Annotated in this window: 43 protein-coding genes, 1 tRNA gene and 1 pseudogene (1 of these 45 running past the window's edge); 18 read left to right on the top strand and 27 right to left on the bottom strand. The window is 67.7% G+C overall.

The features are described from left to right. The 7 genes in view from brxC to brxL are tightly spaced (at most 10 nt apart) and all read left to right on the top strand, a layout consistent with a single transcriptional unit that may run on beyond the window. Positions 1 to 2,780, top strand: the 3' portion of a protein-coding gene (gene brxC / locus CSC68_RS12285; protein WP_162203842.1) for a BREX system P-loop protein BrxC. The gene continues 862 nt to the left of window position 1, outside the view; only the last 2,780 of its 3,642 coding nucleotides appear in the window; the start codon falls outside the window, past its left edge; its stop codon occupies positions 2,778 to 2,780. Between the two features lie 2 nt (positions 2,781 to 2,782). After that, a complete protein-coding gene (locus CSC68_RS12280; protein ID WP_162203849.1) occupies positions 2,783 to 5,500 on the top strand; it encodes an ATP-binding domain-containing protein in 2,718 nt (905 codons plus the stop codon). A 10-nt stretch (positions 5,501 to 5,510) separates the two neighbouring features. Further along, positions 5,511 to 7,403, top strand: coding sequence for an Eco57I restriction-modification methylase domain-containing protein (locus CSC68_RS12275; protein WP_162203841.1), 1,893 nt, complete (start codon positions 5,511 to 5,513; stop codon positions 7,401 to 7,403). Continuing rightward, positions 7,400 to 9,319 (top strand): type II restriction endonuclease subunit M, encoded by a 1,920-nt coding sequence (locus tag CSC68_RS12270; protein ID WP_162203840.1) that lies wholly within the window; start codon positions 7,400 to 7,402, stop codon positions 9,317 to 9,319. Before CSC68_RS12275 ends, CSC68_RS12270 begins: the two co-directional genes overlap by 4 nt. Before the next feature lie 3 nt (positions 9,320 to 9,322). Continuing rightward, positions 9,323 to 10,933 carry a hypothetical protein gene (locus tag CSC68_RS12265; protein WP_162203839.1) on the top strand — a complete coding sequence of 537 codons (1,611 nt, stop codon included), beginning with the start codon at positions 9,323 to 9,325 and terminating at the stop codon, positions 10,931 to 10,933. A gap of 10 nt (positions 10,934 to 10,943) precedes the next feature. Then, a complete protein-coding gene (locus CSC68_RS12260) occupies positions 10,944 to 13,472 on the top strand; it encodes a PglZ domain-containing protein (protein ID WP_162203838.1) in 2,529 nt (842 codons plus the stop codon). Beyond that, entirely contained in the window at positions 13,469 to 15,550 is a 2,082-nt protein-coding gene (brxL, locus tag CSC68_RS12255; protein ID WP_211365747.1) for a BREX system Lon protease-like protein BrxL, read from the top strand. The genes CSC68_RS12260 and brxL overlap by 4 nt, the downstream gene beginning before the upstream one ends. A 14-nt stretch (positions 15,551 to 15,564) precedes the next feature. Here the strand turns inward: brxL and CSC68_RS12250 are convergent, their stop codons facing one another. From CSC68_RS12250 to rnd, 10 genes and pseudogenes are all read right to left on the bottom strand, one after another. Then, a complete protein-coding gene (locus tag CSC68_RS12250) occupies positions 15,565 to 15,777 on the bottom strand; it encodes a lysozyme (protein ID WP_425501249.1) in 213 nt (70 codons plus the stop codon). Next, positions 15,774 to 16,373 (bottom strand): annotated as a pseudogene (locus CSC68_RS12245) (integrase core domain-containing protein); the annotation flags it as partial. The gene CSC68_RS12250 and the pseudogene CSC68_RS12245, both read right to left, overlap by 4 nt. Further along, positions 16,352 to 17,278, bottom strand: coding sequence for a nucleotidyl transferase AbiEii/AbiGii toxin family protein (locus CSC68_RS12240; RefSeq protein WP_211365746.1), 927 nt, complete (start codon positions 17,276 to 17,278; stop codon positions 16,352 to 16,354). The gene CSC68_RS12240 and the pseudogene CSC68_RS12245, both read right to left, overlap by 22 nt. Further along, positions 17,275 to 17,874 (bottom strand): type IV toxin-antitoxin system AbiEi family antitoxin domain-containing protein, encoded by a 600-nt coding sequence (locus CSC68_RS12235; protein WP_162203837.1) that lies wholly within the window; start codon positions 17,872 to 17,874, stop codon positions 17,275 to 17,277. The genes CSC68_RS12240 and CSC68_RS12235 overlap by 4 nt, the downstream gene beginning before the upstream one ends. Before the next feature lie 338 nt (positions 17,875 to 18,212). Beyond that, a tRNA-Ala gene (locus CSC68_RS12230) sits at positions 18,213 to 18,288 on the bottom strand. 85 nt (positions 18,289 to 18,373) lie between these two features. Next, on the bottom strand, positions 18,374 to 18,991 hold the full coding sequence (locus CSC68_RS12225) for a DUF2894 domain-containing protein (RefSeq protein WP_162203836.1): 618 nt from the start codon (positions 18,989 to 18,991) through the stop codon (positions 18,374 to 18,376). Beyond that, positions 18,981 to 19,631, bottom strand: a complete 651-nt coding sequence (locus CSC68_RS12220) for an OmpA family protein (RefSeq protein WP_162203835.1) — start codon at positions 19,629 to 19,631, stop codon at positions 18,981 to 18,983. Before CSC68_RS12220 ends, CSC68_RS12225 begins: the two co-directional genes overlap by 11 nt. Beyond that, positions 19,628 to 21,706, bottom strand: a complete 2,079-nt coding sequence (locus CSC68_RS12215; RefSeq protein ID WP_162203834.1) for a DUF802 domain-containing protein — start codon at positions 21,704 to 21,706, stop codon at positions 19,628 to 19,630. The genes CSC68_RS12220 and CSC68_RS12215 overlap by 4 nt, the downstream gene beginning before the upstream one ends. Further along, on the bottom strand, positions 21,687 to 22,391 hold the full coding sequence (locus CSC68_RS12210) for a DUF3348 domain-containing protein (protein WP_162203833.1): 705 nt from the start codon (positions 22,389 to 22,391) through the stop codon (positions 21,687 to 21,689). The genes CSC68_RS12215 and CSC68_RS12210 overlap by 20 nt, the downstream gene beginning before the upstream one ends. A 234-nt stretch (positions 22,392 to 22,625) precedes the next feature. Further along, positions 22,626 to 23,720, bottom strand: a complete 1,095-nt coding sequence (rnd, locus tag CSC68_RS12205) for a ribonuclease D (RefSeq protein ID WP_162203832.1) — start codon at positions 23,718 to 23,720, stop codon at positions 22,626 to 22,628. Between the two features lie 143 nt (positions 23,721 to 23,863). Between rnd and CSC68_RS12200 the strand changes: the two genes are divergently transcribed. Together CSC68_RS12200 and CSC68_RS12195 are read left to right on the top strand one after the other, a co-directional pair. Then, complete coding sequence (locus tag CSC68_RS12200) at positions 23,864 to 25,693, top strand: SUMF1/EgtB/PvdO family nonheme iron enzyme (protein WP_162203846.1); 1,830 nt, start codon at positions 23,864 to 23,866, stop codon at positions 25,691 to 25,693. 19 nt (positions 25,694 to 25,712) lie between these two features. Continuing rightward, complete coding sequence (locus tag CSC68_RS12195; protein WP_162203831.1) at positions 25,713 to 26,600, top strand: M48 family metallopeptidase; 888 nt, start codon at positions 25,713 to 25,715, stop codon at positions 26,598 to 26,600. A gap of 22 nt (positions 26,601 to 26,622) precedes the next feature. On the opposite strand, the gene phaR is transcribed toward CSC68_RS12195, so the two are convergent. From phaR to gluQRS, 3 genes are all read right to left on the bottom strand, one after another. Beyond that, on the bottom strand, positions 26,623 to 27,123 hold the full coding sequence (phaR, locus tag CSC68_RS12190) for a polyhydroxyalkanoate synthesis repressor PhaR (RefSeq protein WP_162203830.1): 501 nt from the start codon (positions 27,121 to 27,123) through the stop codon (positions 26,623 to 26,625). Between the two features lie 86 nt (positions 27,124 to 27,209). Then, positions 27,210 to 27,950, bottom strand: coding sequence for a beta-ketoacyl-ACP reductase (gene phbB / locus CSC68_RS12185; RefSeq protein ID WP_162203829.1), 741 nt, complete (start codon positions 27,948 to 27,950; stop codon positions 27,210 to 27,212). A gap of 24 nt (positions 27,951 to 27,974) precedes the next feature. Continuing rightward, positions 27,975 to 28,898 carry a tRNA glutamyl-Q(34) synthetase GluQRS gene (gene gluQRS, locus CSC68_RS12180; protein ID WP_162203828.1) on the bottom strand — a complete coding sequence of 308 codons (924 nt, stop codon included), beginning with the start codon at positions 28,896 to 28,898 and terminating at the stop codon, positions 27,975 to 27,977. 92 nt (positions 28,899 to 28,990) lie between these two features. Here gluQRS and htpX point away from each other — a divergent pair, with 92 nt between their 5' ends. Further along, the gene (htpX, locus tag CSC68_RS12175) at positions 28,991 to 29,866 is read left to right on the top strand and encodes a protease HtpX (protein ID WP_162203827.1); all 876 of its coding nucleotides are present in this window, start codon (positions 28,991 to 28,993) and stop codon (positions 29,864 to 29,866) included. 75 nt (positions 29,867 to 29,941) lie between these two features. Here the strand turns inward: htpX and CSC68_RS12170 are convergent, their stop codons facing one another. The 3 genes from CSC68_RS12170 to CSC68_RS12160 form a co-directional block, all read right to left on the bottom strand. After that, on the bottom strand, positions 29,942 to 30,388 hold the full coding sequence (locus CSC68_RS12170; RefSeq protein WP_162203826.1) for an MliC family protein: 447 nt from the start codon (positions 30,386 to 30,388) through the stop codon (positions 29,942 to 29,944). After that, entirely contained in the window at positions 30,385 to 30,951 is a 567-nt protein-coding gene (locus CSC68_RS12165) for a type 1 glutamine amidotransferase domain-containing protein (protein ID WP_162203825.1), read from the bottom strand. Before CSC68_RS12165 ends, CSC68_RS12170 begins: the two co-directional genes overlap by 4 nt. A gap of 105 nt (positions 30,952 to 31,056) precedes the next feature. After that, positions 31,057 to 32,841: a M14 family metallopeptidase gene (locus tag CSC68_RS12160; RefSeq protein WP_162203824.1), complete on the bottom strand. Its 1,785-nt coding sequence runs from the start codon at positions 32,839 to 32,841 to the stop codon at positions 31,057 to 31,059. A gap of 123 nt (positions 32,842 to 32,964) precedes the next feature. Here CSC68_RS12160 and CSC68_RS12155 point away from each other — a divergent pair, with 123 nt between their 5' ends. Next, positions 32,965 to 34,524 carry a POT-type proton-dependent oligopeptide transporter gene (locus tag CSC68_RS12155; protein WP_162203823.1) on the top strand — a complete coding sequence of 520 codons (1,560 nt, stop codon included), beginning with the start codon at positions 32,965 to 32,967 and terminating at the stop codon, positions 34,522 to 34,524. Between the two features lie 9 nt (positions 34,525 to 34,533). Further along, positions 34,534 to 35,151: a rhomboid family intramembrane serine protease gene (locus CSC68_RS12150; protein WP_162203822.1), complete on the top strand. Its 618-nt coding sequence runs from the start codon at positions 34,534 to 34,536 to the stop codon at positions 35,149 to 35,151. Positions 35,152 to 35,197: 46 nt separating this feature from the next. Here CSC68_RS12150 and CSC68_RS12145 read toward each other — a convergent pair whose 3' ends face one another. Beyond that, positions 35,198 to 35,833, bottom strand: coding sequence for a hypothetical protein (locus tag CSC68_RS12145; protein WP_162203821.1), 636 nt, complete (start codon positions 35,831 to 35,833; stop codon positions 35,198 to 35,200). A 294-nt stretch (positions 35,834 to 36,127) separates the two neighbouring features. Beyond that, the gene (locus CSC68_RS12140) at positions 36,128 to 36,334 is read right to left on the bottom strand and encodes a hypothetical protein (RefSeq protein WP_162203820.1); all 207 of its coding nucleotides are present in this window, start codon (positions 36,332 to 36,334) and stop codon (positions 36,128 to 36,130) included. Between the two features lie 127 nt (positions 36,335 to 36,461). On the opposite strand from CSC68_RS12140, the gene CSC68_RS12135 reads away from it, so the two are divergent. The 3 genes from CSC68_RS12135 to cfa are packed head-to-tail and all read left to right on the top strand — an operon-like array spanning position 36,462 to position 38,757. Further along, a complete protein-coding gene (locus CSC68_RS12135) occupies positions 36,462 to 36,755 on the top strand; it encodes a GNAT family N-acetyltransferase (RefSeq protein ID WP_162203819.1) in 294 nt (97 codons plus the stop codon). Between the two features lie 48 nt (positions 36,756 to 36,803). Then, positions 36,804 to 37,625, top strand: a complete 822-nt coding sequence (locus tag CSC68_RS12130) for a DUF3298 and DUF4163 domain-containing protein (protein WP_162203818.1) — start codon at positions 36,804 to 36,806, stop codon at positions 37,623 to 37,625. A 10-nt stretch (positions 37,626 to 37,635) separates the two neighbouring features. Further along, the gene (gene cfa, locus CSC68_RS12125; RefSeq protein WP_162203817.1) at positions 37,636 to 38,757 is read left to right on the top strand and encodes a cyclopropane fatty acyl phospholipid synthase; all 1,122 of its coding nucleotides are present in this window, start codon (positions 37,636 to 37,638) and stop codon (positions 38,755 to 38,757) included. A 154-nt stretch (positions 38,758 to 38,911) separates the two neighbouring features. On the opposite strand, the gene CSC68_RS12120 is transcribed toward cfa, so the two are convergent. The 6 genes from CSC68_RS12120 to CSC68_RS12095 form a co-directional block, all read right to left on the bottom strand. Further along, positions 38,912 to 41,095, bottom strand: coding sequence for a M3 family metallopeptidase (locus CSC68_RS12120; RefSeq protein WP_162203816.1), 2,184 nt, complete (start codon positions 41,093 to 41,095; stop codon positions 38,912 to 38,914). A gap of 218 nt (positions 41,096 to 41,313) precedes the next feature. After that, positions 41,314 to 42,096, bottom strand: a complete 783-nt coding sequence (locus CSC68_RS12115; protein WP_162203815.1) for a ferredoxin--NADP reductase — start codon at positions 42,094 to 42,096, stop codon at positions 41,314 to 41,316. A 115-nt stretch (positions 42,097 to 42,211) separates the two neighbouring features. Further along, complete coding sequence (locus CSC68_RS12110) at positions 42,212 to 43,390, bottom strand: PQQ-dependent sugar dehydrogenase (protein WP_162203814.1); 1,179 nt, start codon at positions 43,388 to 43,390, stop codon at positions 42,212 to 42,214. Between the two features lie 27 nt (positions 43,391 to 43,417). Next, positions 43,418 to 45,298 carry an ABC transporter ATP-binding protein gene (locus CSC68_RS12105; protein WP_162203813.1) on the bottom strand — a complete coding sequence of 627 codons (1,881 nt, stop codon included), beginning with the start codon at positions 45,296 to 45,298 and terminating at the stop codon, positions 43,418 to 43,420. 126 nt (positions 45,299 to 45,424) lie between these two features. Beyond that, entirely contained in the window at positions 45,425 to 45,865 is a 441-nt protein-coding gene (locus CSC68_RS12100; protein ID WP_162203812.1) for a c-type cytochrome, read from the bottom strand. Between the two features lie 14 nt (positions 45,866 to 45,879). Continuing rightward, a complete protein-coding gene (locus CSC68_RS12095; RefSeq protein ID WP_162203811.1) occupies positions 45,880 to 46,266 on the bottom strand; it encodes a c-type cytochrome in 387 nt (128 codons plus the stop codon). A gap of 245 nt (positions 46,267 to 46,511) precedes the next feature. Between CSC68_RS12095 and CSC68_RS12090 the strand changes: the two genes are divergently transcribed. The 3 genes from CSC68_RS12090 to CSC68_RS12080 are packed head-to-tail and all read left to right on the top strand — an operon-like array spanning position 46,512 to position 54,200. Continuing rightward, on the top strand, positions 46,512 to 47,645 hold the full coding sequence (locus CSC68_RS12090) for an efflux RND transporter periplasmic adaptor subunit (protein WP_162203810.1): 1,134 nt from the start codon (positions 46,512 to 46,514) through the stop codon (positions 47,643 to 47,645). Then, on the top strand, positions 47,645 to 51,115 hold the full coding sequence (locus tag CSC68_RS12085) for an efflux RND transporter permease subunit (protein WP_162203809.1): 3,471 nt from the start codon (positions 47,645 to 47,647) through the stop codon (positions 51,113 to 51,115). The genes CSC68_RS12090 and CSC68_RS12085 overlap by 1 nt, the downstream gene beginning before the upstream one ends. Before the next feature lies 1 nt (position 51,116). Then, on the top strand, positions 51,117 to 54,200 hold the full coding sequence (locus tag CSC68_RS12080) for an efflux RND transporter permease subunit (protein ID WP_162203808.1): 3,084 nt from the start codon (positions 51,117 to 51,119) through the stop codon (positions 54,198 to 54,200). 70 nt (positions 54,201 to 54,270) lie between these two features. Here the strand turns inward: CSC68_RS12080 and CSC68_RS12075 are convergent, their stop codons facing one another. The 3 genes from CSC68_RS12075 to CSC68_RS12065 form a co-directional block, all read right to left on the bottom strand. Beyond that, positions 54,271 to 55,500 (bottom strand): TraB/GumN family protein, encoded by a 1,230-nt coding sequence (locus CSC68_RS12075; RefSeq protein WP_162203807.1) that lies wholly within the window; start codon positions 55,498 to 55,500, stop codon positions 54,271 to 54,273. Positions 55,501 to 55,573: 73 nt separating this feature from the next. Continuing rightward, positions 55,574 to 56,458 (bottom strand): carbon-nitrogen hydrolase, encoded by an 885-nt coding sequence (locus CSC68_RS12070; protein WP_162203806.1) that lies wholly within the window; start codon positions 56,456 to 56,458, stop codon positions 55,574 to 55,576. A 111-nt stretch (positions 56,459 to 56,569) separates the two neighbouring features. Further along, positions 56,570 to 57,601, bottom strand: a complete 1,032-nt coding sequence (locus CSC68_RS12065; RefSeq protein WP_162203805.1) for an agmatine deiminase family protein — start codon at positions 57,599 to 57,601, stop codon at positions 56,570 to 56,572. Positions 57,602 to 57,671 lie beyond the last annotated feature (70 nt).

Raw genomic sequence — 57,671 nt, 5'->3', positions numbered from 1 at the left:
AGCGGCTCGGCGACGGCAAGGTCTGGATCATTTCCACCGCGCAGCAAACCCTGACCGAAGACGACCCGCGCGCCAGCATCAACTCGCCGCAGCTCTTCAAGCTCAAGGATCGCTTCCCAATCCAGATTGACCTCGAGTCCAGCGACATCAAGGAAATCTGCTACCGCCGTCTGTTGGGCAAGTCGCCTGCCGGCGACGCTGAGCTTGGCAAGCTGTTTGATGCGCATGGCCAGGCTCTGCGGCACAACACCAAGCTGCAGGACGCCAAGTACTACGACGCGGATTTCAGCCGGGAGAGCTTCATCAATCTGTATCCCTTCCTGCCGGCGCACTTTGACATCCTGCTCCACCTCCTGGGCGCACTGGCCAAGTCGACCGGTGGCATCGGGCTGCGCTCGGCAATCAAGGTCATACAGGACGTTCTGCGTGGCGAAGGTGGCTCGAAAGCCATGGCTGACCAGCCGGTCGGCTGGCTTGCCACTACCGTCACGCTATACGACGAGCTTGAAAAAGACATCCGTCGCGCCTTTCCCTCGATTCATCAGGCAGTGGACAAGGTCCAGATTCGGTATCCAGACTCTCCGCTCCATCAAGACATCGGCAAGACCATCGCCGTTTTGCAGATCCTGGGCAACTTGCCGGTCACGGTGCAGAACGTCGCAAACCTCATGCACCCGTCGATCACGGCGGCATCACAGGCAGATGCCGTCCGCAAGGCGGTGGACGAGATGTTGGGCGATGTACTTGTTCCGCTTGGGGAGAAGGATGGGAATCTGGTCTTCCTGAGCGAAAAGCTGCGGGACATCGAGCAGGAGCGCGGTGGCATTCCACTGCGCTCTGTCGACGTAAAGCGCATCTTCAACGACGCCTTGCGCGAGGCATTCAATCCTCTCCCACGGGTCAGTCTGCACGGGACCATGGCAGTTGCCAGCGGCTTGAAGATCCAGGCGGGCAGCTTTCTTACGAGCCTTGCTGGCGAGCAGAACACGATCCAGACCGTGGCCGAGTTCGTGCCGGCCTCCGACTACGAGGCCGCCAAGAACCGAATGCTGGACGACTCCCGCAGTCGATCTGGCCGGAACCTGGTCGGGCTCTTGGCGAGGACGAATCCAGAGCTGGACGACCTGGCCGGGGAAATCTATCGCTGCCAGCGCATTGCGGAGCTTCATCGCAACGAACCCGACCAGGAGATCAAGGACTACTGTTCGGGTCAGTTGGATCGTGCCGCGAAACTCAGCACCCAGCTTCAGAGCAAGATCAAACAGACCCTGCAAGCCGGGTCGTTCGTGTTCCGCGGCCAGGTCACGGCCGTCACGGCACTGGATGCAGACCTGCTCGAGGCGGCCAAGAAACTGCTTGTCGACGTTGCCGAGCAAGTATTCGATCGCTATGCCGAAGCTCCGGTGCGTGCTGCAACCGACACGGCCGAAAAGTTCCTGAAGACGTCCAATCCTGCCGCTATTGGAAGCAGCCTCGACCCGCTGGGGTTCGTGCAAACCGTTGCCGGTCGCGCCCAGTTCAAGACCGATCACAAGGCGATGATCAGCATCCGGGACTACATCGAACGCAGCGGTACCGTAGAGGGCAAACGGCTCCTCGACCACTTTTCCGATGCGCCCTTCGGCTGGTCGGCCGATACCACGCGCTACATTCTCGCCGCCATGCTGATGGCTGGCGAGATCAAGCTCAAGGTCTCGGGCCGCGAGGTGACGGCGGCAGGGCAGCAAGCGATCGACGCGCTCAAGACCAACAACGCATTCAAGCAGATCGGCGTCTCCCTACGCGACGAACGCCCGTCCATTGATACGTTGGGTCGAGCCGCGGAACGGCTCACCGAGCTCGCAGGGGAAATGATCATCCCGCTCGAGCAGGAGATCAGCAAGGCGGCCGTGAAGCACTTCCCGCGCTTCCAGCACGAGTACGGTCCCCTGGCCGAGAAGCTGGACGGCTTGGGCATCCACGGCGGCGAACGTATGCGCCGGCTCACCCAAGACATCGCCGACGTACTCTTCACCGATGCGTCCGACGCCCCGCAGCGCCTGGGGGCGGAAAGCTCTGCCCTCTACGACGACCTCAAGTGGGCACAGGAGATTCGCCGCGCCTTCGACAACGGCCTCCAGGCAACCATCCGCGACTTGCAGAACCATCGCCGGGAAATCGAGGCCCTGCCAGACACGGGCGTGCCGGGCGATCTTCGCCGGGAAGTGGCTGAAGAGCTCGGGCTGCTTGCGGAGCGCCTGGCGCAGGAGGAGTTCTACAAGCACGTAGCCGATTTCAACTCGCTGCTGACACACCTGCAGAGTCGAGTGCGGGAGGCGGTGATTACCCTGGTCGATCAGCAGAAGGCACGGATCAAAGAAGGTGCCGAAGACCTCCAGCGCATCGCGGAATGGGACGAGTTGACCCAAGAGGAACGCGGCAATGCGGTCAGTCGTCTCGATGACTTGGCTCTGGAGGCCGATCAGGATCTGGCCGGTCTCAAGAAACTGCTGGCGCGCGACTACGACATCAACAGCACCCTCGAAGATCTCAAGCGATCCATCCAGCGCCAGGGCCAGGAACGCATGCGCAAGCGCCTGGAGGATGAGCGCGCCAAGACCGGTGAGAAAGGTCCAAACAAGCTCGCCAGGTCCATCACGGTGCCGGTGAGGATGACTTCCGCCGCCGATATCGAAGCGCTCATACAGCAACTGCACGAGATCAAAGCTCAGATTGGCCTTTATGCCGAGATTGAGGTGTCGTTTGTGGTCGGCGGCCAACCAGGAACGGGGGGAGAGTGACGATGGCGCTGACTGCGGATTCCAAGCAACACGTCGAGGACGTTGCTGAAGACGTCCTTGCCCAGTTGGAGCGCACTGCCTCGGCCGCCAAGGCAAAACTCGGCGAGACGGCCAGTTTGACGACGGATGTGCTCGCCGGTGTCAATACGCTGACCTCGGGCTCAGCGATACAAAGGCTCAGGGAAATCGACAGCCAGAACCGCGCAAGCTACGAGCTGCTTTCAAGGGAGCCGGCAATTGCGCGCGTCGTGGTCGAGGACGAGGAAGGCGAGCGCGAGACCTACTATTTTTGCCGCGGCGACCAGGGGATGGCCAACCTCGGCGTGATCAGTTACCGGGCGCCGATCGGACGCCTGGCGTCCCTGCCGGTTGGCGAAGAGTTCAGGCGACCCGACGGCCGCGAACTCCACGTGCTTGAACGCACCCAACTGCGTCCTGCGGCGCTGCCCGAGGGGTGGGATTCGCGGGACACGATCGTGGAGGCCGAGGCCTTCGGCCCCATCACGATCGAGTCGCTCAGGGCCTTGCTCACCGAGGTCACCGGCGAAGAGGTCACTGAAGACATCTTGGGGCAGGTCCTGGCCGAAGAGACGGTCAAGGCCAACATCATCGAGGGGGTGCGCCGCAGCGTCATCACCAAGATGGGGCTCAGGGATCAGCCCGTGCTCGATCAATACCAGGATGAAATCTTTCGCCTGCCGCTCGACAAGCGACTGTTGATCCTTGGGCCACCTGGTACGGGCAAGACCACGACGCTGATCCGTCGCTTGGGGCAAAAGCTCGACACCGCCTTTCTTGAAGAGGGCGAGAAGCGCCTAGTTGGCAGCCTCGGCGCAACCCAGGGCGTTGCGCACTCCGACAGCTGGTTGATGTTCACACCCACGGAGCTGTTGAAGCAATACTTGAAGGAGGCCTTCGCCCGCGAAGGCGTACCGGCCTCTGATCTGCGTATTCGTACCTGGCACGACTACCGCAGGGAGCTTGCAAGGAATGCCTTTGGCGTACTGAGAACAGCCACCGGCGGGGGTACCTTCGTGCTGAAGGATGGAGTTCAGAGCCTCAATGTGGAGGCCTTGGCACGGCCCACGCAGTGGTACAGCGACTTCGATGCCTGGCAGCGCAACGTCTATGTCCAGGAGTCGCGGGATGCCGCAGTCCTACTCAGCCAGGCTGCGTCGTCTGAGGTCCGGGATCTCGGAAGTCGGTTGGCGAGCATCCTGGAGCGCGCCAGCGATGGCGCATTGGCCTCTACCTTTGCGGCGCTTGCTGCAGAGCTCCCCAAGGTGCAGGCCCTCGTCAGCAAGTTGAAGGAGGCCTCTGATGCGAAAATCAAAGGCGCATTGAATCTCCAGCTCAACCGGAACAGGGGGTTCCTGGATGAGCTGGCGCGTTTCCTCGATGGATTACAGCAGACCCAGGTCACCGACACCGACGAAGCCGACGACCTCGATACCGATGAGGAAGAGGAAACCGCAACACCGCGGACCGGCCGGGCCGCAGCGCTCAATGCCTATATGCAAGCCGTTCGCGTCCAGGCGCGATCGGTCGCCGCAAAACGCTCGCTCAGCAAGACCTCTCGAACCGGCAAAATCGTCGAATGGCTGGGGGACCGCACCCTGACCGAAGCCGACCGTGCAGAGGTGGGCGCCAGTCTGCTGGTGCAAACCAGTGCGCGCCGCTTTACGAATCCGGTCAAGCGCTATGTCGACGGCATCCCAAAACGCTACCGGGCTTTCCGGCGGCAACGCCAGGAGGATGGCACCTGGTACGTCAAGGATGGCTTCGAGGCCCGCGACATCCATCCGCTCGAACTGGACCTGGTGCTACTGGCCATTCTGCGCGCTGCGGGCGATCTGATCAGCAAGCCGAATGTCCTGCGCGACATCGACAGCCCGGCCTGGTCCTCGCTTCAACCTTTCCTCGGGCATTTCCGCAACCAGATCCTGGTCGACGAAGCGACCGATTTCTCGCCCATTCAGCTGGCCTGCATGGCCGCATTGGCCCACCCGCGTTTGCGCTCTTTTTTCGCCTGCGGCGACTTCAACCAGCGGTTGACCACCTGGGGCGCGCGTTCCACCGACGACTTGAAGTGGGTGTTTCCCGACTTCGACATCAAGGAGATCACGGTCTCCTACCGCCAGAGCAAGCAGCTCAACGAGCTTGCCCGCGCGATGATCCGCGCTGTCGGCGGGACGGAGCAGCACGTCAGTCTCCCCGCACACGTCGACAGCAATGGCGTTGCACCGGCCTTGCTGGAATACGCCGCCGGTGAAGATGTAGTGGCCTGGCTTGCCGACCGCATCCGTGAGATCTACCGCTTTGTCGGCCAACTGCCGTCCACGGCCATCTTCGTGAATTCGGAGGCTGAAGTCGCCCCGGTTGCCGATGCGCTCAACACCGTCCTGGCCGAGCACAACATTCAAGTCATCGCCTGCCGTGAGGGCCAGGCCGTAGGACAGGAGAGCAACGTCCGGGTCTTCGATGTCCAGCACATCAAGGGGCTGGAATTCGAGGCGGTGTTCTTCGTGGCCATTGACCGGCTCGCCGCCTTGCATCCCGAGCTGTTTGACAAATACCTCTACGTTGGCACCACCCGCGCAGCCACGTACCTGGGCATGACCTGCGAGGGAGCAATGCCGGCGGCCATCGAGAGCCTGCGCGCTCACTTTGGCCAGGATTGGCAAGCGCCCGGTTCACTGCAAGCAGGCACAGAACAATAGGAATCGATTGATGGCATTCGACCAAACAACAAGAAACCGTCTCCAGCGCTTCGTCAACGATGCGCGGCGCGTGCTGGAAGAGGAATTCACCCGCCAGCTGCAGAACGACTACGGCATGGACCCGAACTCGGGCAGCGTGGCCGATCTGACCAGCCTGCGGCATATCAACGACGCCCAGCGCGAAACCGCCCGCATTCTGCGCGACACCCTAGCGCACTACACCGCCAGCGGCGACATGAACGCCACGCAGGGGCTGGATCGCATCGTGCGTGAGCAGGCCTTCACCGTGCTCAATCGCCTTGCGGCCCTGCGCATGGCAGAGGCGCGTGGTCTGCTGGTGGAGTCGGTAGGCAATGGTTTCCAGGCCAAGGGCTTTCAGCTCTATGCGCGGCTGGCTGGTACCGGCTTGGGAGAAACCGGCGATGCCTACCGCGTGTACCTGTTCAGCGTGTTTGATGAGCTCGCCCAAGACCTGCCGGGGCTGTTCGACCGCTACTCGCCCCAGGGCCGCCTGTTCCCGCGCGAGGCGGCGCTGCTGCAAGTGCTGAATCTGATCAACGATGCCGACATCGCCCCGCTGTGGAGCGAGGACGAAACCATCGGCTGGATTTACCAGTACTTCAACTCCAAGGAAGAGCGCAAGGCGATGCGTGATGCCTCGCAGGCGCCGCGCAACAGCCGCGAGTTGGCGGTGCGTAACCAGTTCTTCACGCCGCGCTACGTGGTCGAGTTCCTGGTGGACAACACCCTGGGGCGCCTTTGGTTCAACGCCACCGGCGGGGTCACCGGCCTTCGGGAGCACTGCCAGTACTTGCTGGTGAAGCCGGACGAAACGCCACAAGCCGCCACCAAGCTGCGTGACCCGCGCACCCTGAAGCTACTGGACCCGGCCTGCGGCTCCATGCACTTCGGCCTATATGCCTTCGATCTGTTCGCTGAAATCTATCGCGAGGCCTGGGCTTGGGAGCAGCAGCACGGGCCCGGTTCGCTGGATGTCTCGACCCAGCCCCAGGCTGCATTCAAGCCGCTGAGCCAGACCTATGAGGACGAATCGGCATTCCTGCGCGACGTGCCGCGCCTGATCATCGAACACAACATCTATGGCGTGGACATCGACCCGCGCGCTGCGCAGATCGCATCCCTGGCACTGTGGCTGCGAGCGCAGCGTGCTTGGCACGATGCCGGTGTGAAGGCCAAAGACCGACCCCTGATTGGGCGGGGCCATGTGATCGCCGCCATTGCGCCGCCGGCAGAGCGTGAGCTGCGCCAGCAGTTTGCCGCCAACCTCGATCAGCGCGATGCCGAGTTGTTCGAGAAGACCCTGCAACTGCTCAAGGGCCTGCCGGAGCTCGGAGTGCTGCTCCAGGTTGAACGCGAGCTACCGAACTTGATTCGCCAGGTTTATGTGGGCAAGGGCACTGGCCTGTTTGCCCAACAGGAGCAGGAGAACTGGCAGCAAGCAGAGGCAAGGCTGCGCATGGCACTTACTGAGTTCGCTCAAGCGGCAAAGTCGACGTATCAGGGGCGCCTGTTTGCGCAGGATGCCTTGCAGGGCCTGCGCCTGATCGATCTGTGCCGCGAAGTCTTTGATGTCGTGGTGATGAATCCGCCCTTTGGCGCGTTGGCTGCCAACACCAAGAATCAACTCGCCAAAGCCTATCCGCGCAGCAAGAACGATTTGCTGGCCATTATGGTGGAGCGCGGCTTGGAACTGCTGCGCGCTGGCGGTCGTATTGGCGCTATCACCTCGCGGACGTGCTTCTTCCTCTCCAGCTTTCAGAAGTGGCGCGAGCAAGTGGTATTGGGGATTGCCCGGCCCGAAGTCATGGCCGATCTGGGGCATGGGGTGATGGACGATGCCATGGTGGAAGCCGCCGCTTATGTACTGGAGAAGCAGCCATGAGTCTATTTTTGCGATTACTCAGTGAGGATGACAAGGCCGCTGCTTTACTGGAGGTATGCGGTCAACAGCGCACCGGCGTCAGTGATGCGCGGGTGTTTGAAGTGCCGTCGCAAGCCTTTGATTCGGTGCCGGGGAAACCGTTTGCGTACTGGGTGAGTGAGGCAGTAAGGAAGGCATTTGAAAGCTCACCTGCGCTACAAAATGAGGAGCGGATTGCCGCAATTGGGGCATCCACTAAAGATGATGGCAGATTTCTTCGTTTGAACTGGGAGATAACAGGAAATAGTGAGGAATACCCCGCCTTCGCCAAAGGTGGGCGCTACTCTCCGTTCTATGCTGATATCCACCTAGTAATTCGGTGGCGAAATGACGGAATAGAACCAAAAACGTTTGTGAGTGACTACAGAGCTAGCCGTGGGTGGAGCCCTCATTGGAAGGCGGAGCTTCACAATCCGCATTGCTACTTTCGCCCCGGCCTCACTTGGCCGCGCCGCACCAACGGTCTCAGTTTTCGCGTCATGCCCCGTGGCTGCATCTTTGCCGACAAAGGCCCCGCCGCCTTTGTCGCCGACGACGCGCCAGATGCCTTGCTGACGCTTTGCACGCTCCTCAACAGCCAAGCCTTTGGCCTGCTGGTCTCGGTGCAGTTGGCGCGTGTGGAGCTGGCGCAATCGTTTGAAGTCGGTTTGATTCAGCAAACTCCTGTCCCCGACCTCAGCGCCGCGCAGCAAAGCAAGCTCGCCACACTGGCGCGGCGCGCCTGGTCGTTGAAGCGTACGCTGGACACCATCGAAGAAACGTCTCACGCCTTTGTGCTACCGGCTGCGCTGCGCGTCCGTCTAGGTAACTACCATCCGCCCACCATCGAGGCAGAGCTGGCGCGCATCCAATCAGAGATCGACGACATCGCCTTTGACCTCTATGGCTTCAACGAGGCCGACCGTGCTTCCGTGCAAGGCACCCAAGGTGTGGCCAACGATGCCGAGGACAGCGCAGATGACGAAGGCGACGATGAAGACAGTGCTGCGCCCATCGACCAGACAGCCGGCCTGTTAAGTTGGGCACTCGGTGTAGCCTTCGGACGCTTCGACTGGCGCCTAGCCACGGGAGAGCGCGCGGCACCTCCAGAGCCCGATCCTTTCGATCCGCTGCCCGCCAAAAGCCCCGGAATGCTGCCCGACGGGGCCGCGCCGTATCACGCCCACGCCGGAATCCTGGTGGACGACGCCGGCCACCCCCACGACCTGGCGCGTCTGGTCGAAGAGGTGCTCGCCCGCGTCGAGGCTCCCGTGCTGGAAGACGTGCGTCGCTGGCTGCAACGAGACTTCTTCGCCTTCCATCTGCAGCGCTACTCCAAGAGCCGTCGCAAAGCCCCCATCTACTGGCCGCTGAGCACGACCTCCGGCAGTTATACGTTGTGGGTCTATTACCCCAGCCTTACCAGCCAGACGCTTTACACCGCCATTAACGATTTCGTCGAACCCAAGCTCAAAGAGGTGAGCGACGCCGCTGCCCAGTTGCGTAACAAGGGTGCCAGCCGCAGCCGCGTGGAGGAAAAGCAGTTCGAAGAACTCCAGGCTTTCGAGCTGGAACTGATCGAACTGCGCGACACCCTGCTCAAGCTCGCGCCAACGTACAAACCCAACCATGACGACGGCGTGCAGATTTGCGCCGCGCCGCTGTGGCCGCTGTTCCGCCACAAGCCCTGGCAGAAGGTGCTCAAGGACACCTGGTCCAAGCTGGAGAAAGGCGAATTCGACTGGGCCCACCTGGCCATGAACTACTGGCCCGACCGGGTACGCGAGAAGTGCAAGACCGATAAGTCGCTGGCCATCGCGCATGGAGTTGAGGATTTGTACATCGAACCGCCGGCCAAGCCGAAGACGGCACGAGGCAGAAAGAAGAAAGGGGGATAATTCATGCTGGTCTATGTCAACAGTTTTCTGTTCGAGCCGGAGCAGGGTCCAGAGCAGATCATTCAGCTGGCTGCCAAGTGGGTGGGGCGACGCGCCAAAACCTATGTAGATGGCACCAGGCTTGCCGAAGGTATCCGCGAGTTAAAGCTCAAGGACAGCAGTACGTTGAGCTCCCGCGCCACCGTGACTGAAGACGGGCAGAAACTGTATCCCTACTTGTTCTGTGCACAGCTTAGCCCTCGGGACGACAAGGTATCGGGCAGAAGATGGATTACTGAAATCGGATTGCGGCAGGAAGCCTTAGGTGGCCCAGTGGAGTGCTCCTTGCTGTTAAAAACAGAAGAGGTGAGTGCGCGGGTGACCGCAACGATTCAAGTGACTCGCCCCAAACTGGTTGAGCAACTGATCAGAGCGTGTAACCCCCTGGGGCAGACGCCTGGCCTGAAGGTCAAGCACTTGACTGAAGAGAGTGCTCTGGCGTTTCTGCATGAAGTGGAACGTGATGGACGGGATTATCCCATCGTGGTGATCAGCCCAAGTCGTGATGGCGAGTATCCCGTTGAGCCGGATCGTTTGCGGTCAATCCTGGTAGGGTTGTCGGATGTGGTTGCGATACCAGCAACAGAAAACACCTTCGCCATTGAAGAGTCCGTAGGCCGGCGATACATGGCCTTTGGCGGTGCCATCAACATTGTATTTCCTGTGCGTAACGGGGAGCGTGGTCGCTTCTGCGAAACCGTGCTTTTACGCCCCGATGAGATTGCGGACATCTTGGAGGGCGGCAACTCGATTGAGTCTGAAGTGTTGGCCGCGATTACCCATCGCACCAATCTACCGTATTCATGGCGGCACACCTCGCCTGAGAAGGTTGGCCAGGCCGTGCTTCGCGCCCAATTGTCACGGACGATTGAACGCACAAAAGCAGGCGGTCATTCGGAGGAGGTCGCGGAGTATGTCGCTTTACTTGAGGCGGCCGACCAGGAACTGCAAGCCAAGGATAGCGAGATTGTGCGCATTAGGTCCGAGTGCGAGGTAAAGGACCAGGAAGCCAGAACCCTTCAGGCCGATATCGCCAATCTCAAGCATGCATTGAGCGGCATGCAGTCCAGCGACGATGCGCGGGATGAGGCTGCCGAGGCATTGGCGCCATTACGCGAGCTTGTCGCTGCCCTTCTCAAGGGTAACCCCAGTCTGCAGCAGGTTATGGAGCTGATCGCGACTCTTTATGCAGATCGAATCATATTCCTGGACGCAGCTAGGGCTTCCGCCAAGGAGTCGGATCGTGGTGGCTTTCGACTAGGGGCCAAGGCTTACGAGCTTCTGCATAAGCTGGCGACGGAGTATTGGCAGCACCTTGCCGACGGCAAAAGCGATCAACAGGCTAAGGCGGTGTTTGGGCAGAACGCTTATGCAGCTAAGGAAGCCAGTGTCCTGAGCAACGATGGCAAGCGTCGCCGCACGTTCAGCTACCGCGGGCGCGACATTCTCATGGAAAAGCACCTGAAGCACGGCGTGAAGGACAGTTTGGCCGAGACTTTGCGGGTGCATTTTGAGTGGTTGGCAGGTGAGAAAAAGATCGTCATCGGCCACTGCGGCAAGCATTTGGATTTCTGAGGGGTGCGTTTTGACTATTGCCGATTTCATTCGTGAGGAGGTCCTGCGGCCCCGTCTTGCCGCCGCGGGCTGCCTGGTCGTGTATGACGTCCAGGGGCGGTACAAGGACCTGTGCCTGGATCTGAAAGACGGGAAGACCCAGGTGGTCGACGCTTCCGAGAGCAGCATCGAAAGCCGGGAGGCGGCCCTTGCCGCATTGCGCACGGTGGGCCAGCCCAGCTCCAAGCTGCAGGGCGTGCTGATCTATGTGCCAAGCAAACGGCCTGAGACCGACGAGCAAAGGCAGATCGATCCGTTCTCCCCATTCGCCGCGTGCGGGTCAATCTTCCCGCAGGACGATGGCGACGAGTACTTGAGCCTTTGCCTGAAGGCGAAGCCGGATCACCACACGGAAATTCGCCGCGTCTTCTCGGCAAGTGAGGGCGCGCCCTCGTTTGCCGTGATCGACGCGATTGGCGGCGGGGTCAGTTGGCCGCAGTTGCGTGCCACGCTCAAGGCCGATTCGGCGCGTGAGATTCTCGCCGCTTTGCTGGCGCCGACCGAATCCCAGCTCGATGCGCTGAAGGGCCAGGAGGGTTGGGTGCAGGAGGCGCGCGACTTCTTGCGCGCTTCGCTTGGCCTGTCGCTCAAGACGCGCGGCAAGACATGGATGTCGGTAGCCGACGAGCTTTGGCGCTACGTGCTGTTCAGCGAGTTCGTGTTCGACCTGCCTGAACCGCTTCCCGAATCGCTCCAGGATGTGCCGCATGCGCCGATCGAGGCGAAGCCAGTGGTCGAGGACGTGTGCGACCAGCTCCGCAACGGGCCCAAGACGCGCGCTGTGTACATCGAGCGGGCCGAGGCGATCGAATCCGAGCTGAACCTGGCGCTGGCGTGCCAGACCATTGACGACCTGGGCGAGCGCGACACCTTTCCGTTCGAGGAGCGCACGTTTCTTCGTGCTGCCATCAAGGGCATCAGCAATGGCGATACCGACACCACTCGTGAAATCCTCGCGAGGCACAAAGGGTCGGTGTGGCGCGGCAAGGGTGAGAGCCAGGCTCAGTGGGATCTGGTGCGAGCGGGCTTGGCATTGGTGGAGGCGTGCGAGGACTTCGAGCGGCAGTTGCCAGATTACTCACGCTCGCAGGCCGAGTTGCTGGACTTCTATCTAGGGAGCCTGCGCGAGGCCGACCGGTTGCAACGAGAGTTCGAGCAGGCGGTGGGAGACTTTCTCGATCCGCACGGCCTCATGAATGAGGTAGTCCAGCAGGCCCGCGCACGTTATCGAAGGCTTACAGAGCGGGTGCAGGGCCTGTTTGTGAAGCATCTCGAAACCTCGGGTTGGCCCCCCGCCGGCCGGCTGGCGAACGCCGATGTATTCGATCGCCTGGTCGCCGACCGCCTGAAGGAAAAAGGCCGGAAGATCGCCTATCTGATGGTCGATGCGCTGCGCTACGAGCTGGGGGTGGCGCTGGAGAAGATGCTGTCGGAGGACGGGCCGGTGGAGCTTCAAGCGGCCTACGCCCAGTTACCCTCCATCACGATCGTGGGGATGGCAAGCCTCCTTCCGGGTGCACGCGCGGAGCTCAGTCTTGCCCTGGAGAAGGAAGCGCTGCTGCCCAAGCTGGCCGGTGTGCCAGTGGGCACAGTGGTCCAGCGCATGGATGCGTTTCGGAAGCGTTTCGGCGACCGATTCGCGGAGATGCAGCTCAACGACTTCGTGCGCGGCAAGCCGAAGGTCGCGGAGACGGTCGATTTGCTGGTGCTGCGCTCCACGGAGATCGACAGCCAGTTGGAAAACAACCCGGAATCCACGCTTGGCCTGATTCCTGGAATCCTGAAACTGATTCGCGTCGCACTGCATAAGCTGCGCGGGATGGGCTTCAAGGAGGCCGTGATCGCGACCGACCATGGCTTCTTCTTGAATGCCCAGGCCGGGGCCGGCGATGTCTGCAAGAAGCCAAGCGGTGCGTGGCCCTTCAATGCCCATGACCGCATGATGCTGGGCGACGGTGCGGGCGACGGCCATAGCCTGGTGGTGGCATCCGAAAAGCTCGGGATACGGGGTGATTTCGCGCAAGCCGCGCTGCCGCGGAGCATGGCGCCGTACCGCGCAGGACATCAGTATTTCCACGGCGGCGCATCACTGACTGAAGCTGTAGTGCCGGTACTGCTCGCCAGACTCGATGCCGCCGAGCAACCCAAGATGGCGAAGGTGGCGATCGAACTGTCCTACAAGAACGGGGCGAAACGAATTACTACGCGAGTCCCCGTCATCGAAGTGATACTGGTCTCTGACGATATGTTCTCGCAGGGGATGAGTGTGGAGATTCTTCTTGAGGCCCAGGACAGCAAGGGTAATGTGGTTGGAGAGCCACGACCCGGCGGCGAGGTGAACCCGGCTACGCGCACCCTGAGCCTGATGCCCGGGCAGCGCAAGCAGATTGCGCTACGCATGGACCCGGACTTCGAAGGCAAATTCAGCGTGAAGGCGCTCAATCCGACGACGCTGGCCAGTTACTGCGCGCTCAATCTGGAAACGGACTACACGGTATGAACGAGCTGGACGAACTCGACAAGAAGCTGATGGCCGCCTTCGACGGCAAGGTGGTCCGAAAGGACTTGCTACACCGGATCAAGAAGGGAACAAACGTGCCGACCTTCGTCCTGGAATTTCTCCTGGCGCGGTTCTGCGCCAGTGATGACCAGGCGGAGATGGATGCGGGCATGGAGGCAGTGCTGGCCACACTGCAGGACAACTACGTTCGCCCCGACGAGGCCAATGCTGCGCAGTCACGGGTGGCGACCAAGGGCAAGCATCGCTTCATCGACAAGGTGCATGTCCGCTATGTCGAGAAAGAGAAGCGGCATTGGGCATCGCTGGAGAACTTCAACTCGCAACGCATCGCCATCAGCGAGAAGTTCTACCGCGATAACGACCGTCTGCTAGAAGGGGGGATTTGGGCCGAGGTCACCATCTCCCACAACGATATCGAAGAGGACGACTACGCGTTCTACATCGAGGACCTGCGGCCGATCCAGCTCTCCCGCTTCGACTTTGAGCGCTACGTCGAGGGGCGCAATGCATTTGGCCGGAACGAGTGGCTTGATGCTGTGCTGCGGTCGGTGGGACTTGAGCCAGTCAAACTCTCCCATCGGGTGAAGCTGCACTTCATCGCCCGGCTGGCTGCATTGGTGGAACCGAACTACAACTACATCGAACTCGGGCCGCGTGGAACCGGTAAGTCCTATTTCTTCAGCGAGTTCTCGCCTTATGCCACGCTGATTTCAGGCGGCCAGGCGACCAAGGCCACCCTCTTCTACAACAACGCCCGCCGCAAGGTCGGACTGGTGGGTTATTGGGATGTGGTGGCGTTCGACGAGGTGGGGGGAATCAAAGTTCGCGATCCGGACACCATCCAGATCATGAAGGACTTCATGGCCAACGGGCGTTTTTCACGCGGTGCCGAAGTGATCGCCGATGCCAGCCTGAGCTTTGTCGGCAACATAGATCTTTCCGTGCAACAGGTCGTGAACTCGGATCAGCATGACCTGTTCCAGCCGCTCCCGCCCGAACTCGACCTGGCGGTGATGGACCGCTTCGCGGCTTATATCCCAGGGTGGGAGATGCCGAAAAACAGCAGCGAGTTCTTGACGAGCCACTATGGCTTCATCACCGACTACCTTGCCGAGGCCTTCCACTATCAGTTCCAGCACACCAACCGGTACGAGGAGGTGAGCAAGCGGATCAAGCTGGGCAAGGCCATCGAGGGTCGTGACGAAAAAGGCATCAAGAAGACGGTTTGCGCCTTCCTGAAGATCCTGCACCCGAATGGCCAGCCATCTGACGACGAGTTTGAAGAGTACGTCGCCTACGCTGTGGAATGCCGTCGGCGCGTGAAAGAGCAGATGAACAAGCGCAAACCGGATGATGAGTTTGCGCTGATCAATCTTTCCTACTTCAAGGGCAGTGGAGACGAGGTGGTGGTGTTCTGTCCGGAGTCAAAGGACGCGACGGCAACGCAGCGGCCCGCACGGCGACAGCTTCATCAGGAGGACGTCTCACTTGATCGAGGGGCTCAGACGGCGCCGCTTCCAGTCACTCCAGCGGAACCGCCGGTTGTGCCTGCTGATACTACGATGAGCCCGCCCGAGACGGTGGAAGAACTCAAAGAGCAGCATTTCACGATACTGTATGGCGATACCGGATACAGCTACGAGTCGATCATGGGGCCGTACCTGCGTGGCGCAAAGACGGTGATCATCGAAGACCCGTACATTCGACTCCAGCACCAGATTCAGAATTTCGTCCGCTTTTGCGAAACAGTCGTGAAGGCGGGCACCGTCAGAAAAATCACCCTTTTCACCGGTTACGACGACAACACGCAGCTTGCCGACATTGCGGAAAAGCTGGACGAATTGAAGCAGAGCCTTCTGGAGCTGGACGTTGAGCTCGAAGTGAAGCTCAATCCCAACATGCATGACCGGGAAATCAGGCTGGACAACGGCTGGGTCATCAAGATTGGCCGCGGCCTGGATTTCTATCAGAAGCCCGGTAGCTGGTTCGAGGTCGGCGCCAACGATTTGAGCATGCGCAAGTGCCTCGAGACAAAGGTCGACATCTTCCGTGCCTGATGATCAGGACGTGGTTATCCGAGGAGAGCGCTTTCCGCCTCGCGTCGCGCTACCAGCCCTGGTAGGACTTTACCGCCGCCATACACCCACCGCCGCAGCTCGTTGACTGCGCTTGACCAGTCGCGCTGGTTGACGCGCCGCCGCAGCGTCGAGGTCTGCAGCCGCCCCGCGCCGAGGTTGAACGTGAAATCCACGATGGCTGCGAGCCGCGTAAGCTTCCCCGTCAAGCAGGCATTTCAAAAGTAGAACTTCCGGCGATGCGTTGGCGGTACTCGGCCGGGGTCAGATCGCCGAGCGAATCGTGGGGACGCTCCTCGTTGTACTCGAGCATCCACCAGTACGCGGCCTCGCGCACGTCGTCGAGGCGGGTGAACAGGTGCTGGTCCAGGACCTCCTCGCGGAAGGTCCGATTGAAGCGTTCGATGTAGGCGTTCTGGTTGGGCTTGCCGGGCTGGATGTACCGGATGGCCATGCCGTTGAGCTTGGCCCACTGCACGAAGGCCTCGCCCAGGAACTCCGGGCCGTTGTCGGTACGCAGGACCTGCGGCAGGCCGTGGTCGCGCTTGAGCTGCTCGAAGATGCGGACCAGGCGCGTGGACGAGATCGAGGTGTCGACCTCGATGTGCAGCGCCTCGCGGTTGAAGTCGTCGACCACGTTGAAGGTCCGGAAGCGGCGGCCACACGCCAGCGCGTCGGCCATGAAATCCGCTGACCAGACGGCATCGGGCAGCAGGGGAACGTAGAGCGGTACGCGTTCGCGCTTGGGCAGCCGCTGCTTGGCCTTGCGGCGCAGATTGAGCTTCATCGCCTTGTACACTCGGTGCTCGGCGTCCATCCGCTATCTGCACGCCACGCCAGCGGAAAAGCGGCAGCTTGCCGTAGCGCGTCCAGCGGGAATGACAGGAACGCACGCAGTCCGGCAATGACCTCGGAAAGCTGAAGCTCGACCAAAGCATTCTTCCTCAAGAATGCCTGCCATTGGGTCTGCTTCTGCCGATCCTGAGCGAATTCGTCACTTAAGCCGAAGGGGACGCCGTCCGGCAGCGGCGTCCTGCGGCGCTCGAAGGTGGCGTGGATCGCCTTGGACAGGAGCGCGCCGTCGAATTCGCTGTGGCGCGACAAGATCCAGAGGTCGAAGTAATCCTTCATGCGGCTATTGGCGATGCCGAGTGACACCAGCGCCTCCAGTTTCTCGGCGACGACCGTGTAGCGGGGGTAGGCACGCAGCTTCGGGGCAGGCATGTCCGGCAGCATCACCGGGTAATCGACAGCCTCGGGGCCGGGTGTCACGGCGTCACCGAAACCCACGTCGACCTGCACGTGGCATCGGGCACCGTCCAACAGTCCGAGGAGCGTGACCCGGACACCGGAGTAGTTGGCTTCCTTGCGGATCTCCTCCGCGTGTACCGAGTCGGCTTGGAAGCGTATGCCGTCGTCCAGTTCCACCGCACAGATCTCCCGAAACGCCGTCTCGACATGCGGAATCTCGGCCGAGCCGAAGCCCAGCAGATCGGCGTCGCGTGTCGGACGATGCGGGATGTCGAACCACAAGTCGAACAGCAGTGCACCTTTCAGCAGGAACTGGTCGGCGTGGGGGGAGATGCTGAGCCGGTAAAGCAGGCGCTCAAGCGCATAGCGGGTCAAGATCAGATTGAAGTCTTGCCGGGTCTCGCGGGCGCGGTTGAGCAGGCGGGCGCGCACCGAGGCGGCCATGTTGCGCTGGTTCATGACAGGCTTTCCATGTAGGGGCGCATCACATTGGCCACACGGAACAGCGCAGCAAAACGCCAAAGTTCATCCATGCTGACGCGCTTGGCACGCCAGGACTCCTGTAGCGCCTCCAGCGCGACATCGAGGCCGATCTTGTTGCGGAACTTGAAGCAGTCAGCCACGGTCCGGGCGACGTTGGTCACGCGCACCGGCACACCATCGATGAGGTGCTCCTCGACCCCCTCCGTCAGCGCAGCGCAAGAGAAGCGCACGATGCGCAGCGGGGGATAGTCCATCTTTGGCGCGCGTGCCTTGTTGGGGATTGCCAGCCAGACCTCGAACGGCGACTGTGTGGTGAGTTCATGTAGGCGCAGTGCCGACAGCAGGCAGACGATGGCTTGCCGGTGCTTGTGTGCCACCTCGGTGAGTGCGCCGTGTTCCGAGACGGCCCGGTCCGGAATTGCGTACAGGCCCCGTCCCACGCGCTGGAGCAGCCCTTGCCGCACCAGTCGCGTGAGGGCGACCGTGGGCAGCCCACGCTCATTGAGATCGCGTGGGCGAATAAGGCCGCGCTGGGCGGCAAGATCCAGAATGCTCTGGTGCGAACTGTCCATGTCGTCATAATGTTGCGAAACGTCGGCAGCTGTCAAAAACTACCGACAAAACACAACCGACATGGTTTCCTTTGCCTGCCGATGCCGCAATCCAACCGTTTGATTCGTCAGCGCGTAACCCATTGATCTATATGGGTCCGCGTTGCGGCCTCTGCGGACTTCGGCCCTTAGCCGGGGAGCGAGGCTGGAGAGAAGAATGGCCAGGAGAGAGCGAAATAGGTCTGAGATGGGCGAGACGACCGAAGGAAGGAAGTCCGCAGAAATCCGCACGAGCCCCCGCAAACACGCGGGAGCGCGCAAAGAAAAAGGCCAACCGAGAACGGTTGACCTTTATATATTGGTGGAGCCAGGGAGGATCGAACTCCCGACCTCGTCATTGCGAACGACGCGCTCTCCCAGCTGAGCTATGGCCCCACGGTGACGGTGACGTCAGGGCGCGCATTCTAGCGCGGCCTTTGCGGTTCGCCAAGCCTCCCCGCGCAGGAAACCGCCGATGCGTTCAATCCGCGGTGGCGGCGCGCTTGCGGCTGCGCTTGCGCGCCGGCGCGGCGGCCTTTTCCGCGGGCCGTGCCGGCGGTGGGTCGACCTGGCCGATCCAGGCCAGGGTGTCCAGGTGGGCGAGGAAGTGGCGCAGGTACTGCGGCGACAGCTGCCCCATCAGGTTCAGCGCGCGGTGCACCAGCTTGCCGGAGTTGAGCGGGCCGGCGTCCTCGGGCAGGTCCTGCAGCGAGCGCCGCAGCTGGCTCTCGCTGCGTACCTGCGCCCACAACCGGCGCAGCTCGCCGAGCACGGCCCTTTCCTGCACCTCGCCGGAGGCGGTGGGGCCGGGGCGCTGGAGGGCGATGCCGTCCAGCTGCGCGACAAGTCCCGCCAGCGGCCCCGGTGTGGGCGCCGCCGGCGGGGCGGGCGCGGGCGCGGGCGCAACCGCGTCCAGCGCGGGGGCATAGCGCTCGACCAGGCGTGCCAGGCGCGCCTCGGTCCGCTCCCGCGCCAGGCCCTGCTGCGCCCGTGCGCGCCGCGCCAGCGCCTGCAGCGCGGCGAAGCGCAGCGGCTGGGTGCGGTCGGCGCCGGTGGCGCGCCAGCGCTCGAGGCGGGCCTGGATGTCCTCAGTCGGCATCGGCGGCACCGGCGGTGCGCACGGGACGGGGCACGGGCGCGATTTCCACGCGGCGGTTGCGCGCGCGTCCTTCCTCGTCGGCGTTGGAGCCGACCGGCTGGTGCTCGCCGAAGGCGGCGGCAAACACCGAGTCGGCCGGCACGCCTTCCTCGATCAGGGTGCGGGTCACGGTCAGCGCGCGCTGCGCCGACAGTTCCCAGTTGTCGGCGAAGCGGCGGTTGCCCTCGTGCACCGGACGGTCGTCGGTGAAGCCGCTGACCATCAGCACCTGCTCGCGCGCCTTGAGGTAGCCGGCCAGCGGCGCGGCCAGCGCGCGCAGCACCTGGCGGCCCTCCGGCTGCAGCTGGTCGGAATTGAGCGCGAACAGCACGTTGCCGCGGATGCCGATGCGGCCGTCGACCAGGGTGATGCGGCCATCGGCCAGCGGCGCGGCCAGCGCCTGTTCCAGCGCCTCGCGCTGTTGCGCCTCGGCCTGGCGCTGGCGCACTTCCTCGTCCAGCCGCGCCGACAGCTGCAGCTGCACGCCGATGACGCAGACCAGGATCAGCACGAACACGCCCAGCAGCACCGCCATCAGGTCGGCGAACGCCGCCCAGACCGGGGCCGCCAGCCCGTCCTCGTCGCCGGCGTGCTCGATCATGCCGCGCTCCGCGCTGACAGGCGCTGCAGGTCCTCGACGATCTGCTTCTGGCTGAGCATGCCCAGGTCGATCACCTCGCGGGCCTGGGCCACGTAGTAGGCCAGCTGCTCGTCGCTACGGCTGGCGGCCTTCTCCAGCGCCGCCTCGATCTGCTGCATGCGCTCCACCAGCAGGGCATTGCCCTGGGCGAAGGCCTCGACCGCCGCGCCAAAGGCTTCGGCCAGGCTGGCGACCTCGGCGGCGCCGGCGGCCACCTGGGCGCCGGCTTCCTGCAGCTGCTCGCCGCGGCTGTGGACCTGCTCCTCGAAGCGGGCACCGGTGCGCTCGAGCAGGGCGGCGGTGGATTCGACCAGCGACTCCAGCGCGACGCGCTGCTCGCCGGAGGCGCGGTTCACGCCCTCCAGCAGCTGGCCGAACATCGCCATGTGCTGGCTGCGCTCCTCCAGCAGGGCAGTGTCGCGGGCCAGGCTCTCGGACAGCTGGCGACGGACCTCGGTGATGACCTCGGCCGCGGCCTGCGGCGCCTCGGCGGCAGTGCGGGCCAGCTGCGAGATCTCGGCGATGGTCGCCTCGGCCTGGGCCTGGGTGCGCTCGCTGATCTGCGCCGCGGTGCTGGCGAGGGTGTCGCACACCGCCTGCTGGCGCGCGGCGGCCTCGTCGCCGGCCTGCTGCCACTGCTCGCGCCGGGCGGCGCCGGCGGCCTCGAGGGTAGTGCTCCAGCGCGCCAGGCGCTCCTCCTCCTGGCTGGCGAAGGCGGCCTGCAGCTGGGCATGGGCCTGTTCCAGCGAGGCCAGCAGGGCGGCGGACTGGCGCTCGATCGCGCCGGCGGCTTCGGCCAGGGCCTGGCGCTGCTGTTCGGCCGCCACGCGGTTGGCTTCCTCCTGGCGCGACAGCACCTGCTCCCAGCCGGCGGCCAGGCCGTTGCCGGCCTGCTCGAGCTGGGCGCCGATGCGGGCAACCAGGGTCTCGGCATGGGTGCCCACGGTCGCGGCCAGCTGTTCCTGCCCCCCGCGCAGGTCCTGCAGCAGGGCCGCGCCGGCCTCGCGCTGCGCCTGCAGGGCGGCGCTCCACTGGGCGGAGATCTCCGCGCCCAGGCTGCGCAGGCTTTCGCCGGCGCCGTCCAGGTGCCGCTGCACCGCGCCGGTCACGCTCTCGCGGGTGGATTCGGCATGGCCGGCGATCGCCGCCAGGGTCGATTCCAGCACCGGCTGCACCGCGGCGCGGGCCTCGCGCGCACTGCTGGCGACGCTGTCGGAGAGGGTGGCCTGGACCGAGCCGGCCAGCTCGCGGAAGGTCGCCTCGGTGCGGGCGTGGAAGGCCTCCTGCTGCGCCAGCTGGCGCTCGGTGGCCGCGGCGTCGCGCTGCTCCAGCGCGGTCGCCATCTGCTCCAGGCGCTCGACCAGGGCCGGCAGCAGGCCGGCCTGGGCCTGCAGCAGCTGCACGGTCTGCTCGCGCTGCCAGGCCTGCGACCACGCACGCAGGGTGGTGGCGGTGCGGGCATCGAGCTGCTGCGCGGCGCGGGCGCGGGCACGGCGGCAGAGGGCGGACAGCAGGCCGAGGGCGGCCGCGGCGGCGACGCCGGCGATCGAGGTGCCGAAGGCGAAGCCCAGGCCGCGTACCGGCGCGGCCAGCGCGTCGCGGATCGCGTCCAGCTCGGCCGTGCCCTCCAGGGCCACGCCGGTGCCGCGCAGGGTGGCCATCATGCCCAGCAGGGTGCCGAGCATGCCCAGCAGCACCAGCATGCCGACCAGGTACGGCACCAGGGCCGGACCCGGCAGCGGCAGGCGGCCGCCTTCGACGCGCATCCGCACGGGCTCGCGCAGGCCCGGATCCAGCTGTGCCAGCCAGGTGTCGAGGCTGGCCGGCGTGGCATCCAGGCTTGCCAGGGCGCGTTCCAGGCCCAGCGTGGCCTGGCGGTAACGGTACAGCTCCAGTGCGCCGACCAGGTAGAAGGCCAGCACGAGCAGGGTGAACAGCAGGGCCAGCGGATGCCCGGCGGCGTAGCCGGCGCCGATCCAGAGCACGGCGGCCAGGCCGGCGAGGAAGGTGGCCAGTTCAGGAAGGATTCGTTGCATGGGAACCTGTGGGGGCGGTGCCGAGGGCTGCGAGCAGGCCTTCGGCGGGTTGCAGGCGGATGTCGAGTTCGGCGAGCAGCAGCTCGCGCATGTCGTGGCGGAAGCTGTCCAGCCAGGCGGGCGCCTCGGCCTCGGGGGCCTGGTCGCTGGCTGCCAGCAGTTCCTGGTAGCGGTGTTCCAGCACCGGGGTCGCACGGCCGAGCAGGCCGCGGGTGGGGCGGGCCAGGGCCTGCTCCATCACCGCGTCGACCGCGGCCAGGCGGGCCAGTCCGGGCGAATGGGCGGCCAGGCGCGCGCGCAGGGTCTCGCGCAGGCGGCCGGTGCCGCTCTCCAGCAGGTGCTGCAGGGCCATGTGGCGCTGCTGGAAGTAGCTCCACTCGAAGGGCGGGCGCGGCCCTTCCGGCGGCGCGGCGAAGGCGCGGTCGCGGGCGATCGACTGGGCCAGGGAATCGCGGGTCGCGGACAGGACGGCTGCGGCATCGGCCGCTTCGCCGGCTTCGGCCGGAACGGCGTCCACCGGGGTATCCAGCACCCGCGCCAGGGCCACGGCCTGCTTCCATTCCAGCCACTGGCTCAGCAGCTGCGACAGCGGCTGGACCGGGGCATCCGCGGCCGCGCCGGCGAGCCGGGACAGCTGGCGGACGAAGCGGGGGCCACTGGGGCTGGTTCGGGCTGGGGACTGCATCAGCGGGCGGTGTTCTCGACCGGACGGGGCCGCGACCTGCCGCGGGACCGGCGCAACGCCGGAACGGGCGGGCGTGGGGTTCCTGCGGCGAGCGACTCCGGCTGTGGGACCTGGGATCGGGCGGGTGCGGCCCGGCCTGCCGGACGGACCGGTGCCGGCGTCGCCATCGGGGCGCCGGCAGGCGGCCCGGAACGGGCGGAGCCGGGGCGTGGCCCGCCCGGAAGGGGGCGAATTCTAGCCTGCGGTGCCGGTACGGGCCAGCAGCGGTTCCAGCACCGGCTCCAGCTCGCGCTGGCGCCAGCCCTGCAGGGCAATCGGCCAGCTGCCGTTCTCCAGCAGGGCTTCCAGGTGCCGGCGCGAGGCCAGGACCCCGTCGGGAAGGCCCAGGTCGGCGCTGCGCCTGGCCACGGCATCCTGCAGCCGGCGGACCTTGTTGCGGTCCGGTTCGGCGGCGATGGCTGGCATCTCCTCCTCGTCGGCCAGGGCAGTGGTCAGCGCCTGCCACAGCGCACTGCCGAGCTTGCGCGGGGCCTTGGGAGTGGCGTCCAGCCGCGCCTGCAGGGCGCTGCCGTCCGCCGGCGGGTCGCGGGCCAGGTCCAGGGCCAGGTCGTTGTCCAGGATCCAGCTGCGCGGGTGGTCCTGCAGGCGGGCCTGCTGCTCGCGCCAGCGCAGCAGCCGCAGCAGGCGGCGCTGACCGGCGCGGTCCAGGTACTGGGCGGTGCGCAGGGCCAGGTGCGGCCAGCGCTCGGGTTCGTCGTGGGCGGCCTGTTCCACGGTGCGGGCCATGTCCTCGGCCAGCCATTGCTCGCGGCCAAGCTCGCGCAGGCGGGCGAGGGTGGCCTCGTACACGGCGTCGAGGTGGCGGACATCGTCGGCGGCGTATTCGAGCTGGGCCGCGCTGAGCGGGCGGCGGGTCCAGTCCGAGCGGGTCTCGCCCTTGGCCAGGGTGATGCCGGTGACCTGGGCGACCAGGCGCTGGTAGCCCATGCCGGCGCCGAAGCCGGCCAGGGCCGCGGCCACCTGGGTGTCGTACATGGGCCGCGGCACGGTGCCGCAGGCACAGCGGAAGGCGACCAGGTCCTCGCTGGCGCTGTGCATCACCTTGAGCACGTGGGGGGCGTCCAGCCACGCGGCGATGGCCTCGGCCATGCCCGGAACCAGCGCGTCCACCAGCAGGACTTCGTCGCCGACGGCCATCTGCACCAGGGCCAGGCGCGGCCAGAAGGTGCGTTCGCGGATGAATTCGGTATCCAGGCCGATGCGGGCGGGGGCGGACTGCAGGCGGCGCAGCAGTTCGGAGGGCTGGTCGATCCAGAGGGCTTCTGACACGTGGGGGTTCCGGTCTTGCGTGGTCGTGCGCGTATTGGCTGGGATAGCCTAACGGCAAATCCGCCGTGGGGCGGAACGGGTTTCCGGGAGGCGTCTTGCGCGCGAGCGGTCGGGCATTGCTGTGGACGGGGGTCCTGCTGGGCATGGCCGGCTGTGGCGGGCCCGCGTCCCCGGATGCGGCGGATATCGCGCCGGCCGGCCAGGTCGAAGGGCCGGCGCCGGACATCGCCCTGCCGAAGGTGACGGTCAGCGGCGACGAGAGCGCCCAGGTGGTCGAGGCGTGGGTGGCCCCCGAGGTCGCGGTGGACGCCGGGACCGACCGTCGCGCGTTGCGGCGGCAGGCGGAGGCGGCGTTGCGCGAGGGGCGCCTGTACGAGGACGCAGGTTCGGCCGCGCCGCTCTACCTGGCCCTGGTGCGTAGCGATCCTGACGACCGCCTGGCCCGGGATGGGCTGCGCCGTACCATCAGGGCGGTGCTGGCGGCCGCCGACCGGGCCCTGGCCGAAGCCGCGGCCGATCCGCAGTCCGGCGCCCTGGACCGGGCGGTCAGGCTGGCGGCGGTGGCCCGCGGACTGGACGCCGACGACGCGAAGGTACGCGCGCTGCAGCAGCGGGTGGAGACGGCACAGCGCGTGGCCACCCTGGTCCGTGCCGGCCGCGAGGACCTGCGGGCCGGCCTGCTGGAGCCCGGCAGCGGGGCGCTGGCCTACTTCCGCGAGGCGCTGGCGCTGGCCCCGGGCAACCGCGACGCCCGCCAAGGCGTGGCGGCGGTGGAGAGCGCGCTGATCGACCGCGCGATGGCCTCCGCCGGCGCCCTGGAGTTCGAGGCGGCTGAGCGCTGGCTGGACCAGGCGGTCGCGGTGCGCGGGGACGGGGCCGGTGCGGTGGCCGATGCCCGCGCCCGCATCGAGGCCCAGCGCGCGCGCAACATCGCCGGCCTGCGCGACGCCGCGCTGCGCGACCTGCTGCGGCCCGACGGCCTGCGCAGCGCGCGGATGCGCCTGGCGGAGGTGCTGCGGATCGCCCGGCCGGGCGATCCGGTGGCGGCCAACCTGCGCGAGCGCATCGACCTGGTGACCTACTACGGCCCGTTCCGGCCGGGCCAGGTCTTCACCGACGCCCTGGCCGACGGCAGTCGTGGTCCGCAGATGGTGGTGGTGCCGCATGGCGGCTTCCGCATGGGGGCGGAGGACACCGATCCGCTGGCGTCCGATGCCGAGAAGCCGGCCCATTACGTGCGCTTCAACCGCGGTTTCGCGATGTCGCTGACCGAGGTGACGGTGGCCGAGTTCGGCCGCTTCGTGGCATCGGCCGGCGCGCGGCCGCGTGCCACCCGGCGCGGCAATTCCCTGGTCTACGACGAACGCAGCGGCAACTTCGTGCGTCGCAGCGGCGTGGACTGGCGTTCCGGCTACGACGGCCGCCCGGCCGACCCGGGCGATCCGGTGCTGCATGTCAGCGTGCGCGACGCCGAAGCCTATGCGGCCTGGCTGTCGGAGCAGACCGGGCGCCATTACCGGCTGCCCAGCGAGGCCGAGTTCGAGTACGCCCTGCGCGCCGGCAACCCGGGGCGCTACCCATGGGGCGATGCCGGCGTGCCGCCGCCGGACACCGGCAACTTCACCGGTGGCAACGACGTCTCGCCCGGCGGCCGTACCTGGAACAACGCCTTCGTCGGCTACGGCGACGGCTACTGGGGCGTGGCCCCTGCGGGTCGCTTCAAGCCCAATGCATGGGGCCTTCACGATCTGGCCGGCAATGTCTCCGAATGGGTCGCCGACTGCTGGCATGCCAGCTACCAGCGCGCCCCGGCCGATGGTGCCGCCTGGTTCAACCCCGGGTGCCGCGCGCGCGTGGTGCGCGGCGGGTCATGGGCCGGCTCGCCGGCGCAGACCCGGGCGGCGTGGCGCTCGCGGGTGGACTCGGACGTGACCAGTGCGCGCATCGGCTTCCGCGTGGTGCGCGGCATCTAACGCAGAGGAGGAGGGGGCAATGCGCATGGATCCTCATCGCGGCCGGGCCGCCGGCGGGCGTGGCCGTGGCCTGGGCGGCGGGTTCCGCATCCTGGTGGTGCTGGCCTTCCTGGCCTATGGCGGCTGCTACTACCTCTCCAACCGCACCCAGGACCCGTACACGGGCGAGACGGTGCTGATCGACAGCAGCATCGGCCCCGAGCAGGAGCGCGCGCTGGGGCTGCAGGCCTACGAGCAGATCCTGGAACAGGAGCCGCCGCTGCCGCGCTCGGACCCGGCCGCGCAGCAGGTCGAGCGCATCGCCGCGCGCCTGATCGACAAGGTGGACGAGGTCACCGCGGAGATCGCGGCCGCGCATGGCATGGAGGCGCCGACCCACTGGAAGCAGTTCGAGTGGGAGGTCAACGTGATCCCTTCCGACCAGGCCAACGCTTTCTGCCTGCCCGGCGGCAAGATGGCGGTCTACACCGGGTTGTTCCCGGTGGCGCAGAGCGAGGACGCGATGGCAGTGGTCATGGGCCACGAGATCGCCCACGCGCTGCTGCGCCATGGCGCCCAGCGCATGAGCCAGCAGAAGCTGGCGCAGATCGGGCAGATGGCCGGCGCCGCTGGCGGGCTGGACCCGCAACAGCAGCAGATGGTGATGGCGGCGATGGGCTATGGCTACCTGCTGCCGTACGCGCGCACCCACGAGACCCAGGCCGACGAGGTCGGGCTGATGCTGGCGGCGGCGGCCTGCTACGACCCCAACGCGGCGATTGGCCTGTGGGAGCGGATGTCCGCCAGCGGCGGGGACGCGCCTCCGGAATTCGCCTCGACCCATCCGAATCCGGGCACGCGCATCCAGACCCTGCAGTCGCTGATGCCCAGGGCCATGGAGTACCGGGAGAAGTACTGCCGGCAGTGATGCCGGCAGTGGATCGCACGCCTCAGCGCCGGGTCTTGCCGCCGGGCGGAGGCGGGGGAGTGTCCCGGGTGCCGGTCGGGCGGCCCAGGCTGCCGGCCAGCCCGCGCTGGAACTCCTGCCACAGCTCCAGGTTGCGCTCGGTCAGCTGGTTCATGGCCGTCCACGGCGTCTGACCCAGCAGGTTGCCCATCTGCTGGCGGAAGGTCTGCTGCTGCTCGAGGAACAGCTGCATGCTGCGCTCGAGGTAATTGCCCATGAAGCCCTGCAGCGAGTCGCCGTAGAAACGGATGATCTGGCTCAGCAGCTGGGTGGACAGCATGGGTTCGCCGTCCTGTTCCTGCTCGGCGATGATCTGCAGCAGGACTGAACGGGTCAGGTCCTCGCCGCTCTTGGCGTCACGGACCTCGAAGGACTCGCCGTCGAGGATGAGCTGGCGCACGTCCTCGATGGTGATGTAGCTGGAGATTTCGGTGTCGTACAGCCGGCGGTTCGGGTACTTCTTGATGATGCGGGTGGCAGCCATCTAGAGCGCTCACTCGGGGCTTCAACGTTGCCCGAGCATGGCGCACCGCAGCAGCGCATGCAACTGCCGGCCGGCCCATTGACGGCTTACCAGCCCATGTGGTGGCCGCCATTGATGTCCAGGTTGGAGCCGGTGATCCAGGCGGCCTCCTCGGCGACCAGGAATCCCACCGCGTAGGCGATCTCCTCCGGCCGTCCCAGGCGGCCGGTCGGGATGTCGGCCACGATCTTGGCGCGGACGTCCTCCGGCACGGCCATGACCATGTCGGTGGCCACGTAACCGGGGGATACGGTGTTGACCGTGATGCCCAGGCGGGCGTTCTCGCGTGCCAGGGAGATGGTGAACCCGTGCATGCCGGCCTTGGCCGCAGCGTAGTTGGCCTGGCCGTACTGGCCCTTGAGGCCATTGATCGAGCTGATCTGGATGACCCGGCCCCACTTGCGCTCGCGCATGCCCTCGATCACCGGACGGGTGACGTTGAACACCGAGTTGAGGTTGGTGTTGACCACCTCGTGCCACTGCTCGGGGGTCATGCGGTGGAAGGTGGTGTCGCGGGTGATGCCGGCGTTGTTGACCAGGATCTCGATCGGCCCCAGCGCCTGCTCGACCCCGCGCACCAGGGCGGCACCGCCCTCCGGGGTGCCGACGTCGCCGGGGACCAGGGTGATTTCGTAGCCGGCCTCTCGCATCTGCTGCTGCCAGGCCAGGGCCTTTTCCTCGTTGCGGTAATTGGTTGCGACGCGGTGGCCCATGTCCACCAGGCGCTTGCAGATGGCGGTGCCGATTCCGCCGGTTCCGCCGGTAACAAGTGCGACGCGACTGTTCATCAAGGCCCCTGCCGGGTGCCCCGGCTATTCAGACATGTCCGGCGAAGTTGTAGTGAGGGGCTGATGAAAGTGCAAGCGCGCCGGCAGCCTTGCACGATCGAAGTGCGAAATCGCGCGCCATAGCAGTGCATCCAACCGTTTTTCGCCCCGTAGCGGTGCCGGGTCCTGGCCCAGCAGGGTCCAGCAATGACGCAGTGCGGGAAGCGGATCCGCGGGATCGACCGGCAGCGCGGCACTGGACTTGGACAGCTTGTGCCCGTCGGCGTCCAGCAGCAGGGGCAGGTGCAGGTAGCGCGGGACGGGCAGGCCCAGCGCGCGCTGCAGGAGGATCTGGCGCGGGGTGGAGTCCAGCAGGTCCGCGCCGCGCACCACGTCGGTCACGCCCTGCGCGGCGTCGTCGACGACGACCGCCAGCTGGTAGGCCCAGTAGCCGTCGGCGCGGAGCAGGACGAAGTCGCCCACCTCGCGGTCGACCTGCTGCTCGAAACGGCCCTGCAGGCCGTCCTCGAAGGCGACGTGGCTGCCATCGGGCACCCGCAGGCGGATCGCCGGCTGCGGCCGCGGCGCGGCGGCGACGCAGCGGCGGTGGATGCCGCCGGCCGCGGCCAGCTCGCTGCGGCTGCAGGAACAGGGGAAGGCCAGGCCGGCGTCCAGCAGGCGCTGCAGTGCCGCCTGGTAAAGCCCCTGGCGCTCGCTCTGGCGCACGACCGGCAGGTCCGATTCCAGGCCGAAGGCCGACAGGGTGGCCAGCTGCGCTTCGGCGGCCCCGGGCACCTCGCGCGGGCGGTCGACGTCCTCGATCCGCACCAGCCATTGGCCGCCGGCGGCCCGCGCCAGCAGCCAGCTGCCGAAGGCGGCCAGCAGCGATCCGGCGTGCAGCGGACCGGTGGGGGAGGGCGCGAAACGGCCGCGGTAGGGAACGTCGGATGCCTGGGGTGCCTGCGCCATCGCGACATGGTCGCGGGCGGCCGCCCTTGATTTCAAGCGCGCCCAGGCCCATCTGCGGGACAACATCCCAACGCATCGCCGGAGTCCGCCGAGTGTTCACCCGTATCGCGCTGTTCCTCGCCACCAACCTTGCCGTGCTGTTCCTGGCCAGTATCGTGATGTCGCTGCTGGGCGTAAGCCCGGACCAGATGGGCGGCCTGCTGGTGCTGGGCGCGATGTTCGGCTTCGGTGGCTCGCTGATCTCGCTGCTGACCTCCAAGTGGATGGCCAAGCGTGCCACCGGCGCTCAGGTGATCACCCAGCCGCGCAGCGAGGCCGAGCGCTGGCTGGTGGAAACCGTGCGCCGCCAGGCCCAGGCGGCCGGCATCGGCATGCCGGAGGTGGCGATCTACGACGCTCCGGAAATCAACGCCTTCGCCACTGGCGCCAATCGCAACAACGCGCTGGTTGCGGTGTCCACCGGCCTGCTGCGCAACATGAGCGCCGACGAGGCCGAGGCGGTGCTGGGCCACGAGGTGGCGCACGTGGCCAATGGCGACATGGTGACCATGGCCCTGCTGCAGGGCGTGCTCAACACCTTCGTGATCGTGCTTGCGCGCGTGGTCGGGGGCATCGTCGACAGCTACCTGTCCGGCAACCGCGAGGGCGAGGGCCGCGGCATGGCGTACTTCGCGATCGTGCTGGTGCTGGAGATGGTGTTCGGCCTGTTCGCGACCATGATCGCGATGTGGTTCTCGCGCCGTCGCGAGTTCCGCGCCGACGCCGGTGGCGCCCAGCTGGCCGGCCGCCACAAGATGATCGCCGCGCTGGAGAGGCTGTCGCTCAACCACGGCCAGAGCACGCTGCCGAACCAGATCGCCGCGTTCGGCATCTCCGGTGGCATCGGCGACGGCCTGCGCAAGCTCTTCCTCAGCCATCCGCCGCTGTCGGAGCGGATCGCGGCGCTGCGGTCCTCGACCGCCGCCTGATCGATCGGTCCGATCCGGATGGCAGACGGCCCGCCGAGTGGCGGGCCGTCGCGTTTCCCCGAGGTATTGCCGCGGTCACTCGGTGACGGCGGCGTCGGCTGACCGCTCCTGGCACGCCAGCGCTTCCTGCCCGGACAGGGTCAGGGTGGCCTCGTTGCCCTTGTTCCAGAACTCGTTGCCATTTGCGTCTGCGTAGCGCGCGCCGGAGGCGGAGCGTGCCTGCGGCAACACCAGTTCGCCGCGATCATGGGTCAGGGTCACGGTACCGGCGCCATTGTCGAAGCGCGCGGCCACCGGCCGGTCGCCGCAACGCCATGCGCTGTCGATGACGCCCTCGTCGGTACCGGCGGGCGGGCCCGGGGGCGGGGCGCCGTCGTCCGGATCGAGGGACGCCCCGGCGCTGGCGTCATTGGCGGGCGTGGACGGGGGCTGACTGGCCTCCGTGGCTGCGGGCTCGCGCTGGCAGGCAGCCAGCGCAAGCACGATCAGCAGCGGCGTGAGGACGCGCAAGCGCTGGCTCATGCGGAGCGCTCCTGGCCCTTGTGGCGGCCCTCGGCGATTTCCTCGACGAGCTTGGAGCAGAACGCCGGCAGGTCGTCAGGCGTGCGGCTGGTGACCAGCCCCTGGTCAACCACCACTTCGCGGTCCACCCAGCGGGCGCCCGCATTCTCCAGATCGCGCTGGATGTTCTGCACCGAGGTCAGTTCGCGCTTGCCCACCACGTCGGCATTCACCAGCACCCACGGGCCATGGCAGATCGCGCCCACGGGCTTGCCGGCCTCGAAGAATGCGCGGGTGAACCGGATGGCGTTGTCGTCGGCGCGCAAGGCGTCCGGGTTGAACAGGCCGCCCGGGATCACCAGGGCGTCATAGTCGGAAGCGTCGGCATCGGCCAGGGCCTGGTCGACATCGACCTTCTGGCCCTTGTCGAAGTGGCGCATGCCCTGGATCGAACCCTCCTCGGGCGAGACGACGTCGACCTCGGCACCGCTGTCGCGCAGGGCGCGCAGCGGCTCGAGCAGTTCGGATTCCTCGAAGCCGTTGCTGGCCAGGATGGCGACGCGCTTGCCGGAAAGCTTGCTCATGGGGGCTCCTTGCGGGGAATGGGGAGCGCCCACGATAGGTGGCGCTCCGCCCCGCAGGCGCGAAGGCGGCGTGGTCGAAACATTAAACGCCGGGTGTCGTTCAGCTCAGCGCGGCGCCTGTTCCAGGCGCAATACCGGATAGAGGCCATGGCGCTGGTCCCACGCCGGATGCCGGCGGTAGAAGAACTCCAGCCGTGCCGCCGGGTCGGCCGCGAACGCCTCGTCTTCGGCCAACCGCCGCTCGAACACATCGCGCACCGCCGGATCGCGCAGCATCTCGCGCGCGACCTGTTCGGTGACGTAGTCCTCCATGTACTCCTTGCGCTCGAATGCGTTGTTGAAAACGCCCCAGGCCACCAGCGAGTCCGGCGCCCGCGGTTCGAGCAGGGCCAGCACCACGCGTGACAGCGGCTGCGCGGCCGGAACGTAAAGCGCACCGGCAGCTACATCGTGGCGCTCGCGCTGCCAGTCGCCCTGCAGTTCCAGGCCTTGGCGGCCCTCGAACGATTGGCCTGCAAAATCGATCGTGGTGGCACGGAAGGCCTCGACCTCCACGCCTTCGAGCGGCTGCCCCAGGCGGCGGTACTGCACGCCGTGGGCATCGAGCACGCGCTGCACCTGCGGCGCCCATGCCGGCGGCACCAGGTAGCCGGCGGCCGGCACCGTGGCTTCCGCGCTGGGCACCAGCTGGTAGCGCAGCGGCAGCCTCCAGACCTGCGGGGTGGTCTCGTCGTAGCGGGTCATCAGCGCGCCGGAGACATCCGACGGCGTGCGGGTATAGGCGTACCCGCGGAAATCGATGGTGCGGGTCGCGTCGGTGGTGTCCCAGGCCAGCGCCTCGACCTTGCCAGCCAGGCGCACGGCGCGCGCATCGGCGGCATCGGCCTCCGCGCGCCAGCGCGCGCCGTGCCGGGCCATCTGTTCCAGCACCGAGACCACGGTGTTGCGGGTAGTGCGCACGCGCTCGGGGTAGGTGCGCCAGGAATGGGTCTCGACCAGCATGCCCAGGCGGTTGCGCAGCACAAAATAGCCGTGGGAGAAGCGCGGCGGCGGCACGTCGTCGGCGAAGCCGGTGGATGGGTCGTCCTCGACCAGGAACGAGGGATAGAAGTCCAGCGGCAGCGAGCCGGCCTTCGCCAGGTCGGCGATCACCGCGTCGCGCCACTGGCGGCCCGCCTTGCGCAGGGCCGCGTCGCCGGAATGCACCGGCTCGACCTGGATGGAGACGTCGTGCTCGAACTGGGCGCCGTCGGTGGCGTGCAGGTCGACCATCGCCAGCGGATCCCATTCGCGGACCAGGGCCAGCATGGCCTGCATCTCCGGCGAATCGGCCTTCAGGTAGTCGCGGTTGAGGTTGTAGCCCTGGGCGGTGGTGCGCCAGCCGGTTTCCTCCGGGCCGCGCTGGTTGGGACGGTTCCACGCGCCGAAGCGCTCGTGGCCATCGACGTTGAACACCGGCACGAACAGCCACACCACCTTGTCCAGCACGCCAGGCGCCGCCTTGCCTTCCAGCACCTCGCGCAGGGCCAGGAAGCCCGCGTCCTTGCCGTCCACCTCGCCGGCGTGGATGCCACCCTGGACCAGCACCACCGGCAGCTTGCGGCGGCGGGCCTCGGCGGGATCGAACGCACCGGTCGCGGTGACCACCAGCAGCTGCATCGGCCGGCCCTCGGGCGTGGTGCCGAACTGCACGGTGCTTACCCGGTCGGGCCAGCGCTGCTGGAACGCGGCGGCCAGGACCGGGACCTCGTCGTAGCGGCCGGTGCGCTGGAAGCCGGAGCGCTCGGCCACCGTGGCCAGTGGTCCGGGCGCCGCTGCGGTGGGGGAAGCGGGCAGGGCGGACGGAACAGCGAGCAGGCAGGCCAGCAGCAGGCGGGAACAGTGCGTCATCGATCGGGCCAGGACGGAAAACGGACATGATGCCAGCGGCGCCCCGTCGCGGCAGCGGCCCCTCGGGTACCGGCGGCGGGCCGGGATCAGGTACCCTCCGTTTCTTTTGCGACGGTACCCGGGATGAGCACGACCACCGCCGGCCAGGGGCGCATGCCCCGACAGATCCCCTTCATCATCGGCAACGAGGCCTGCGAGCGTTTCAGCTTCTACGGGATGCGCAACATCCTGGTGCAGTTCCTGATCACCTCGACCCTGCTGCAGCACATCATGGCGGGGCAGGAGCGCGCGCTGGCCGCCAAGGACCTGATGCACAGCTTCATGATCGGGGTGTACTTCTTCCCGCTGCTGGGCGGCTGGCTGTCCGACCGCTTCTTCGGCAAGTACAACACGATCCTCTGGTTCTCCCTGGTGTATTGCGCCGGCCATGCCTGCCTGGCGCTGTTCGAGGACAACCGCGCCGGCTTCTTTACCGGCCTCGGCCTGATCGCACTGGGTGCCGGCGGCATCAAGCCGCTGGTGGCCTCGTTCATGGGCGACCAGTTCGACAGGTCGAACAAGCACCTGGCGCGGGTCGTGTTCGATGCCTTCTACTGGATCATCAACTTCGGCTCGCTGTTCGCCTCGCTGCTGATGCCGCTGTTCCTGAAGAACTTCGGGCCCTCCGTCGCATTCGGCATCCCCGGGCTGCTGATGTTCGTGGCGACCCTGGTCTTCTGGCTGGGCCGCAAGCGCTACGTGCTGGTGCCGCCGCAGCGGGTGGTGGATCCGCATGCCTTCTCGCGGGTCATCCGAACCGCGCTGCTGGCGCAGGCGCCGGGGCAGGGCAGGGCCGGCCTGTGGCTGGCCTGGATCGGCGTGGCGCTGGCGGCGGCCTCGTTCGGCCTGGTGCCCTCGATGGGCTTCGTGATCGCGTTCTGCGTGGCGCTGGTGGTGCTGCTGGCAGGCGTCGGCGGAGGCGCCTGGATGCAGCTGGAGCGTGCCCGTGGCGTGCATCCGGACGAGGCCGTGGACGGCGCGCGTTCGGTCCTGCGCGTGCTGGTGATCTTCGCCCTGACCACCCCTTTCTTCTCGCTGTTCGACCAGAAGGCCTCGACCTGGGTGATCCAGGGCAACGAGATGACCAAGCCGGAGTGGTTCGTGTCCTCGCAGATGCAGGCGCTGAACCCGGCCCTGGTGATGATCCTGATCCCGTTCAACAACCTGGTCCTGTACCCGGCACTGCGCCGCTTCGGCTGGGAGCCCACCGCGCTGCGCCGGATGACGGCGGGCATCGCCTTCAGCGGCCTGGCCTGGATCGTGATTGGTGGCATCCAGGTGGTGATGGATGGCGGCGAGCCGATGTCCATCGTCTGGCAGGTGCTGCCGTACGCGCTGCTGACCTTCGGCGAGGTGCTGGTCTCGGCCACCGGCCTGGAGTTCGCCTACAGCCAGGCACCGGCGGCGATGAAAGGCGTGGTCATGAGCTTCTGGAACCTGACCACCACCATCGGCAACCTGTGGGTGCTGCTGGCCAACGCCGCCATCCGCAACGACACGGTCACCGGCAACATCGCCACGACCGGCCTCAGCACCACGGCCTTCCAGATGTTCTTCTTCGCCGTCTTCGCCCTGGTCGCCGCCCTGGCATTCGGCATGTATGCGCGCAGTTACCGCATGGTCGACAACTACCGCGCCGCCTGAGGATCCCCAATGCTGCAACCCGTGACCCTGGCCCTTATCGCCGTGACCGTCCTGGTGTCCTGGCGGGCCTTCAACGACCGCCGCCTCGTCGACCGGCTGATCCTGTGGCCGCTGGCGATCGCCCGCCAGCGCGAGTATTGGCGGCTGCTGACCCACGGCTTCCTGCACGCGGACGTCCCGCACCTGCTGTTCAACATGGTCACGCTGTTCTTCTTCGGTGGCCTGATCGAGCAAGAAATGGCGGACATCACCGGCAGTCGGGTGACCTTCTTGCTGTTCTACCTGTCGGCGATCGTTGTGGCGATCCTGCCCAGCTACCTGAAGAACCAGGGCAATCCGCGCTACTTCAGCCTCGGCGCATCCGGCGCCGTGTCGGCGGTGCTGTTCGCCTTCATCATGGTCTCGCCGTGGTCGCGCATCTTCGTGTTCTTCATTCCCGCGCCGGCGATCCTCTACGCGGTGTTCTACGTCGGTTACAGCATCTGGATGGACCGTCGCGGCGGCGACAACGTCAACCACAGCGCGCACCTGGCCGGCGCGGCGTACGGCGTGCTGTTCATGGTGGCGATGGCGCCGCGCGTGCTGCAGGTGTTCTGGCAGCAGCTGCTCAATCCGCGTTTCATGTGAGGCGGGATCACCTGTCCTGAATGCCGGTCGTGCCAGCCTGCCTCCGTCACCCAGCGACGGAGGCCTCCATGGCGACACGAGCAGCCCGCAAGTCCACCGCAGCGGCCGGCACCAGGGATTCGCGCCGCGGCGCCACGAAGAAGTCCGCCAGCCGTTCCGCGTCGGCGGCCAGCGAGGAGCCGGGGCGCAAGCGCAAGCCGGCGGCTACGAAGAAGACGACCGCCAGCAAGTCAGTAACGAAGAAGACTGCCCCCGCGAAAGCCGCCGCCAGGGGCGCGGCAAAGAAGGCCGCCGCGCCGGCGAAGAAGGCCGCCTCTGCTGCACGCAAGTCGCCCGCACGGAATACGGCCGCGAAGAAGGTCGCGAAGAGGCCCGCGGCCAGGAAGGCGGTGGCGAAGAAGCCCGCCGCAAAGAAGACTGGCGCAAGGAAGGCCACTGCAAGGAAGGCGGCCGCGAAAAAGGCCACTGCGAAGAAGGCCACTGCGAAGAAGGCCACTGCTGCGAAGAAGACCGTCACCAGGACGGCTTCCAGCAAGGCTGCCAGCAAGAAGGTCGCCACCAGCAGGACGGGGGCCAGGAAGGCCGGCTCCGGCAAGGCAGGTGCTGCCCGGACATCGGCCGGCCAGGGGAGGGCCGTCGCAACGGGCGGCAACCGCTCCGCCTCCAGCGGATCTGCCCGCAAGGGCAATGGAGCCAGGGCCAGGCGGCCCCGCAAACCCACGCCCGAAGAGGCGCTGCAGCGGACGCGGGAACTGCTGGATGCGCACAACGAACAGGCCCGCCAGGTCCCGGCGTGGCGTCTCCTCGAGGGCCAGGCCGGCGCAGCCCCGGTGCCGGTGCCCTCCGGCTCCCCCGAGGTGGTGGCCAAGCAGAATGAACTGCACCTCGGCGAAACCCGCGCCAAGGCGATACAGGGCAGCGCCAGCATCCAGGATCGCCGGAACCAGCGCCGGCGCGACCAGCGCTGACGTGGCGGCTAGGCCTCCGTCGCCGCGTCCGGGGCGGCGGAGGGGTCGGCGTAGCTGGCCTCGAGCCGGCTGTAGACATCAGTGGCCAGCTGCTGGCATTCGGAGGTTTCCACCCGCCCCTCGACGGCCATCTGGTAGAGACCTTCGAGGAGGGATGCCTCGTCCTGGTTCCAGTCTTCCGGCGAATCCTTTGGTCGCTGCTGCGGTATACCCATGAGGTACCTGTGAGGAACCCTTCACATGGCTGAATGAAAGCCCAGTATCGATGCATATGCAAGTAGCCATCACGCGGGCTTGCATGGCGGACGGGAAAATGAACGGGTCCCACCGTCGACTGCAGCGATGTCCCCCGAAGCTTCCAGCTCCCAGATCCGCCACGAACCCGATGCGCTGCGCTTCCTGGTCGAGCAGGACGGCGAGGTGGCGGAGCTGGTCTACGCGCTGGAGCGCGGGCGGATGGTGATCGAACACACCCGGGTGCCCGAGGCGATCGGAGGCCGCGGCATAGCCGGCCAGCTCGTCCGCGCGGCCTTCGAGCATGCGCGCGATACCGGTCTGCGCGTCGTGCCGGCCTGTTCCTACGCCGCCGCCTGGGTGGCCCGCCATCCCGAGTTCGCCACCACGCTCGCGGATTGAGGCATCGACAGCGGGCGCCAGCGGCGCCCAACAGGGAATAACGACGACATGAGCTGTATGCGGACCCGGACCGTCCTGCCCTTCGTGCTCCTCGCGCTCGCGGCCTGCCGCGACGGAAGCGCGCCCGCCTCGCCGGACGTGGACGCAGGCGAGGTCCCGGCGACCAGCGCCGAGCCGGAGCCCGCGCCGGTGACGCTCGATGACGTGATCGAACGCGACCCGCGTTACGTCATCGGCATCAGCTACCCGCCCGGCGTTTCCGCCTATCCGGGGCTGGCCGAAGCGCTGTACGCGTATGCGCAGTCCGCACGCGCGGAGCTGATGGGCGCGGTCGAGGCGCTGGAAGGGCCGCCGACGGCCCCGTACGACCTTTCGCTGGGCTTCCGGCTGCTGATGCAGACCCCCAGGGTGGTGGCGGTAGCCGCCGATGGCAGCGTCTATACCGGAGGCGCGCACGGGCAGCCGCTGGTCGCGCGCTTCGTGTGGCTGCCGGAGCGGGGAGAGATGCTGACGGCGGAACGGCTGATCACCGTGCCGGGCGGCTGGGAGGCGGTGGCACGCGAGGTGAGCGAACAGTTGGCCGCGGCGGCCCAGGTCCGGGCCATCGACGGCTCGCTGACGCCGCAGGAGCGCAAGAGCCTGCTGGATTCGGCGTTGCGCATGATCGACGAGGGCACGGAGGCGGACCCGGGCAACTTCGCCCAGTTCGAGCCGGTGCCAGCAGCAGACGGGCGGATTGCCGGGCTGCGCTTCGTGTTCCCGCCCTACCAGGTCGGACCCTACGCCGACGGGGTACAGTATGCGGAGGTGCCGGCCGCGAAGCTGTTGCCGTACGTGGCCGGGGAGTACCGGACGCTGTTCGCGCAGTAGGAGGACGCTGATGGGGCAGGGATTCCTCGCCAGGCGTCGGGTCGAAGCGCTGCTCGCCGAAGCCGACGTGAGGATCGGTGGCGATCGCGAATGGGACCTGCAGCCTCGCGATGAGCGGTTGTGGACGCGCCTGCTGGCGCAGGGCTCGCTGGGACTGGGCGAGTCGTACATGGACGGCTGGTGGGACACCGGCTCGCTGGATGGCCTGCTGCTGCGGCTGATCGAGGCGCGCCTGGGCGAGCGGGTGCATGGCCTGGCCGAACTGCGCGACGTGCTGGTCGCGCGCCTGACCAATCCGCAGACCCGCAGCCGCAGCGGCGAAGTAGGGCGCCGCCACTACGACCTGGGCAACGACCTGTACGCGGCGATGCTGGGCAGGCGCCTGGTCTACAGCTGCGGCTACTGGCGCGATGCCGCCGACCTCGACGCCGCCCAGGAAGCCAAGCTCGACCTGGTATGCCGCAAGCTGCAGCTGGAGCCGGGCATGCGCGTGCTGGACATCGGTTGCGGCTGGGGCGAGGCGCTGAAGTATGCCGCCGAGCGCTACGGCGTGTCCGGGGTGGGCGTGACCATCTCGGCCGAGCAGGCCACCTATGCGCGCCAGCTGTGCGCGGGCCTGCCGGTCGACATCCGCCTGCAGGACTATCGCGACCTGGACGAGCGCTTCGACGCGGTGTTCTCCATCGGCATGTTCGAGCACGTGGGCGTGCGCAACTACCGCGAGTACTTCCAGGTGGTGCGCCGCTGCCTGCCGCCGCACGGCCTGTTCCTGCTGCACACCATCGGCAGCAACGTCTCGGTTCGGCGCACCGATCCGTGGATCGCGCGCTACATCTTCCCCAACTCGATGCTGCCGTCGGCCGCGCAGATTGCCCGCGCCAGCGAGGGCCTGTTCGTCCTCGAGGACTGGCACAACTTCGGCCCCGACTACGACCGGACCCTGCAGGCCTGGCGGAGCAACATCGAGGCCGCGTGGGACCGGCTGGACGCGCGCTACGACGAGCGCTTCCGGCGCATGTGGCGGTTCTACCTGGCCGGGTCGATGGCCAGCTTCCGCAGCCGCCGCGCCCAGCTGTGGCAGGTCCTGATGTCGCCGGAGGGCGTGCCGGGGGGCGTGGGGGTACCGCGCTGAGCGGTGGCGAAAAATTCGCCACTCCTCTTGACACCCCCGCCACTGCTGGCGCGCCGGCGATTATCCACAGCTTCGTTCAAGGTTCATCCACACCGCCTGTGGAAAACCCGGGGGCAAAGAAAGACGCCACCCGGAGGTGGCGTCTTCGTGGACCTCAGCGGCCGGCCTTGTCCAGGCCGCGCTTCTTGAGCAGCGGTTCGATCCGCGGCTCGTGCCCGGCGAAGTCGCGGAACAGGTCCAGCGCCTCGCGGGTGCCGCCGCGCGACAGCAGGGTGGCGCGGAAGTGGTCGCCGTTCTCGCGCTTCAGGCCGCCGTGCTGGCGCATCCACTCCTGTGTGTTGGCGTCCAGCACCTCCGACCAGATGTAGGCGTAGTAGCCGGCCGAGTAGCCGCCCATGATGTGGCTGAAGTACGGGGTGCGGTAGCGCGGCGGCACCGGCGCGTAGGCGATGCCGTCGGCGGCCAGCGCGTCGGCCTCGAACTTCATCACGCCATCGGCTTCCGGCAGCTTGTCGGCGCCGACCTGGTGCCAGCGCTGGTCGAGCATGGCCGCCCCCAGGTACTCGGTGGTGGCAAAGCCCTGGTTGAAGGTCGCGGTGGCCTGGACCTTGTCCAGCAGCGCCTGCGGCATCGGCTCGCCGGTCTCGTGGTGCCTGGCATAGTTGGCCAGCACTTCCGGCCAGTCGGCCCACATCTCGTTGACCTGCGACGGGAACTCGACGAAGTCGCGCGGGACCGAGGTGCCGCTGAAGTACGGATAGGTCACGTCCGAGAACATGCCGTGCAGGGCGTGGCCGAACTCGTGGAAGGTGGTGGTGACCTCGTCCCAGGTCAGCAGGGTCGGGCCGCTGGCCGGCTTGGTGATGTTGAGGTGGTTGGCCACCACCGGCTTGGTGCCGCGCAGCTTGGACTGCGACACGTACGAGTTCATCCAGGCGCCGCCGCGCTTGGAGGCGCGCGCGTACGGGTCGAAGATGAAGATCGCCAGCTGGCTGCCGTCGGCGTCGAGGACGTCGTACACCCAGGTGTCCGGGTGGTACTTCGGCAGGTCGGTGCGCTCCTTGAAGCTGATGCCGTAGAGCTTGTTGGCGGCGAAGAACACGCCGTTCTCCAGCACGCTCTTCATCTCGAAGTACGGCTTGATCTGCGACTCGTCGAAGTCGTAGGTGGCCTTGCGCACCTTCTCGGTGTAGTAGGCCCAGTCCCAGGCCTCGAGCTTGAAGCTCGGCTCGCCCTTGGCGGCCTGCTCGCGGTCGATCATCTTCTGCAGCTCGGCCGCCTCGCGCTTGGCGTTGGCCACGGCGGCCGGGGCCAGCTTGCCCAGCATCTCGTTGACCGCCTCCGGGGTGCGGGCGGTGGACTGCTCCAGCGAGAAGGCGGCGTGGTTCGGGTAGCCGAGCAGGGCGGCGCGCTCGGCGCGCAGCTTCATCACGCGCGACACGATGGCGGTGTTGTCGAACTCGTTGCCGCGGGCGCCGCGGTTGACCGAGGCTTCGTGGATGCGGCGGCGGGCCTCGCGGTTCTGCAGGTAGCTCAGTGGCGGCTGGCCGGTCGTGTTGAGCAGGGTCACCACGTACTTGCCTTCCAGGCCGCGCTTCTTCGCTTCCGCGGCGGCGGCTGCGATCTGGGCCTCGGTGGAGCCGGCGAGCTCCTCGGCGCTGTCGAACACCACGGCCGAGGCGTTGACCTCGTTGAGCACGTTCTGGTCGAACTGGGTGCCGAGCTTGGCCAGTTCGGCGTTCATCTCCTTCAGGCGCGCCTTGTCCGTGTCGGACAGGTTGGCGCCGGAACGCACGAAATCGGTGTAGTAGCGCTCGACCAGACGCACGCCCTCGGCGTCCAGGCCCAGGCTGTCGCGCTTCTCGTAGAGCGCCTTGATCCGGGCGAACAGGGCACCGTCGAGCATGATCGCGTCGCGGTGGGCGGCGAACTTCGGCGAGTACTCGGCCTGGATCGCCTTGCGCGCGTCGTTGGTGTCGGTGCCGACCAGGTTGAAGAACACGGCGCGGGCGCGGTTGAGCACCTGGCCGCTGTTCTCCAGGGCGATGATGGTGTTCTCGAAGCTCGGCTCCTCGCTGTTGGAGGCGATCGCTTCGATTTCCTTCAGCTGCTCGGCCATGCCGGCGTCGAACGCGGGGCCGAAGTGCTCGTCCTTGATCCGGTCGAAGTGCGGGTACTGCAGCGGCAGTTCGCTCTGGACCACGAACGGGTTGCCCTGGAGCGCGGCGGCCGCGGCGGCCTCGGCATTGCCGGGGGCGGGGCCGTCGGTGCTGGTGCAGGCGGTCATGCCGAGTCCGAGGGCGGCGGCGAGCGCGAGGGAAAGGCCGGTCTTCTTCATGTAGAGCAGTTCCTGAGGAAACAAAACTCCCCAAGGGTACCCCAGTGCACCAGGGTGGGGGCCGTGACCAAAGGCACGTGACGGCGGCCCTCCGGTCCGTGCAGGCCCGGGATGCCGGGCGGGCCCGCCCGGCGTCGCGATGGTGGCGACAATGCGGGCGCCGCGCCGGATGGGCGCGGGCAGCATGACGGCCGGGCCCCGCGCGCGGGGCCTGCGGGTTACTTTTCGACGAAGGCGCGTTCGAAGACGTACTGGCCCGGGCTGCCGATGCGCGGCGAGGCGGTGAAGCCGCGGCTGTCGAGCAGGGGGCGGAAGTCGGCCAGCATTTGCGGGCTGCCGCAGATCATGGCGCGGTCGTGCTCCGGATCCAGCGGATCCAGGCCGAGGGTGCGCATCATCTCGCCGCTGGCCATCAGGTCGGTCAGGCGGCCGCGGTTCGGGAACTCCTCGCGCGAGACGGCCGGGTAGTACACCAGCTTGTCGCGGATGATCTCGCCCAGGATCTCGTGGTTGGGCAGTTCCTTCTCGAAGTAGTCGCGGTAGGCCAGGTCCTGCACGTGGCGGACGCCATGGCACAGCACCACGCGCTCGAAGCGCTCGTAGGTCTCCGGGTCCTTGATCACCGAAAGCCACGGCGCCAGGCCGGTACCAGTGCCCAGCAGGTACAGGTTGCGGCCGGGGTGCAGGTCGCTGATCAGCAGGGTGCCGGTGGGCTTGCGCCCGATGAGGATGCTGTCGCCGGGTTTGATGTGCTGCAGGCGCGAGGTCAGCGGGCCGTCCTGGACCTTGATCGAGAAGAATTCCAGCTGCTCTTCCCAGTTGGCGCTGGCGATCGAGTAGGCGCGCAGGATCGGCTTGCCGCTCTCGGTGGGCAGGCCGATCATCACGAACTGCCCGTTCTCGAAGCGGAATCCATCGTCGCGGGTGGTGGTGAAGCTGAAGTAGGCGTCGGTCCAGTGGCGGACGTCGAGCACCGTTTCGGTGCCGTAAGCGGAAGACATCGGGGAGGGATTGCCGGTTCTGGTTCGCCGCCCATTGTAGCCGACGGCCCCGGCCCGACCCTTGCGCCTGATCAAACGGGCGGCGGGGCGGCGGGACCCCGCCGCCCCGCGCGGATCAGCCCTGCGGCGGCTCCAGCTTCAGCAGCTTGCCGTTGGCCTCGTCGGTGACCAGGTACAGGTTGCCGTCGGCGGCGGCACGCACGTCGCGGATGCGCTCGCCGAGGGCGTCCAGCAGGCGTTCCTCGCCGACCACGCGGTCGCCGTCCAGCTGCAGCCGGATCAGGTTGCGGTGGGCCAGCGCGCCCAGGAACAGGCTGTCGTTCCAGGGCTTGCCGTCGTGCCCGGCGTAGAAGGCCATGCCCGACAGGCCCGGGGAGATCTCGAACACGTGGTGCGGCTGTTCCGTGCCCTCGTATTCCCTGCCACGCGCCTCTGCGATGGGCTGGCCGGAATAGTCGATGCCGTGGGTGGCCAGGGGCCAGCCGTAGTTGAGGCCGGGGCCGGGGAGGTTGATCTCGTCGCCGCCGCGCGGGCCGTGCTCGCTTTCCCAGAGCTTGCCGGTGCGCGGATCGATGGCCAGGCCCTGGGCGTTGCGGTGGCCGTAGCTCCAGATCTCCGGGCGCGCGCCGTCGCGGCCGATGAAGGGATTGTCCGCCGGGACGCTGCCGTCCAGGCGCAGGCGCACCAGCTTGCCCTGGAGCTTGTCCAGCGCCTGCGCCATGGGCTTGAACGAACGGTCGCCCTGGCTGATGAAGACGTGGCCCTCGTCGTCGAAGGCCAGGCGCGAGCCATAGTGGTACTCGGCGTCGACCTTGGGCTCCTGGCGATAGATCACCGTCAGTCCGGAGAGGGCATCGCCGTCGAGGGTGGCGTAGGCCGCCGCCGTGCCGGAGGTGCCGTCCTCGCCGGGTTCGGCGTAGGTCAGGTAGATGCGCCGGCTGCTGGCGAAATCGGGCGCCAGGGCCACGTCCAGCAGGCCGCCCTGGCCGCGCGCGGCGACCTCGGGCACGCCCTTGATCGGCGCGGAGATGCTGCCGTCGGCACCGATCCGGCGCAGGTTGCCGCCGCGCTCGGTGACCAGGAAGCCGCCATCCGGCAGCGGCGCCACCGCCCAGGGGTGCACCAGGCCGCTGGCGACCACGCTCAGGCGCGCCTGGCCCTGCTGGCTTTCCACCACCTGCGGGGCGCTGGCTTCGGGTGCGGCGGCGGCCGGGGCGGGGGCGCGGTCGCAGGCGGACAGGCCGGCGGCCAGGGCGACGGCGAGGAGGGAGGGCAGGTGCCGGGTGTGGTGCATGCGCGACGCTCCTTGGGGCAAAGGGCGTCAACGATAGCCGGCGGCCTGCAGCTCGAACAACTCGGCGTAGCGTCCGCCCTGCGCCATCAGTTCCTCGTGGGTGCCGCTGGCCTCGACCCGTCCGCCTGACAGGACCAGGATCCGGTCGGCCATGCGCACGCTGGAGAAACGGTGGGAGATCAGCACCGCGGTGCGCCCCTGCGAGAGCTCCTTGAAGCGCTGGAACACCTCGAACTCGCTGCGCGCGTCCAGCGCCGCGGTGGGCTCGTCGAGGATCATGACCTGGGCCTCGCGCATGTAGGCGCGCGCGATGGCCAGCTTCTGCCACTGCCCGCCGGACAGGTCCACGCCGGTCTTGAAGCGGCGCCCGATCAGCTGGTCGTAGCCCAGCGGCAGGCCTTCGACCACCTCGTCGGCCATGCCGCGGCGGGCGGCGTCGCGGATCCGCTCCATGTCGTCCAGCGCTTCGATCCGGCCCACGCCGATGTTCTCGCCGGCGGTCAGGTGGTAGCGCACGAAGTCCTGGAAGATCACCCCGGTGTTGGCGCGCAGGTCGTCCAGGTCGTAGTCGCGCAGGTCGCGGCCGTCGAGCAGGATCCGGCCCTCGTCCGGGTCGTAAAGCCGCGCCAGCAGCTTGACCAGGGTGGTCTTGCCGGCGCCGTTCTCGCCGACCAGGGCCAGCACCTCTCCGGCACGCAGCTCGAAGCTGAGCCCGCGCAGGGCCCAGTGCTCGTTGCCGGGATAGCGGAAGCCCACGTCCTCGAACACGAAGCCCTGCCGGATCGGGCGCGGCACCGGCACCGCGTCGGGGCGCGAGGCGATTTCCGGCTCGATCTCGAAAAACGAAAACAGGTCGTCCAGGTAAAGCGCCTGGCCGGCGACCTGGGAGAAGCCGACCAGCAGGCCCTCCAGCAGCTGGCGCAGGCGCATGAAGCTGCCGGCCAGGAAGGTGAGGTCGCCGATGCTGAAATCGCCGCGCACGGTCCGCCAGGCGATGTAGCCGTAGGCCACGTAGTAGCCCAGGGTGCCAAGCGCGGCCAGCAGCGTGCCCCATAGCGCCCGGCGCCGGGCCAGGGCGCGGTTGGCCAGGTAGAACTTCTCCGCCAGCGTGCGGTAGCGGTCGATCAGGAAGCGGTGGAGGTTGAAGATCTTCACCTCCTTGGCCGTCTCCACGCTGGCACCGGTCTGGCGCAGGTATTCGAGCTGGCGCCGCTCCGGGGTCCACTGGAAGTTGAGCGAATAGCCCAGCGCGTTGAAGTGCGCTTCGCCGATGAAGGCCGGGACCAGGGCGACGGCCAGCAGCAGGATCAGCCAGGGGGCGTAGACCAGCAGGCCCACGCCGAAACTGACCACGGTGACCGCGTCCTGGACCTGGCCGAACAGCTGGCTCATCAGGTTCATCCGGCTCATGGTCTGGCGCCGGGCGCGGTCCAGCCTGTCCTGCAGGTCGGGGTCCTCGAAGTCCTCCAGGTCCAGGGTGGCGGCGTGCTCCATCAGGCGCACGCTGCTGGCATTGGTGAACAGCTCCGACAGCAGGTTGTCGGCGTAGCTGACCAGGCGTCCGGTCAGGTCCGAGGCCACCGCCACTCCCAGCTCCAGGCCCAGCAGCCACAGCAGGCGGCCCAGCAGGCCGCTGCGCAGCGCATCGCCGAGGTCGGCGAAGGCCACGCCCAGGCCGGCCAGCCGCACCACCTCGTCGATGATCAGCTTGCCGATGTAGAGCATCAGCACCGGCAGCAGGGCGCGGAACAGGCGCAGGCCCAGGCTGGTGACGGTCAGGCCGGGGCTGGTCGCCCAGATCTGGCGCAGGAACGGCGGCAGGTTGCGCAGGGCGTCGAAGCGCTCGCGCAGGCTGGGGCTTGCCTGGCCGCGTGCGGGCCGGGGGCTGGGATCAGGCGTCGCGGTCATTGCCGCATTGTGCCCGCTCGCCCTTCGGCTGGCCGTGCATGGCGGGCCCGCCGACCCGGATCCGGATCCCGCCCAGCAAAAAGGCCCGCCGAAGCGGGCCTCTTGCCGGGCAAGCCGCACCGCGGCTCAGAACGCTTCGTGCAGGTCCTTCAGCTGCGACGGACGCGAGCCGAAGTAGGCCGCCAGGTCGGCGATCTGCTGGTCGGTCAGGTCGGTCGCCTGCGGCGTCATCAGCGCATGCTGGCGGGCGCCGCTGCGGTATTCCTGCAGCGCGTGGGCCAGGTAGTCCGGGTACTGGCCGCCGAGCTTGGGGTAGCTGGCGTCGATCGGCGCGTTGCCGTCCGGACCATGGCAGTCCACGCAGCTCTGGCCGGTGGCCTTGCCCTTGGCCGAGGCCAGCTGCTCGCCAGTGGCGATGCGGCCCGGCGGCAGGCCCGCGGACGAGCTGGCCCGGGCTTCCGCCCCGGCTTCGGCTTCGGAGGAGCCGTCCCCGCCAGCACAGGCCGAAAGGCCCAGGACGGCGGTCAGGACGATGGCGAGACGCGAGGCGTGCACGGCTTTCGGCATGGGCGGCTGACTGCTTACTTGAGGGTGGAAAGGAAGGCGGCCAGGTCGGCGATCTCCTGTTCGGAGAAGCTCTGGGCCTGGGCACGCATCGTCGGATGGCGGCGCTTGCCGTCGCGGTACTCGTGCAGCGCCTGGCTCAGGTACTCGGCGGACTGGCCGCCGATCTTCGGCACCTTGAAGCTCGGATACGCATTCTTGTAGCCGGTGATCCCGTGGCAGCCCTGGCAGGTGTAGGCCAGCTGGCGGCCGCGTCCGGCGTCGCCAGCGACGGCGGACGGAGCCGCTGCCTCCTCCTGGGCTTCCGGCTGGGCCGGCTGCGCAGGTTCCTGCGCGGCGGCGGAGAAGGACAGGGAGGTGACCAGGGCAAGGCAGGCGACTAGCGGCAGCGGGCGGCGCATCATTCGTTGGTCCGATCGGTCGTTGGAGTCGGTCGTGCCGGACTTACCCCGCCGGACACGAAACCGCCGCAGTATAGCCCTGCCCTAACGCAAGACGGAACCGATCGCATTGCGCTCGATCAAGGAGGGCGGGCGCGACCGTGGACCGACCATGACCTTCGGCGCATGGCGGTCCATTGTGTTGGTGGTCTACTTGGATACAACACCTAACCACGCCCCGCCGGGGCCCAGCGAGCATGGAAAACCACATGGACCGAGTCGTTTCCCCCAACGCGCCTGCCGGACTGCGGGCCGCCGTCGCCGTGCTGGTGCTCGCTGCCGCCCTCGCTGGCTGCAAGGGTGGGGCGGGAGCGCCGCCCGTCCCGCAGGACCCGGCCGCGGATGCCACCCCCGTGGAGGTCGCGGCCGCCACCCGCCGGGCGATCGCGGCCAGCTACACCGGAACCGCTCCGCTCGAGCCCCGCGCAGAGTCCCAGGTCGTGGCCAAGACCTCGGGCGTGGCCCTGGAGGTGCTGGTCGAGGAAGGGCAGCAGGTCCGCGCGGGCCAGCCGCTGGTCCGTCTGGATCCGGACCGCGCGCGCCTGACCGTGGCCCAGAACGAGGCCCTGGTGCGCAAGCTCGAGAACAACTACAACCGAGCCCGCCAGCTGGTCGAGCAGCAGCTGATCAGCGCCGGCGAGGTCGACCAGATGCGCTACGACCTCGAACAGGCGCGCGCCGCCTACGACCTGGCGCGGCTGGAGCTGTCCTACACCACGGTGGTGGCGCCGATTTCCGGGGTGGTCGCCTCGCGCGACATCAAGCCGGGCAACTTCGTGCAGATCAACTCGCCGATCATCCGCATCGTCGACAGCAGCCGGCTGGAAGCCACGCTCAACGTGCCGGAGCGGGAGATGGCCAAGCTGCGCCCGGGCCAGGCGGTGACCCTGGTGGCCGACGCGCTGCCGGGTCGCAGCTTCACCGGCGTGGTCGACCGCGTCTCGCCCGTGGTCGACAACGGCACCGGCACCTTCCGCGTGGTGACCTCCTTCGCCGGCGACGGCGAGCTGGCCGCCGGCATGTTCGGCCGCCTGAGCATCAACTACGACCAGCGCGCCGATGCCCTGGTGGTGCCGCGCACGGCCCTGCTGGAAGACGGCGGCGAGCCGGCGGTGTACGTGGTGCGTGACGGCCATGCGGCGCGCGTGGGCCTGAGGCTGGGCTACAACGACGGCGGCTGGGTCGAGGTGCGCGAGGGCCTGGCCGAGGGCGACGCCGTCGTGGTCGCCGGCAAGGCCGCGCTGCGCGAGGGCACCGCGGTACAGGTGCTGGAACGCGACCCGCCGGCCGAGGTCGCCGGCAAGGCTCCGGCCCAGGCGGCTGCGGCGCAGGCGGCCAACTGATGAGCGCGCACGAACCCGCACCCGCACGCGGATTCGACCTGGTCGAGTTCGCCACCCGGCGCCGCGTCAGCATCGCGATGATGACGCTGACCCTGGTGCTGTTCGGCCTGATCTCGCTGTCCAGCCTCAAGGTCGAACTGTTGCCGGACCTGAGCTATCCGACCCTGACCGTGCGCACCGATTACGAAGGCGCGGCGCCGTCGGAGGTCGAGACCCTGATCTCGCAGCCGGCCGAGGAGGCGCTGGGCGTGGTCAAGGGCCTGCGCAAGCTGCGTTCGATCTCGCGCACCGGCCAGAGTGACGTGGTCCTGGAGTTCGCCTGGGGCACGGACATGCAGCAGGCCGGCCTGGAGGTCCGCGACAAGATGGAGACGCTGCAGCTGCCGCTGGACGCCAGGCCGCCGGTGCTGCTGCGCTTCAATCCGTCGACCCAGCCGATCATGCGCCTGGCGCTGAGCTCGAAGCAGGAGCCGGCCGACGAGGCCGACGCCGTGCGCCGGCTGATGGAACTGCGCCGGTATGCCGACGAGGACCTCAAGCGCAAGCTCGAGCCGGTCACCGGCGTGGCCGCGGTGAAGGTCGGCGGCGGCCTGGAAGACGAGATCCAGGTCGACATCGACCAGCGCAAGCTCGCCCAGCTGGGGCTGTCGCTGGACCAGGTGATCGAGCGCCTGAAGCAGGAGAACGTCAACCTCTCCGGCGGCCGCCTGGAGGAGGGCACCCAGCGCTACCTGGTCCGCACCGTCAACCAGTTCGCCTCGGTCGAGCAGATGCGCGAGATGCTGCTGACCACCGCCGGCGGCCAGTCCTCCAGCGCCACCGGCGAGAACCGCCAGCTGATGCTGGCCATCCTCGGCAGCCGCGACCCCAACGTGATCGCCGCCCTGCGCGGGGACGGCAACGGCGGCAGCGGCATGGCCCCGGTGCGCCTGAAGGACGTGGCCGACGTGCGCCAGGGCTACAAGGAACGCGAGGCGGTGATCCGCAGCGCCGGCCGCGAAGCGGTCGAGCTGGCGGGCTACAAGGAGGGCGACGCCAACACCGTCTCCACCGCCGACGCGCTCGAGGCGAAGCTGAGGCAGATCCGCGAGCGCATGCCCAAGGACATCGAGCTGACCGTGGTCGAGGACCAGTCGGTCTTCATCCGCCACGCCGTCAACGACGTGAAGCTGGACGCGGTGATCGGCGGCCTGCTGTCGGTGCTGATCATCTTCCTGTTCCTGCGCGACGGCTGGAGCACCTTCGTCATTTCGCTGTCGTTGCCGGTCTCGATCATCACCACGTTCTTCTTCATGGGCCAGCTGGGCCTGAGCCTGAACGTGATGTCGCTGGGCGGCCTGGCGCTGGCCACCGGCCTGGTGGTGGACGACTCGATCGTGGTGCTGGAATCCATCGCCAAGGCCCGTGAGCGCGGCCTGGGCGTGCTCGAGGCCGCGATCACCGGCACCCGCGAGGTGTTCATGGCGGTGGTCGCCTCGACCCTGACCACCATCGCCGTGTTCCTGCCCCTGGTGTTCGTCGAGGGCATCGCCGGCCAGCTGTTCCGCGACCAGGCGCTGACCGTGGCCATCGCCATCGCGGTCTCGCTGGTGGTGTCGATGACCCTGGTGCCGATGCTCAGCTCGCTGAAGGGACGCGCCCCGCTGGAGTTCCAGCCCGAGCCGCCGCGCGAGCCGTGGCGCCCGCAGCGCACCTGGCAGAAGCCGGCGGCGCTGGCCGGACGCGGCTTCGGCGCGCTGTTCCGCTACGGCTTCCTGGCCGTGGCCTGGCTGGTGGTGCGTGCGTTCCGCCTTGTGGTCGCCGTGGTCGGGCCGGTCATGCGCAAGGCCAGCGACATCGCCATGGCCCCGTACCATCGCGCCGAGGCCGGCTACATGCGCCTGCTGCCGGGCGCGCTGCAGCACCCCGGACTGGTGCTGGGCGGCGCCGCGCTGGCCTTCGCGGCGACCATGGCGACCCTGCCGCTGCTGGGCGTTGACCTGATCCCCCAGCTGGCCCAGGACCGCTTCGAGATGACCGCCAAGCTGCCGCCCGGCACGCCGCTGGCGCAGACCGACGCGCTGGTGCGCGACGTGCAGCGCAAGCACGCGCAGGAGCCCGGCGTGCGCCTGCTGTACGGCGTCTCCGGCACCGGCACCCGGCTGGATGCCAGCCCGACCGAGAGCGGCGAGAACATCGGCAAGCTGTCGGTGGTCATGGACGACACCTCGCGCGAGGCGGAGCTGATGGAGAAGCTGCGCCAGACGATGAAGGCTTATCCGTCCGCGCAGGTCGACTTCGCCCGTCCGGAGCTGTTCGCGCTGGCCGCGCCGCTGGAGATCGAGATCGAGGGCAACGACCTGGAGGCGATCCGCGTGGCCGGCAACAAGCTGGCGGGGATGCTGCGCCAGAACCCGCACTACGCCGACGTGAAGTCCACCGTGGAGCAGGGTTTCCCCGAGATCCAGGTGATCTTCGACCAGGACCGCGCCGCGGCCCTGGGCCTGACCACCCGCCAGATCGCCGACGCGGTGGTCAACAAGGTGCGCGGCAACGTCGCCACCCGCTACAGCTTCCGCGACCGCAAGATCGACGTGCTGGTGCGGGTGGGCGAGGCCGAGCGTTCCTCGGTGGACGACATCCGCCGCCTGATCGTCAATCCCAAGGGCAGCAATCCGATCGAGCTGTCCTCGGTGGCCGACGTGGTGGCCACCACCGGCCCGAGCGAGATCCACCGCGTCGACCAGCGCCGGGTGGCGATCGTCTCGGCCAACCTGCGCGGCATCGACCTGGGTACCGCGGTGGCCGAGGTACAGCAGATGGTGGCGGCCAGCCCGCTGGGCGCCGACATCGGCATGCGGATCGGCGGCCAGGGCGAGGAACTGGGCGAATCGCTGCGCTCGCTGCTGTTCGCCTTCGGGCTGGCGGTGTTCCTGGGCTACCTGGTGATGGCCTCGCAGTTCGAGTCGCTGCTGCACCCGTTCGTCATCCTGTTCACCATCCCGCTGGCGCTGGTGGGTGCGATCGGCGCGCTGCTGCTGACCGGCTCGCCGGTGTCGGTGGTGGTGTCGATCGGCCTCATCCTGCTGGTGGGCCTGGTGGTGAAGAACGCGATCATCCTGATCGACAAGGTCAACCAGCTGCGCGAGGCCGGCGTGGCCAAGCGCGAGGCCCTGGTCGAGGGCGCGCGTTCTCGCCTGCGTCCGATCATGATGACCACGCTGACGGCGGTGTTCGGCTTCATGCCGCTGGCGCTGGCCTTCGGCGAGGGCGCGGAGGTGCGCTCGCCGATGGCGATCACCGTGATCGGCGGCCTGCTGGTGTCGACGCTGCTGACCCTGGTGGTGATCCCGGTGGTGTACGACCTGCTGGACCGCAAGCCCGACGGCTACTACGTCGAGCGCGGCGCGCGCGCCAGGCGCGAGGCCCGGCAGGCCGAGCAGGTGCTGGCCCACGAGCAGGATCCGATCGGCGGCGGCGCGGAGGCCTGAGATGAATATCACCGAGCTGTCCATCCGCCGCCCGGTCACCACCATCATGCTGTTCGTGTCGATGGTGGTGATCGGCCTGATCGCCTCGTTGCGGCTGCCGCTGGAGGCCGAGCCGGAGGCCACGATCCCGTTCTTCTTCGTCTGGCTGCCGTACGAGGGCTCGACCCCCGAGGAGATCGAGCGCAACGTGCTGCGGCCGGTGGAGGAGGCGCTGGCGACCATGCCCGGCATCCGCACGATGAACTCGCGGGCCAACGCCGAAAGCGCGCAGATCCAGGTGGAGTTCAGCGACTGGAACCGCGACATCGCCATCGCCGCGTCCGAGGCGCGCGAGCGCATCGACGCGATCCGCGACGAGCTGCCCGACGACTTCCGCCGCTACTACGTCTACCGCTGGACCACCTCCGACCGCGAGGCGATCAGCCTGCGCCTGACCAGCGAGGAGGACCTCACCTCGCGCGCCGACCTGATCGAACAGACGATCAAGCGCCGGCTGGAGCGCATCCCGGGCGTGGCCCGGATCGAGGTCGAGGGCGTCGCCCGCCAGGAGGTGCTGGTGGCGCTGGACAAGGACCGCCTGAGCGCCCATGGCGTGGCGCTCAACGAGCTGGTGCAGCGGCTGCAGGCGGCCAACTTCTCGGTCTCCGCCGGGCAGATCACCGAGGCCGGGCGCCGGCTGCGGGTGCAGCCGCGCGGCGAGCTGCAGGAGCTGCAGGCGCTGCGCGACCTGCCGGTCAACGGCACGGGCGTGCGCCTGTCGGACATCGCCGAGGTCTCGCTGCAGCCGCAGCGCATGGACTACGTGCGCCAGCTGGACGGCCGGCCCAGCGTGGCGGTGGACATCTTCAAGGAGCGGGCGGCGAACCTGGTCGACCTTTCGCGCGCCGTGCGCAAGGAAGTGCAGGCGCTGGAGCAGGACCCGGCCATGCGCGGCATCGGCATCGAGATCACCGACGACCAGGGGCAGGCCGTGACCAGCTCGCTGGCGGCGCTGGCCGAGGCCGGCGCGATCGGCCTGGCGCTGTCGGTGATCGTGCTCTATGCGTTCCTGCGCCACTGGCCGTCCACGCTGATGGTCAGCCTGGCGATCCCGATCTGCTTCGCGATGACGCTGGGCTTCATGTACTTCGCCGGCATCACCCTCAACATCATCTCGATGATGGGCCTGCTGCTGGCGGTGGGCATGCTGGTGGACAATGCCGTGGTGGTGGTCGAGAGCATCTACCAGGAGCGCGAGAAGTACCCGGACCGCCAGGCCCTGGCCTCGATCATCGGCACCCGCCACGTGGCCATCGCGCTGTCGGCAGGCACCCTGTGCCACTGCGTGGTGTTCCTGCCGATGCTGTTCGGCGAGAAGAACATCATCAGCATCTACCTGGGCCAGCTGGCGGTGACGATTTCGGTCTCGCTGCTGGCGTCCTGGCTGGTGGCCATCAGCCTCATCCCGATGCTGTCGGCGCGGATGAAGACCCCGCCGGCGGTGAAGTCGCCGCTGATCACCCGGCTGCAGGACCGCTACGCGCGCACCCTGCGCTGGAGCCTGCAGCACCGCGGCTGGAGCGTGGCCGGCATCGTGCTGATCACCCTGGCCAGCTTCGTGCCCATCAGCCAGAGCAAGGGCGGCGGTGACGACAGCTCCCCGGACCAGATCAACATCTTCTATCAATGGAAGGGCGCCTACTCCAAGGACGAGATGGGCCGCGAGGTGGCGCGCGTGGAGGCGTTCATCAACGCCAACCGCGAGGAGTTCAAGGTCGATCGCGTGTACAGCCGCTACAGCGAGCAGGGCTGGGCCTACACCCGCCTGTACCTGACCATCGACGACCTGGAGATCAGCAAGGAGATCCAGGAGAAGATCCGCAAGGGCCTGCCGCAGTCGGCGCGGGCCAAGATCGGCATCGGCTGGCCGGGCGGCTCGGGCAACCAGGGCCAGGGCGTGAACTTCGCCCTGGTCGGCGACTCCTCGCAGGTATTGCAGGACCTGGCCGCGGACATCGTGCCGCTGCTGGGACGCAACCCCAAGCTGCGCGACGTGCGCGTGGACACCGGCGACGCCAATACCGAGCTGTCGGTGCGGGTGGACCGCGAGCGCGCCGCGGCGTATGGCTTCAACGCCCAGCAGGTGGCCGAGTACGTCGGCATGGCCCTGCGTGGTTCATCGCTGCGCGACTTCCACCGCGAAGGCGTGGAGATCCCGGTGAACGTGCGCTTCGCCGGCGCCGACCGCTACGGCATCGAGGACCTGGCCTCGTTCATGGTGCGCGCGCCCAATGGCACCGAGATCCCGCTGCTGGCGATGGTCGACGTCAACGTCAATCCGTCCGCCACCTCCATCCAGCGCCTGAACCGGCAGACGATGCTGCGCATCGAGGCGGGGCTGGCCAAGGACGTGCCGGTGGCCGACGCGCGCAAGGCCATCGAGGAGGCGCTGGCGGCCGTGCAGTTCCCGCCGGGCTACGGCTACACCTTCGACAGCGCCAGCTTCAACATCAACTTCGACGGCATGTCGCAGATGCTGCGGGCGATCATGATCGCGCTGGTCCTGATGCTGGTGATCATGGCGGCGGTGTTCGAGTCGATGCTGTTCCCGAGCGCGATCATGTCCTGCGTGCTGTTCTCGATCTTCGGCGTGTACTGGCTGTTCTGGATCACCGGCACCGAGATGAACATCATGGCGGTGATCGGCATCCTGGTGCTGATGGGCGTGGTCGTGAACAACGGCATCGTGATGATCGAGCACATCAACAACCTGCGCCGGCGCGGGCTCGCGCGCACCGATGCGCTGGTGGAAGGCAGCCGCGAACGCCTGCGCCCGATCATGATGACCATGGGCACGGCGATCCTGGCGATGATCCCGATCGCACTGAACACCCAGACCGTCGACGGCATGCCGCCGTACTACCCGATGGCACGCGCCATCGCCGGCGGCCTGGCGTTCTCGACGGTGGTCAGCCTGCTGTTCCTGCCGACCATCTACGCGATCCTGGACGACCTGCGCACCGGCACCGCGCGCCTGGTGCGCCGCGCACGCGGGCTGGACACGGGCGGCGCGGCCCCCAGCGTGCCGGCCGCCGCGGCGGAGTAAGTCCTGCCGCCCGGCAACGGAAAAGCCCGGCGCAAGCCGGGCTTTCCTTTTTCCGTCGGTGGCGCGGGCTTCAGCCCACCAGCTTGCCGAGCATGCGCAGGCCGCCGGTCCACACGCCGATCGCGGTACCGAGGCTGGTGAGGAAAAAGTTGAGCAGGATCCGCGCCACCCGGTTGCGCCACCAGCCCTTGAGCGTCTGCACGTTGTCGCGCAGGGCCATGAAGTCGGCGTAGGTCGGCTTGCGCAGCGTCGCCTCGACGAAGGCGCTGACGGTGCCCGAGGCCAGCGCCGGGTGCAGCGGGGTCAGCGGCGAGGCGATGAAGGCGGCGAGGATGCTCAGCGGATGGCCGCCGGCGATGGCGCAGCCAAGCGCGCCCAGCAGGCCGGTGGCCAGCACCCACTGCAGCAGCAGATCCGCGCCCACGTCGAGCCCGCCCTGCCAGATGCCCCAGCCGAAGCCGCCCAGCAGGAACGCGCCGATGATGGTCTCCATCCACGGGAAGCCGGAGTTCTCGCGCACGGTTTCCAGCTCGCCCAGGACCTGGGCCGGATCGTCCTGGTCCTCGGCCAGGTGGCGCGCCAGGCCGGGCAGGTGGCCCGCGCCGACCACCGCCAGCACATTCCGCGCGTCGCGCTCCTGGCGCAGGCGGTTGGCCATGTAGCGGTCGCGCTCGGCGATCACGGTCTCGTACAGCGCCGGGCTGTGCGAGGCGAACTCGCCGAAGCTGGCCTCCAGCATGTCGCCCTGCTTGAGTTTCTCGATCTCGTCGTCGCCGACTTCCTCGTCGCCGAACATGGCCAGCAGGATGCCGGCGCCGGTCTTGGCACGCCCCCACCAGCCCAGCCGCTGCATCGCGCGGCGGAAGGTCAGGCCGACCTCGCGGTCGATCAGCTTCACCGGCAGGCCCATCGAGCGCGCATCTTCCACCGCCGACTTGAGCTCGGCGCCGGGCTCCACGTCCAGCTGCTCGGCCAGGCGGCGCTGGTAGCTGGAGAGCGCCAGGTTGGCGGCGAACACGTGGGTCTTGCCGTTGCGGATCACCTGGACGATGTCCATCTTCGCCAGCACGTCCGGGTCGCTCAGCGACTGCAGCCGGCCCGCGTCCAGCTCCACGGCCACCGCGTCGTAGCTGCCGGAAGCCACCGCGGCGCGGACGGCTTCGATGCTGGCGCGCGACACGTGCGCGGTACCCAGCAGGGTGTAGCGGACGCCGTCGCGCTCCACCACGCGCATGGGCTGGCCGGCCAGCGGATCGGTGGGGGCGGGCGCGGGTTCGGGCAGGGATTCGATGATGGTCATCTCGGGCTGGCGGCGCTCGGGTCCCGGATGGGACCCGGCGTATCGGGGAAAGTTGCAGGCCAGCGCGGGCTGGTCAGTCGATGTAGCGCTTGAGCAGGTCGCCGTAGGCGTCGATCCGGCGGTCGCGCAGGAACGGCCAGATCCGGCGCACGTGCTCGCTGCGCCCAAGGTCGACCTCGCACACCAGCACGGTGGCGTCTTCGCCGGCCTGGGCCAGGAACTCGCCCTGCGGGCCCAGTACATGGCTGTTGCCCCAGAACCGGATGCCCGAGGCGCCCAGCGGCGACGGCTCGTGGCCGACGCGGTTGCAGGACAGCACCGGCAGCCCGTTGGCCACGGCATGGCCGCGGTGGCTGAGGGTCCAGGCGTCGCGCTGGCGGTCCTTCTCGTCCTGGGCGTCGTCCGGGTCCCAGCCGATGGCGGTGGGGTAGAGCAGCAGCTCGGCGCCGGCCAGCGCCATCAGCCGCGCCGCTTCCGGGTACCACTGGTCCCAGCACACCAGCACGCCGAGGCGGCCGACCGAGGTGTCGATCGGTTTGAAGCCGATGTCGCCGGGGGTGAAGTAGAACTTCTCGTAGAAGCCCGGGTCGTCCGGGATATGCATCTTGCGGTACTTGCCCAGCAGGGTGCCGTCCTTCTCCAGGACCACCGCGGTGTTGTGGTACAGGCCGGCGGCGCGGCGCTCGAACAGCGAGCCGACGATCACCACGCCGTGCTTCTTCGCCAACGCGCCCAGGCGTTCGGTGCTGGGACCGGGGATCGGCTCGGCCAGGGCGAACTCGCCCACCGATTCGTGCTGGCAGAAATAGGCGCCGTTGTGCAGCTCCTGCAGCAGCACCAGCTGCGCGCCGGCCGCGGCGGCCTCGGCCACGCGGGTTTCGATCGCGGCCAGGTTGGCTTCGGCATCGCCCTGGTTGCGTTCCTGGACAAGGGCGACGGTAAGGGTCTTGCGGCTCATCGGCGGGCGTTGTTCGGCGTAGTGGAAGGGGATGGTAACCCGCGCCCCGCGCACGGGGCCTGAAGCCCGGCGCGCGGCGCGGGCTTCAGCGGGGAGGGCTTGCGTAGTGGCTCAGCGGCCGAGGCCGGCCGGCAGCTGCATGCTGATGCAGTGCAGGCTGCCGTTCTGCCAGATCAGCGGACGGCAGGGGACCTGCACGATCTCGCGGCCGGGGAAGGCCTGGGCCAGCACGGCGGCGGCGCGGTCGTCGGCCGGATCGCCATAGGCCGGCATCAGCACCGCGCCGTTCACGATCAGGAAGTTCGCGTACGAGGCGGCCAGGCGCCGGCCTTCGTCGATCACCGGCGCGGCCCACGGCAGCGGGAACAGGCGGTATGGCCGGCCGTCGGCGGTGCGCAGCGCGGCGATCTCGCCGGCCATCGCCTTCAGTTCGGCATGGTGGCTGTCGGATTCGTCGTCGCAGGCCTGGAACACGATGGCATCGCCGGGCGCGAAGCGGGCGAGGGTGTCGATGTGGGCGTCGGTGTCGTCGCCTTCCAGGTAGCCGTGGTCCAGCCACAGCACCCGGTCCTGGGCCAGCCAGCCGGCCAGCTTCGCAGTCAGTTCCTCGCGGCTGGCCTGCGGGTGGCGTTCGTGCAGGCAGCGCCAGGTGGTCAGCAGGGTGCCGGCGCCGTCGGTCTCGATGCCGCCGCCCTCCAGGGCGAAGTCGATGCGCTGGTGCGTGGCGTGGCCGAACAGGCCCTGGGCGGCCAGCGCCTGGACCAGGCGGTCGTCGCGGCCGGCCTCGAACTTGCCGCCCCAGGCGGTGAAACGGAAATCCAGCACGCGGAAGCCTTCGCCCTCGCGCAGGGTGATCGGGCCGGAGTCGCGCAGCCAGGTGTCGTCGTAGTCGAACGGGATGAAGCGCACCCGGTCCATGTCGATCCGGGCCGAGCGCAGGCGCGCCTCGGCGTAGGCCTCGACGTCGTCGTCGGCCACGCAGATCCAGGCGTCCTGGAAGCGGGTGATCGCGGCGACCAGGGCGATGTAGGTCTCCTCGACCTCGCCCAGGCGGTCGGCCCAGTCGGTGCCGGCGTGCGGCCAGGCGATCAGGATCGCGGACTGGGGTTCCCACTCCGCGGGGAAGCGCAGGTTCTCGGTCATTCCGTTCGGATCATGCGGGCCCGGCGGCGCCGGGCCCGCATGATCCGAACGGAATGACCGAGAACCTGCG

The organism is Pseudoxanthomonas suwonensis (assembly GCF_010093235.1).
Taxonomy (GTDB): Bacteria; Pseudomonadota; Gammaproteobacteria; order Xanthomonadales; family Xanthomonadaceae; genus Pseudoxanthomonas; species Pseudoxanthomonas suwonensis.
Note: the sequence above shows the minus strand (reverse complement) of the source record. Positions and strands in the feature narration are given on the sequence as shown.

Coding starts and splice junctions, on each gene's coding strand:
- CSC68_RS12280 (WP_162203849.1), top strand. CDS start 2,783: ATGGCGCTGACTGCGGATTCCAAGCAACACGTCGAGGACGTTGCTGAA.
- CSC68_RS12275 (WP_162203841.1), top strand. CDS start 5,511: ATGGCATTCGACCAAACAACAAGAAACCGTCTCCAGCGCTTCGTCAAC.
- CSC68_RS12270 (WP_162203840.1), top strand. CDS start 7,400: ATGAGTCTATTTTTGCGATTACTCAGTGAGGATGACAAGGCCGCTGCT.
- CSC68_RS12265 (WP_162203839.1), top strand. CDS start 9,323: ATGCTGGTCTATGTCAACAGTTTTCTGTTCGAGCCGGAGCAGGGTCCA.
- brxL (WP_211365747.1), top strand. CDS start 13,469: ATGAACGAGCTGGACGAACTCGACAAGAAGCTGATGGCCGCCTTCGAC.
- CSC68_RS12240 (WP_211365746.1), bottom strand. CDS start 17,278: ATGAACCAGCGCAACATGGCCGCCTCGGTGCGCGCCCGCCTGCTCAAC.
- CSC68_RS12235 (WP_162203837.1), bottom strand. CDS start 17,874: ATGGACAGTTCGCACCAGAGCATTCTGGATCTTGCCGCCCAGCGCGGC.
- CSC68_RS12225 (WP_162203836.1), bottom strand. CDS start 18,991: ATGCCGACTGAGGACATCCAGGCCCGCCTCGAGCGCTGGCGCGCCACC.
- CSC68_RS12220 (WP_162203835.1), bottom strand. CDS start 19,631: ATGATCGAGCACGCCGGCGACGAGGACGGGCTGGCGGCCCCGGTCTGG.
- CSC68_RS12215 (WP_162203834.1), bottom strand. CDS start 21,706: ATGCAACGAATCCTTCCTGAACTGGCCACCTTCCTCGCCGGCCTGGCC.
- CSC68_RS12210 (WP_162203833.1), bottom strand. CDS start 22,391: ATGCAGTCCCCAGCCCGAACCAGCCCCAGTGGCCCCCGCTTCGTCCGC.
- CSC68_RS12200 (WP_162203846.1), top strand. CDS start 23,864: ATGGCCGGCTGTGGCGGGCCCGCGTCCCCGGATGCGGCGGATATCGCG.
- CSC68_RS12195 (WP_162203831.1), top strand. CDS start 25,713: ATGCGCATGGATCCTCATCGCGGCCGGGCCGCCGGCGGGCGTGGCCGT.
- phaR (WP_162203830.1), bottom strand. CDS start 27,123: ATGGCTGCCACCCGCATCATCAAGAAGTACCCGAACCGCCGGCTGTAC.
- phbB (WP_162203829.1), bottom strand. CDS start 27,950: ATGAACAGTCGCGTCGCACTTGTTACCGGCGGAACCGGCGGAATCGGC.
- gluQRS (WP_162203828.1), bottom strand. CDS start 28,898: ATGGCGCAGGCACCCCAGGCATCCGACGTTCCCTACCGCGGCCGTTTC.
- CSC68_RS12170 (WP_162203826.1), bottom strand. CDS start 30,388: ATGAGCCAGCGCTTGCGCGTCCTCACGCCGCTGCTGATCGTGCTTGCG.
- CSC68_RS12165 (WP_162203825.1), bottom strand. CDS start 30,951: ATGAGCAAGCTTTCCGGCAAGCGCGTCGCCATCCTGGCCAGCAACGGC.
- CSC68_RS12160 (WP_162203824.1), bottom strand. CDS start 32,841: ATGACGCACTGTTCCCGCCTGCTGCTGGCCTGCCTGCTCGCTGTTCCG.
- CSC68_RS12155 (WP_162203823.1), top strand. CDS start 32,965: ATGAGCACGACCACCGCCGGCCAGGGGCGCATGCCCCGACAGATCCCC.
- CSC68_RS12150 (WP_162203822.1), top strand. CDS start 34,534: ATGCTGCAACCCGTGACCCTGGCCCTTATCGCCGTGACCGTCCTGGTG.
- CSC68_RS12140 (WP_162203820.1), bottom strand. CDS start 36,334: ATGGGTATACCGCAGCAGCGACCAAAGGATTCGCCGGAAGACTGGAAC.
- CSC68_RS12135 (WP_162203819.1), top strand. CDS start 36,462: ATGTCCCCCGAAGCTTCCAGCTCCCAGATCCGCCACGAACCCGATGCG.
- CSC68_RS12130 (WP_162203818.1), top strand. CDS start 36,804: ATGAGCTGTATGCGGACCCGGACCGTCCTGCCCTTCGTGCTCCTCGCG.
- cfa (WP_162203817.1), top strand. CDS start 37,636: ATGGGGCAGGGATTCCTCGCCAGGCGTCGGGTCGAAGCGCTGCTCGCC.
- CSC68_RS12120 (WP_162203816.1), bottom strand. CDS start 41,095: ATGAAGAAGACCGGCCTTTCCCTCGCGCTCGCCGCCGCCCTCGGACTC.
- CSC68_RS12115 (WP_162203815.1), bottom strand. CDS start 42,096: ATGTCTTCCGCTTACGGCACCGAAACGGTGCTCGACGTCCGCCACTGG.
- CSC68_RS12110 (WP_162203814.1), bottom strand. CDS start 43,390: ATGCACCACACCCGGCACCTGCCCTCCCTCCTCGCCGTCGCCCTGGCC.
- CSC68_RS12105 (WP_162203813.1), bottom strand. CDS start 45,298: ATGACCGCGACGCCTGATCCCAGCCCCCGGCCCGCACGCGGCCAGGCA.
- CSC68_RS12100 (WP_162203812.1), bottom strand. CDS start 45,865: ATGCCGAAAGCCGTGCACGCCTCGCGTCTCGCCATCGTCCTGACCGCC.
- CSC68_RS12095 (WP_162203811.1), bottom strand. CDS start 46,266: ATGATGCGCCGCCCGCTGCCGCTAGTCGCCTGCCTTGCCCTGGTCACC.
- CSC68_RS12090 (WP_162203810.1), top strand. CDS start 46,512: ATGGACCGAGTCGTTTCCCCCAACGCGCCTGCCGGACTGCGGGCCGCC.
- CSC68_RS12085 (WP_162203809.1), top strand. CDS start 47,645: ATGAGCGCGCACGAACCCGCACCCGCACGCGGATTCGACCTGGTCGAG.
- CSC68_RS12080 (WP_162203808.1), top strand. CDS start 51,117: ATGAATATCACCGAGCTGTCCATCCGCCGCCCGGTCACCACCATCATG.
- CSC68_RS12075 (WP_162203807.1), bottom strand. CDS start 55,500: ATGACCATCATCGAATCCCTGCCCGAACCCGCGCCCGCCCCCACCGAT.
- CSC68_RS12070 (WP_162203806.1), bottom strand. CDS start 56,458: ATGAGCCGCAAGACCCTTACCGTCGCCCTTGTCCAGGAACGCAACCAG.
- CSC68_RS12065 (WP_162203805.1), bottom strand. CDS start 57,601: ATGACCGAGAACCTGCGCTTCCCCGCGGAGTGGGAACCCCAGTCCGCG.